General features: G+C 68.8%; 52 protein-coding genes and 1 pseudogene (1 of these 53 running past the window's edge). 33 read left to right on the forward strand and 20 right to left on the reverse strand.

Annotated features, from left to right (window positions below; translation table 11 throughout):
• Nucleotides 1-38: 38 nt before the first annotated feature.
• Nucleotides 39-743 carry a Crp/Fnr family transcriptional regulator gene (locus C6P64_RS11335; RefSeq protein WP_105748680.1) on the reverse strand — a complete coding sequence of 235 codons (705 nt, stop codon included), beginning with the start codon at nt 741-743 and terminating at the stop codon, nt 39-41.
• Nucleotides 744-856: 113 nt separating this feature from the next.
• Between C6P64_RS11335 and C6P64_RS11340 the strand changes: the two genes are divergently transcribed.
• Nucleotides 857-1270, forward strand: a complete 414-nt coding sequence (locus tag C6P64_RS11340) for an acyl-CoA thioesterase (protein WP_105748681.1) — start codon at nt 857-859, stop codon at nt 1268-1270.
• 55 nt (nt 1271-1325) lie between these two features.
• On the forward strand, nt 1326-2099 hold the full coding sequence (locus tag C6P64_RS11345; RefSeq protein WP_105748682.1) for an SDR family oxidoreductase: 774 nt from the start codon (nt 1326-1328) through the stop codon (nt 2097-2099).
• A gap of 15 nt (nt 2100-2114) precedes the next feature.
• Here the strand turns inward: C6P64_RS11345 and C6P64_RS11350 are convergent, their stop codons facing one another.
• The 11 genes from C6P64_RS11350 to C6P64_RS11400 all read right to left on the reverse strand — a co-directional run bounded on the left by C6P64_RS11350 (nt 2115) and on the right by C6P64_RS11400 (nt 13237).
• Entirely contained in the window at nt 2115-2699 is a 585-nt protein-coding gene (locus C6P64_RS11350) for a chromate transporter (RefSeq protein WP_105748683.1), read from the reverse strand.
• Entirely contained in the window at nt 2696-3274 is a 579-nt protein-coding gene (locus tag C6P64_RS11355; protein ID WP_105748735.1) for a chromate transporter, read from the reverse strand. Before C6P64_RS11355 ends, C6P64_RS11350 begins: the two co-directional genes overlap by 4 nt.
• Nucleotides 3274-4077, reverse strand: coding sequence for a substrate-binding domain-containing protein (locus C6P64_RS11360; protein WP_105748684.1), 804 nt, complete (start codon nt 4075-4077; stop codon nt 3274-3276). The genes C6P64_RS11355 and C6P64_RS11360 overlap by 1 nt, the downstream gene beginning before the upstream one ends.
• 36 nt (nt 4078-4113) lie before the next feature.
• Complete coding sequence (locus tag C6P64_RS11365; RefSeq protein WP_105748685.1) at nt 4114-5097, reverse strand: Bug family tripartite tricarboxylate transporter substrate binding protein; 984 nt, start codon at nt 5095-5097, stop codon at nt 4114-4116.
• A 32-nt stretch (nt 5098-5129) separates the two neighbouring features.
• On the reverse strand, nt 5130-6311 hold the full coding sequence (tcuB, locus tag C6P64_RS11370) for a tricarballylate utilization 4Fe-4S protein TcuB (RefSeq protein WP_105748686.1): 1182 nt from the start codon (nt 6309-6311) through the stop codon (nt 5130-5132).
• Nucleotides 6312-6314: 3 nt separating this feature from the next.
• A complete protein-coding gene (tcuA, locus tag C6P64_RS11375) occupies nt 6315-7739 on the reverse strand; it encodes an FAD-dependent tricarballylate dehydrogenase TcuA (RefSeq protein WP_105748687.1) in 1425 nt (474 codons plus the stop codon).
• Between the two features lie 92 nt (nt 7740-7831).
• A complete protein-coding gene (locus C6P64_RS11380; protein ID WP_105748688.1) occupies nt 7832-8731 on the reverse strand; it encodes a LysR family transcriptional regulator in 900 nt (299 codons plus the stop codon).
• 173 nt (nt 8732-8904) lie between these two features.
• Nucleotides 8905-9858, reverse strand: coding sequence for an N-carbamoyl-D-amino-acid hydrolase (locus tag C6P64_RS11385; protein WP_105748689.1), 954 nt, complete (start codon nt 9856-9858; stop codon nt 8905-8907).
• Nucleotides 9859-9888: 30 nt separating this feature from the next.
• Nucleotides 9889-11127: a Zn-dependent hydrolase gene (locus C6P64_RS11390; protein WP_105748690.1), complete on the reverse strand. Its 1239-nt coding sequence runs from the start codon at nt 11125-11127 to the stop codon at nt 9889-9891.
• Entirely contained in the window at nt 11124-12350 is a 1227-nt protein-coding gene (locus C6P64_RS11395) for a diaminopropionate ammonia-lyase (RefSeq protein ID WP_105748736.1), read from the reverse strand. The genes C6P64_RS11390 and C6P64_RS11395 overlap by 4 nt, the downstream gene beginning before the upstream one ends.
• 20 nt (nt 12351-12370) lie before the next feature.
• On the reverse strand, nt 12371-13237 hold the full coding sequence (locus tag C6P64_RS11400; protein WP_105748691.1) for a MurR/RpiR family transcriptional regulator: 867 nt from the start codon (nt 13235-13237) through the stop codon (nt 12371-12373).
• Between the two features lie 280 nt (nt 13238-13517).
• On the opposite strand from C6P64_RS11400, the gene C6P64_RS11405 reads away from it, so the two are divergent.
• The 4 genes from C6P64_RS11405 to C6P64_RS11420 all read left to right on the forward strand — a co-directional run bounded on the left by C6P64_RS11405 (nt 13518) and on the right by C6P64_RS11420 (nt 16484).
• Nucleotides 13518-14312, forward strand: coding sequence for a transporter substrate-binding domain-containing protein (locus tag C6P64_RS11405; protein WP_105748692.1), 795 nt, complete (start codon nt 13518-13520; stop codon nt 14310-14312).
• A gap of 71 nt (nt 14313-14383) precedes the next feature.
• Nucleotides 14384-15040 (forward strand): amino acid ABC transporter permease, encoded by a 657-nt coding sequence (locus tag C6P64_RS11410; RefSeq protein ID WP_105748737.1) that lies wholly within the window; start codon nt 14384-14386, stop codon nt 15038-15040.
• 15 nt (nt 15041-15055) lie between these two features.
• Nucleotides 15056-15709 carry an amino acid ABC transporter permease gene (locus C6P64_RS11415; RefSeq protein WP_105748693.1) on the forward strand — a complete coding sequence of 218 codons (654 nt, stop codon included), beginning with the start codon at nt 15056-15058 and terminating at the stop codon, nt 15707-15709.
• Between the two features lie 13 nt (nt 15710-15722).
• Complete coding sequence (locus C6P64_RS11420) at nt 15723-16484, forward strand: amino acid ABC transporter ATP-binding protein (protein WP_105748694.1); 762 nt, start codon at nt 15723-15725, stop codon at nt 16482-16484.
• Nucleotides 16485-16578: 94 nt separating this feature from the next.
• On the opposite strand, the gene C6P64_RS18550 is transcribed toward C6P64_RS11420, so the two are convergent.
• Nucleotides 16579-17190, reverse strand: coding sequence for an AAA family ATPase (locus C6P64_RS18550; protein ID WP_245911707.1), 612 nt, complete (start codon nt 17188-17190; stop codon nt 16579-16581).
• A gap of 460 nt (nt 17191-17650) precedes the next feature.
• A pseudogene (locus C6P64_RS18765) lies at nt 17651-19159 on the reverse strand (AAA family ATPase); the annotation flags it as partial.
• A gap of 203 nt (nt 19160-19362) precedes the next feature.
• On the opposite strand from C6P64_RS18765, the gene C6P64_RS11430 reads away from it, so the two are divergent.
• The 5 genes from C6P64_RS11430 to C6P64_RS11450 all read left to right on the forward strand — a co-directional run bounded on the left by C6P64_RS11430 (nt 19363) and on the right by C6P64_RS11450 (nt 26804).
• Entirely contained in the window at nt 19363-21231 is a 1869-nt protein-coding gene (locus C6P64_RS11430) for a phosphoenolpyruvate carboxykinase (GTP) (RefSeq protein WP_105748695.1), read from the forward strand.
• 155 nt (nt 21232-21386) lie between these two features.
• Nucleotides 21387-21686 (forward strand): hypothetical protein, encoded by a 300-nt coding sequence (locus tag C6P64_RS11435; protein ID WP_105748696.1) that lies wholly within the window; start codon nt 21387-21389, stop codon nt 21684-21686.
• A 77-nt stretch (nt 21687-21763) separates the two neighbouring features.
• Nucleotides 21764-22834, forward strand: a complete 1071-nt coding sequence (locus C6P64_RS11440) for an HlyD family secretion protein (RefSeq protein ID WP_105748697.1) — start codon at nt 21764-21766, stop codon at nt 22832-22834.
• Nucleotides 22834-25677 carry a ribosome-associated ATPase/putative transporter RbbA gene (rbbA, locus tag C6P64_RS11445; protein WP_105748698.1) on the forward strand — a complete coding sequence of 948 codons (2844 nt, stop codon included), beginning with the start codon at nt 22834-22836 and terminating at the stop codon, nt 25675-25677. The genes C6P64_RS11440 and rbbA overlap by 1 nt, the downstream gene beginning before the upstream one ends.
• Complete coding sequence (locus C6P64_RS11450; protein ID WP_105748699.1) at nt 25674-26804, forward strand: ABC transporter permease; 1131 nt, start codon at nt 25674-25676, stop codon at nt 26802-26804. Before rbbA ends, C6P64_RS11450 begins: the two co-directional genes overlap by 4 nt.
• Nucleotides 26805-26859: 55 nt before the next feature.
• On the opposite strand, the gene C6P64_RS11455 is transcribed toward C6P64_RS11450, so the two are convergent.
• The gene (locus C6P64_RS11455) at nt 26860-27735 is read right to left on the reverse strand and encodes an AEC family transporter (protein WP_105748738.1); all 876 of its coding nucleotides are present in this window, start codon (nt 27733-27735) and stop codon (nt 26860-26862) included.
• A gap of 75 nt (nt 27736-27810) precedes the next feature.
• Here C6P64_RS11455 and C6P64_RS11460 point away from each other — a divergent pair, with 75 nt between their 5' ends.
• From C6P64_RS11460 to urtE, 6 genes are all read left to right on the forward strand, one after another.
• Nucleotides 27811-28647, forward strand: a complete 837-nt coding sequence (locus C6P64_RS11460; RefSeq protein WP_105748700.1) for an urease accessory protein UreD — start codon at nt 27811-27813, stop codon at nt 28645-28647.
• Between the two features lie 184 nt (nt 28648-28831).
• The gene (gene urtA, locus C6P64_RS11465; protein WP_105748701.1) at nt 28832-30115 is read left to right on the forward strand and encodes an urea ABC transporter substrate-binding protein; all 1284 of its coding nucleotides are present in this window, start codon (nt 28832-28834) and stop codon (nt 30113-30115) included.
• A 102-nt stretch (nt 30116-30217) separates the two neighbouring features.
• Nucleotides 30218-31849: an urea ABC transporter permease subunit UrtB gene (gene urtB / locus C6P64_RS11470; protein WP_425436750.1), complete on the forward strand. Its 1632-nt coding sequence runs from the start codon at nt 30218-30220 to the stop codon at nt 31847-31849.
• Between the two features lie 15 nt (nt 31850-31864).
• On the forward strand, nt 31865-32995 hold the full coding sequence (gene urtC, locus C6P64_RS11475; RefSeq protein WP_105748702.1) for an urea ABC transporter permease subunit UrtC: 1131 nt from the start codon (nt 31865-31867) through the stop codon (nt 32993-32995).
• A complete protein-coding gene (gene urtD / locus C6P64_RS11480; protein ID WP_105748703.1) occupies nt 32992-33867 on the forward strand; it encodes an urea ABC transporter ATP-binding protein UrtD in 876 nt (291 codons plus the stop codon). Before urtC ends, urtD begins: the two co-directional genes overlap by 4 nt.
• Before the next feature lie 11 nt (nt 33868-33878).
• On the forward strand, nt 33879-34583 hold the full coding sequence (urtE, locus tag C6P64_RS11485) for an urea ABC transporter ATP-binding subunit UrtE (protein WP_105748704.1): 705 nt from the start codon (nt 33879-33881) through the stop codon (nt 34581-34583).
• A 131-nt stretch (nt 34584-34714) separates the two neighbouring features.
• Here urtE and C6P64_RS11490 read toward each other — a convergent pair whose 3' ends face one another.
• The 3 genes from C6P64_RS11490 to C6P64_RS11500 form a co-directional block, all read right to left on the reverse strand.
• Nucleotides 34715-35131: a PaaI family thioesterase gene (locus C6P64_RS11490; protein ID WP_105748705.1), complete on the reverse strand. Its 417-nt coding sequence runs from the start codon at nt 35129-35131 to the stop codon at nt 34715-34717.
• A 101-nt stretch (nt 35132-35232) separates the two neighbouring features.
• A complete protein-coding gene (locus tag C6P64_RS11495; protein ID WP_105748706.1) occupies nt 35233-36420 on the reverse strand; it encodes a hypothetical protein in 1188 nt (395 codons plus the stop codon).
• 51 nt (nt 36421-36471) lie between these two features.
• Nucleotides 36472-37017, reverse strand: a complete 546-nt coding sequence (locus C6P64_RS11500; protein WP_105748707.1) for an anti-sigma factor — start codon at nt 37015-37017, stop codon at nt 36472-36474.
• A 247-nt stretch (nt 37018-37264) separates the two neighbouring features.
• On the opposite strand from C6P64_RS11500, the gene ahpC reads away from it, so the two are divergent.
• From ahpC to C6P64_RS11545, 9 genes are all read left to right on the forward strand, one after another.
• Nucleotides 37265-37828, forward strand: a complete 564-nt coding sequence (gene ahpC, locus C6P64_RS11505) for an alkyl hydroperoxide reductase subunit C (RefSeq protein ID WP_105748708.1) — start codon at nt 37265-37267, stop codon at nt 37826-37828.
• An 81-nt stretch (nt 37829-37909) separates the two neighbouring features.
• Complete coding sequence (gene ahpF / locus C6P64_RS11510; RefSeq protein ID WP_105748709.1) at nt 37910-39529, forward strand: alkyl hydroperoxide reductase subunit F; 1620 nt, start codon at nt 37910-37912, stop codon at nt 39527-39529.
• Between the two features lie 287 nt (nt 39530-39816).
• Nucleotides 39817-40503, forward strand: coding sequence for a GntR family transcriptional regulator (locus C6P64_RS11515; RefSeq protein ID WP_211296836.1), 687 nt, complete (start codon nt 39817-39819; stop codon nt 40501-40503).
• Nucleotides 40504-40527: 24 nt separating this feature from the next.
• Complete coding sequence (locus C6P64_RS11520; RefSeq protein ID WP_105748711.1) at nt 40528-41616, forward strand: branched-chain amino acid ABC transporter substrate-binding protein; 1089 nt, start codon at nt 40528-40530, stop codon at nt 41614-41616.
• A 142-nt stretch (nt 41617-41758) separates the two neighbouring features.
• Nucleotides 41759-42676, forward strand: coding sequence for an ABC transporter permease subunit (locus C6P64_RS11525; RefSeq protein WP_105748712.1), 918 nt, complete (start codon nt 41759-41761; stop codon nt 42674-42676).
• Nucleotides 42676-43998, forward strand: coding sequence for a high-affinity branched-chain amino acid ABC transporter permease LivM (gene livM / locus C6P64_RS11530; protein WP_105748713.1), 1323 nt, complete (start codon nt 42676-42678; stop codon nt 43996-43998). Before C6P64_RS11525 ends, livM begins: the two co-directional genes overlap by 1 nt.
• On the forward strand, nt 43995-44807 hold the full coding sequence (locus C6P64_RS11535) for an ABC transporter ATP-binding protein (RefSeq protein WP_105748714.1): 813 nt from the start codon (nt 43995-43997) through the stop codon (nt 44805-44807). Before livM ends, C6P64_RS11535 begins: the two co-directional genes overlap by 4 nt.
• A 2-nt stretch (nt 44808-44809) precedes the next feature.
• Complete coding sequence (locus tag C6P64_RS11540; RefSeq protein ID WP_105748715.1) at nt 44810-45520, forward strand: ABC transporter ATP-binding protein; 711 nt, start codon at nt 44810-44812, stop codon at nt 45518-45520.
• Nucleotides 45517-46446, forward strand: a complete 930-nt coding sequence (locus tag C6P64_RS11545) for a DMT family transporter (RefSeq protein WP_105748716.1) — start codon at nt 45517-45519, stop codon at nt 46444-46446. Before C6P64_RS11540 ends, C6P64_RS11545 begins: the two co-directional genes overlap by 4 nt.
• Nucleotides 46447-46473: 27 nt before the next feature.
• On the opposite strand, the gene C6P64_RS11550 is transcribed toward C6P64_RS11545, so the two are convergent.
• Nucleotides 46474-47469 (reverse strand): response regulator transcription factor, encoded by a 996-nt coding sequence (locus C6P64_RS11550; protein ID WP_105748717.1) that lies wholly within the window; start codon nt 47467-47469, stop codon nt 46474-46476.
• Nucleotides 47451-51173: a hybrid sensor histidine kinase/response regulator gene (locus C6P64_RS11555; RefSeq protein WP_105748718.1), complete on the reverse strand. Its 3723-nt coding sequence runs from the start codon at nt 51171-51173 to the stop codon at nt 47451-47453. Before C6P64_RS11555 ends, C6P64_RS11550 begins: the two co-directional genes overlap by 19 nt.
• On the opposite strand from C6P64_RS11555, the gene C6P64_RS11560 reads away from it, so the two are divergent.
• The 7 genes in view from C6P64_RS11560 to ureG are tightly spaced (at most 55 nt apart) and all read left to right on the forward strand, a layout consistent with a single transcriptional unit that may run on beyond the window.
• Complete coding sequence (locus C6P64_RS11560) at nt 51172-51474, forward strand: urease subunit gamma (RefSeq protein ID WP_105748719.1); 303 nt, start codon at nt 51172-51174, stop codon at nt 51472-51474. The genes C6P64_RS11555 and C6P64_RS11560 overlap by 2 nt on opposite strands.
• A 29-nt stretch (nt 51475-51503) precedes the next feature.
• Entirely contained in the window at nt 51504-51680 is a 177-nt protein-coding gene (locus C6P64_RS18200; RefSeq protein ID WP_170073089.1) for a hypothetical protein, read from the forward strand.
• Nucleotides 51681-51688: 8 nt separating this feature from the next.
• Nucleotides 51689-52003: an urease subunit beta gene (locus C6P64_RS11565; RefSeq protein WP_105748720.1), complete on the forward strand. Its 315-nt coding sequence runs from the start codon at nt 51689-51691 to the stop codon at nt 52001-52003.
• Between the two features lie 55 nt (nt 52004-52058).
• Nucleotides 52059-53837 (forward strand): urease subunit alpha, encoded by a 1779-nt coding sequence (gene ureC / locus C6P64_RS11570; protein ID WP_105748721.1) that lies wholly within the window; start codon nt 52059-52061, stop codon nt 53835-53837.
• A gap of 2 nt (nt 53838-53839) precedes the next feature.
• Complete coding sequence (ureE, locus tag C6P64_RS11575) at nt 53840-54364, forward strand: urease accessory protein UreE (protein ID WP_105748722.1); 525 nt, start codon at nt 53840-53842, stop codon at nt 54362-54364.
• Between the two features lies 1 nt (nt 54365).
• A complete protein-coding gene (locus C6P64_RS11580) occupies nt 54366-55115 on the forward strand; it encodes an urease accessory protein UreF (protein WP_105748723.1) in 750 nt (249 codons plus the stop codon).
• A protein-coding gene (ureG, locus tag C6P64_RS11585) for an urease accessory protein UreG (protein WP_105748724.1) crosses the window boundary here: on the forward strand, nt 55112-55391 show its 5' portion. 383 nt of this gene lie beyond the right edge of the window; 280 of the gene's 663 nt are visible here — the first part of the coding sequence; it begins with the start codon at nt 55112-55114; the stop codon falls past the right edge of the window. The genes C6P64_RS11580 and ureG overlap by 4 nt, the downstream gene beginning before the upstream one ends.

Genomic DNA, 55391 nt, shown 5'->3' on the forward strand with positions numbered 1-55391 from the left:
TGCGTTAACAGGCCCTAGGGCAGGGCCCGCGCTGGCCGCTACTGCGCCAGCTGCTGCAGGCCAGGCAGGTCGAGCACGAAGATGCCGCCGTACTCGATGCGCACCAGCCCGGCTTCCTTCAGGCGCATCAGGGCGGCATTGCAGCTCTGGCGCGAGACGGCGACCAGGTTGGCCAGCTCTTCCTGCGACAGCTGCAGATGACGTTCGCCGCGCGGATTGATCAGCGGATGGACCATGCCGACCAGTGCCCGCGCCACCTGGCTGTCCGTGTCCAGCAGGCCGCGCGCGACCAGATTGCCCATGAACCAGTGCAGGCGCTCGTTCACCTGGCGCAGCAGGTAGTCAGTGAACGAGGGCTGCTGCTGGCGCAGCCAGTCGAAGGTGTGCCGTGGCAGTTGCACCACCCGGCTGTGGCGCAAGGCGATCAGGTCGGACTGGCGCGGTGCATCGCGCAGCAGCGTGCCTTCGCCGAACCAGCTGCCGACCGACTGGCCGCCGAGCGTGAGGGTGCGGCCATCGGCGGCCGTGATCGACCACTTGATCAGGCCTTCCAGCACGCCGAACCAGGCATGCTGGCGCTCGCCATGATGGCCGAGCGACTGGCCCAGGGCGACCACGCGCTCCGACGCATCGGCACGCACCTGTCGCTGTGCCGCCGCATCAAGCGCGGTGAACCAGGCGGACTGGTTCAGCAGTTCATCCAGGCTGAGGGAGGTGGAGGGGGGCCGTTGCGGTCTCGACATCGGTGACTCCTGCAAGCCATCCCAGGGAAAACCCGGATCACGAGTGTCGTGACAACGACTGTGTCAACGTGACGCCTGCAGAACAATACGGATCATTTTAATTGGAGTCCGTGTTGAACAAGACCATCGTATATGGCGTCGACGTGCAGTTTGGCGACTGCGACCCGGCCGGGATCGTCTTCTTTCCCAATTACTCGCGCTGGATGAACGCCGCCACCGATCACTTCTTCCACGCCTGCGGCTTGCCGCCCTGGCGCGACATCCAGCAGCTGCCGGGTTGCGTCGGCGGTCCGCTGCTGGAAATCCACACCCGCTTCCATGCCTCGGTCACCTATGGCGAGCGCATCGAGATCCACAGCTGCGTCGAAGAGTGGCGCGGCAAGATATTCCGCATGCAGCACCGCATCATGCGTGGCCAGGACCTGATCTGCGAGGGGCGCGAGACGCGTGCCCTGTGCGTGCGCGGCGCCAGTGGCAAGCTCAAGGCGGTGCCCATACCGGACTTCATCCGCGTGGCCTGCGCCTGAAGCGCAAAACTCCTGATGCCTCAGGTAATTATATTCATCTCAGCAAGGAATCTCCATGACGACACCCCAAACGCAGCGCGTCCTGATCACGGCCGGCGCCGGCGGCATCGGTCGCGCCATTGCCACGGCCTTCATTGAGGCCGGCGCCCAGGTTCATGTCTGCGACATCGACGAGTCGGCACTGGCGGCGCTGCGCGCGCAACTGCCCGCTGTCAGCACCAGCCTCTGCAACATCGCCGACCGTGACAGCGTGCAGGCCATGGTCAAGCAGGCCGTGACCACCCTGGGCGGGCTGGACGTGCTGGTCAACAATGCGGGCATTGCCGGGCCGACCGCCAGCGTCGAGACCATGGACCCGGATGCCTGGGACGCTGTGCTGCGCGTCAATCTCACGGGCACTTTCTCGGTCACGCAGGCCGCCATTCCGTACCTGAAGCAGTCGCCAGCGGGGTCGATTCTCGTGATGTCCTCGCTTGCCGGTCGCTGCGGCTATCCCAATCGCAGTGTCTACTCGACCACCAAGTGGGGCCTGATCGGCTTCACCAAGACCCTGTCGCGCGAGCTGGGCGAGTTCAGCATCAGGGTCAACGCCATCCTGCCAGGCGCTGTGGAGGGACCGCGCATCCAGCAGGTGCTGGAAGGCCGAGCAGCGGTCAGCGGACGCAGCGTCGCACAGGAAGCCGCCGCCGCGCTGGCCAACCAGTCGATCAAGCACTTTGTCGACCCGGCCGACATTGCCGCGATGGCGGTCTTTCTGGCGTCCAAGGCCGGACGCTCGATTTCGGGGCAGATGCTGCCGATCGACGGCGACTCCCAGAGCGCCTCCTGAGGCAGCCTGGCCGACTCAAACCCAGCCCATGATCCCGAGCAGCGCGCCAGCGGCCAGCAGCCACAGCATGTGCAGCCGGGTGCGCCAGACCAGCAGCGTGCAGGCCAGGGTCAGCAGCCAGAGCCGGCCATCCTGCGCCACTTGACCACCGGAGCGGCCGAGCAGCCAGCTGGTCGCCAGCAGCAGGCCGACCACGATCGGGGCCAGTCCCTGGCGAAACGCCTGTACCCCCAGCCGTTCGCGGTGCTTCTGGCACCAGCGGGTCGCGATCAAGGTCAGGATCGAGCTCGGCGTCATGATTCCCAGCAGGCAGACCAGGGCGCCGGCCGCCCCCAGCAAGGTCGCCAGCCAGGGCGCGGCAGCGGGAGCGGCAGCCTGAAAGCCGACATTCCAGCCCATCAGCGCCACGAACAGCACGTTCGGCCCTGGAGCGGCCTGCGCCAGCGCCATCGACTGGGTAAACTGCGCCTCGTTCAGCCAGCCCTGCTCGCTGACCAGCCAGCGGTGCAGGTCGGGCGCCAGGGTGATCGCGCCTCCCACCGCCAGCAGCGACAGCGACAAATGAAACAGCAGCAGCTGCAGCCAGTCCGCCAGGCTCATGACCGGGTTCTCCGCTGCAAGCACCACCAGGTCAGGCCGCAGGCCAGCCCGCCCAGGCCGAGCACGATCAGGTGCAGCGCCAGATGCAGCCACACCACGCCCGCGAAGGAGGCGCCCGCCAGCAGCAGCACCAGCGGAAAGCCCAGCGCATGGCGCCGCAGGCCGAGCAGCAGCTTCATCGCCGAGCCGGCAATCAGTCCGGCAGCGACGCCACCCATGCCGCGCAAGCCACCCGCGACCGCGGCCTGGTCCGGCAGCTGCCCCACCAGGGCGCCCAGGCTCAGCAGCAGCAGCAGGGGCAGCAGCAGCAGTCCGGCCAGCGCCGTGACGGCACCGCGCCAGCCGAAATGACGGTCGCCGAACATCAGCGCCAGGTTGCACACGTTCGGGCCTGGCATCACCTGGGCCACGGCCCAGTCCTCGAGAAAGGCTTCCGCTGTCAGCCAGCCGCGCTTTTCCACCAGCTCGCGGTGCACCACCGCCAGCACCCCGCCGAAGCCCTGCAGCGACAAGGAGGAAAAGGCCCAGAACAGCTCGCCCAGGTGGGCGGGCCTTGGCGCGGCTGGCGCTTCCATCACTTGGCCGCGAGCGGGGCGCGGTGATCGACCGGGTCCAGGCCGGTGGCGCGCACGATGTCGGCCACCGCCGGCGAGGTCAGGAACTTCAGCAGCTGGCGCGCGGCCTGCGGCTCCTGGGCGCCTTCGACCATGCCGGCCGAGAAGAAGATGGTCTGCTGCACGGCATCCGGCAGGGTGCCGATGAAATCCAGCTCCTTGAAGTAGATCAGTTCGCTCACCTGCTGGAAGCCGATCTCGGCGTCGCCGCGCGCCACCACGGCGCCGACCCGCTCGCTGTAGATTTTCTTGCCGGTCTTGGCCAGTTGCTCCTGCACGCCGAGCTTGGGGAACAGCTCGCTCGACAGGTAGGTGCCGCTGGCGCTGGCCGAGTAGGCGACCGACTTGGCCGCCAGCAGGGTCTGCTTGAGCGCCTCGACCGTGCTGATGTCCGGCTTGGGCGTGCCCTTGCGCACCGCGGCCCCGATCTGCGAGCGCACGATGTCCAGGCGCGAGCCCGGCACCAGCTTGCCCGCGCTCATCAGCGCTTCCAGCCCGCCTTCGGACAGGATGACCAGGTCGAACTTCTCGCCGCGCGCGAAGCGGCTCGGGATCGAGTCCGGCGCATTGCCGATCGAAGCGCCGTAGGCGCTGATGACCTTGTGTCCCGAGGCCTCCTCGAAGATCGGCACCAGCTTCTTGTAGGCCTCGGTGAAGGCGCCCGAGGTGACGACCCGGATGTCCGCCGCCTGCGCCAGCTGTGCTGCCAGCAGCAGGACCAGTCCGCCCAGGGCGCGGCGGGTGATGGATGTGATGAAGCGCATGTCTGTCTCCTCTGTACCGAGTGATTGGTTCTTTGTTTATTGATTGATCGTGATCTTGCGGTCGCGCACCACCCGGCCCCAGGTCAGCGATTCACGCTCGATTTCCTTCGCCAGTGCCTCGCGCGTGCCCGGTTGCGGCGGCATGCCGTGCTTGTTGAGTTCGGCCACCACTTCCGGTGCCTTCAGTGCCTTGACCAGCTCGGTGTTCCAGCGCTCCAGCAGCGGTGCCGGCACCTTGGACGAGGCGACGAAGGCGTACCAGTTGGTGGCGCTGTAGCCGGGGTAGCCCGATTCGGCGATGGTCGGCACCTTGGGCAGTTGCGGCAGGCGCTGGCTGCCGGTGGATGCCAGCGGGATCAGCTTGCCGTTGTCGATATAGGCCTGGGCCGTGTTCAGGGTCGAGTAGTAGAGCGCGACCCGGCCACCGAGCAGGTCCTGCAGCGCTGGCGCACCGCCCTTGTAGGGCACGTGGACGGTGTCGATCTTGGCCATGTCGTCCATCAGCTCGCCCGCCAGGTGGGAGGCCGAGCCCGCCCCGGTGGAGGCGTAATCCAGCTTGCCCGGGTGCTTCTTGGCATAGGCGATGAAGTCGGCGAAGGTCTTGATGCCCAGGTCGGCGTTGACCACCAGCACGTTCGGGAAGTTGACCCCCATCGTGATCGGCGCCAGGTCCTTCACCGGGTCGTAGGGCAGCTTCATCAGGTGCGGGGCGATCGCCAGCGGGCCGACCGAGCCGAACAGCAGCACGCTGCCGTCGGTGGGGGCCGACTTGGCGACATACTGGTGCGCGATGTTGCCGCCGGCGCCCGGCTTGTTCTCGATGATCACCGGCACGCCGATCTGGTCACCGAGCTTCTTGCCGATCAGGCGGGCGGCAGAGTCGGCCGCGCCGCCGGCGGCAAAGCCGACCACGATGGTGACGGGCTTCTTGGGCGGAAATTCCTGGGCCTGGGCCCAGGAGGTGGCCAGCAGCGCGAGGCCGGTGCAGGCGGCTGTGCGCAGCAGATGGCGCTTGTTCATGGTTGTCTCCTTGGTTGACGTGAAAAATCGGCTCAGTCGGCGCCGAGGCCGATCGGGTTGGGTTGGCGTTTCTCCACCGCGTGGCGCAGCAGCGAGGCAGTGCGGAACACGCCATGGGCGAACTTGCCGTAGGGCAGGGTGGCGAACAGCGCCATCACGGCGCCCAGGTGCAGGCACAGCAGCAAGGCCAGCGCCGGGGTGCTGCGCGCCAGCCACAGCGCCAGGCCGCTGGCCGCGACCAGGAACAGCAGCGCGATGAAGCCCAGGTCCATCGGCTTTTGCTTGGCATCGCCATGCATCGGGTGCCGGGACCGGTTCAGGCGCCAGAGTCCGGCCGTGCCCAGCATCAGGCTCACGCCGCCCGCAGCACCGAGCAGCTTGGGCAGCGACGGCAGGTCGTAGGGCGCTTCCCAGCCGAACAGGTAGTGGTACAGCGTGGCGACGCTGGTGGCGGCAAAGCACAGCGCGAAGCCGTAGAAGGTCAGGTGGTGGAAGCGGCGCCGCTTGAGGGTGTAGGCGTCGTCCTCGTTGTGGCAGCCCTCGCCGTGGCCGCCGTCCAGGTATTTCAGCTTGAGCACATCGTGCGTGGCTTCGGCGGCAGCCGGGGCGCTGACGTCCACGCCACTCGTGACCGGCTTGATGTCGCCCCAGAAGCGGCGCACGCCCATGGAGAGCGCGAACACCACGAACAGGAACACCGGCGCGAACAGGCCGACCAGCAGGTTGTGCGGGAACAGCTGGTAGAAGCTGCCCTGCAGCTGCTCGCCCCACAGCGCGCCCAGGCCGCCGCCTTGCAGCAGCACGGCCAGCATCAGGAATATCGACAGCGCCGCCACCAGGGCCAGCGACAGGGTCAGGCCGTTGCGCTGGTAGAGTTGGCCCAGCGCCGGCGGCCAGGCGTACTCGGCATAGGTCTGGCCGCGCACCTCGGCCATTGCCTTCGGGATGTTGATGGCGAACTCGTGCGGCGGCGCGTACTGGCAGGCGTGCAGGCAGGCGCCGCAGTTGTGGCACAGGTTGGCCAGGAAATGCACGTCGGCCTGGCCGAACTCGAGCCGGCGCGTCATGGCCGGGAACACGGCGCAGAAGCCCTCGCAGTAGCGGCAGGCGTTGCAGATCTGCAGTGCGCGCGCCACTTCGGTTTCGGCGGCGCTGCGCACGGGCACGATCGGGATCACGCGGCCCTTGGGGGTGGAAGATGTCAGGTGTTGCATGGTTCAGACCTCGTCTTTCACGGCGCCCGCCAGCGCGGGCTTGCCTGCTGCTGCCAGCGCGGCGTTGCGCCCCGCGATGCGGCCGAAGGCGGTGCCGATCGACATGCCCACCCCGGCGGTGTAGCCCTTGCCGAGCACGTTGCCGGCCATCATTTCGCCGGCCACGAACAGGTTGCGGCTGGGGCGGCCGGCAAAGCGCACGGCGGCGGTGTCGTCCACCTTCAGTCCCAGGTAGGTGAAGGTCACGCCGGGGCGCAGCGCGTAGCCGTAGAACGGCGCCGTGTCGATCGGGCGCGCCCAGTGGGTCTTGGCCGGGCTCACGCCCTCGGTGTGGCAGTCGTCGAGCGCGGTGTGGTCGAACTGGCCGACGCGGCAGCCGGCGTTGTAGCTGTCGAGCGTCTGCATGAAGGTGGCCCGGTCGAGCCCCAGCTTGTCGGCCAGCTCGGGCAGGCTGTTGGCCGTGACGCCCGGGAACACCGGCGGCATGAAGCGTCCGATCGCCTTGGCGTCGATGATGGAATAGGCGACCTGGCCCGGTTGCTGGGCCACCAGCCGGCCCCAGATCGCGTAGCGCTTGGGCCAGAAGTCCTCGCCCTCGTCATAGAAGCGCCTGGCGTCCCGGTTCACCACCACGCCCAGCGACACGCAGTCGATCCGGGTGCAGATGCCGCCGTCGTACAGCGGCGCCCGTGCGTCGATCGCCACCATGTGGGCCTGGGTCGGGTCGCCGATGCCGTCGGCCTGGTGCGTTTCCAGCATGTGGCGCAGCAGCACGCCCTGGTTGTAGGCGGTGCCGCGGATCAGGAAGTTGTCGGCCGGCCATTCGCCGCGCTCGTTCTGGCCCCAGGCCTCGCGCAGCCAGTCGCGGTTGGACTCGAAGCCGCCGGCAGCCAGCACGCAGGCCTTGGCCTCGATGCGCTCGCCCTTGCACCAGGCGGCGCGGAACTGGCCGTCCTCGATCTCCAGCCGGTCGACCGGCGACTCGTAGCGGATCTTGACGCCGAGCTTTTCCGCGCTGCGGTAGTAGGCGTTGACCAGCGCCTTGCCGCCGCCCATGAAGAAGGCGTTGGTGCGCGCCACATGCAGCGCGCCGGAGAGCGGCGGCTGGAAATGCACGCCATGTTTGCGCATCCAGTTGCGGCAGGTCGACGAGGCGCGGATGGTCAGCCTGGCCATGTGCTCGTCGGTCAGTCCGCCGGTGACCTTGAGCAGGTCCTGCCAGAACTCTTCCTCGGGGTAGGCATCGACCAGCACGTCCTGCGGGGCGTCGTGCATGCAGCGCAGGTTGCGGGTATGGGCCGAGTTGCCGCCGCGCCAGTCGCGCGGTGCCGCTTCCAGCAAGGTCACGCTGGCCCCCGCTTCGGCAGCCATCAAGGCTGCGCACAAGGCGGCGTTGCCGCCACCGATCACAAGCACGTCGGTGCCCATAGAAACTGCCTCCAAAAATATGAGGCCGATTCTCTGGGGTGGGAATTATTCTGGGAAATGAATAATGAGTCTTGATTCTTGCGAAAAACGCATCAGAAAACGAGCTTGGCGGACAGCTCGCGCAGCACGGCCTCGAAGGCCTGTGCCGCCGGCGACAGGCCGCCGCGGCGCAGCTTGAGCAGCACCACCTTGCGCTTGACCGTCGGCTGGGTCAGCGGGATCTTGCGCATGTCCGGCCGGTCGCCTTCCTGGAAATAGGAGGCAGGCAGGATGGCGCTGCCGACCCCGGCGGCCACCAGGTTCATCGCGGTGGCATGGTGCTGGACCTCGTAGTTGCCATGCAGGCGGATGCCGCGCTTGGCCAGCTGGTAGTCCATGAAGATCCGGGTCGCCATGAAGCTGCTGATGCCGATCAGGTCGGCATCGCGCATGTCGTTCCAGCTCACGCTCCTGCGTCCCTGCAGCGGATGCGAGCTGCGGCAGATGAACACCAGCGGATCGGCAAACAGCACCGTCTCGCTCAGGTCGGGGTGCTTCTCACCCTGCACCCCGATGCCCAGTTCGGCCTGGCCGCCCAGCACCGCGGCATGCACCTCGTGCGAGGCCCCGTCGAGCAGCCGGATGCGGTTGTCGGGATGCTGGTCAGCATAGCTGCGGATCACCTCGGGCAGCACATGCGAGGTCATGGAGGGAATGCAGGCCAGGGTGAAGTTGCCCTTGGCGCGCTGCGACATGTCCTTCAGGCGCTCGACCGCCGTCGTCATGTCATGCACGATGTTGCGCGCCTGCGGCAGGAATTCCCGTCCGACCGCGGTCAGCTCGACCCGGCGCGTGGTGCGGTCGAGCAGCTTCAGGTCCAGATAGGCTTCCAGCTTCTGGATGCGCCGCGTCAGCGCGGTCTGCGTGATGTGGAGCTGCTGCGCGGCCTTGCTGAAGCCGCCCAGCTCGGCAATCATCACGAAGGCTTGCACGCCATCAAAATCGATTTTCATGGGGGTGGACGGATTCGGGCTCACTGCACAAGCGGCTAATGTAGCGAATGCGGGCCCGCGCCCGTCCGATCCCGCAGCCATCCCGGGCCTGGACCGCAAGAGGCTCCAGGCCTATGGGGCGAATGTCTTGCGGGCGGTCAATGCCAGTTTCGCCCGGCTGCCCGGCAGCGGGCTCAGTCGCGCCAGGGCGTGCCGTCGGCCGCCAGCGTCTCGCCCTTGCGCGCGACGATCAGGCCGTAGGCCTCGGGCCGGCGGTGCAGGTCGAAGTTGAAGGTGCTGCGCTTGTAGACCGCGCAGAAGTCGAGGTCGCAGCGCGCGATCGCCACCTCGTCGTCCTTGCTCAGGCAGCGCGTCACCACCTCGCCCGAGGGCGCGACGAGCAGGCTGCCGCCGATGCTGTCCACGCCTTCCTCCAGTCCGCCCTTGGCCACGCCCGCCACCCAGCAGCCGTTCTGGTAGGCGCCGGCCTGCAGCGAGAGCTGGTTGTGGAACAGCGAGAGGTCGTCGTGCTGCGGTGCCGGCGCGTTATGCACCGGCGTGTTGTAGCCGATCAGCACCATCTCGGCGCCCTGCAGCGCCATCACGCGGTAGGTTTCGGCCCAGCGCCGGTCGTTGCAGATCGCCATGCCGATCGTGCCGCCGAAGGCCTGGGTGACGCCGAAGCGCTGCCCCGGCGTGAAGTAGCGCTTCTCCAGGTGCTGGAAGCGGCGCCAGGGCTCGTGCTCGGCGTGGCCCGGCAGGTGCACCTTGCGGTACTTGCCGACGATGCGGCCGCCGCGGTCCACGAGGATGGAGCTGTTGTAGCGCACGCGCGTCCCGCCTTCCTCGGCCAATTCGGCATAGCCGAGGTAGAAGCCGACCCCGAGCTGGCGCGAGAGCTCGAACAGTGGCTGTGTCGCCGCGTTCGGCATCTCGCGCTCGAAGAAGCTGTCGATCTCGGCCTCGTCCTCGAGGTACCAGCGCGGGAAGAAGGTGGTCAGCGCCAGCTCCGGATAGACGATGAGGTGGGCACCCAGCGCGTGCGCTTCGCGCATCATCTCGCAGAGCCTGGCGACGACGCGCTCGCGCGTGTCGCTGCGCTGCACCGGGCCCAGCTGGCCCAGGGCCACGTTCACGATTCGGGACATGCAATCTCTCCTGTCGGTTCGGGTAGGGGTTCAGCCGGCCCGGTTGGCCAGCCGCGTGAGGACCTGCAGCAGCACCTGGGCGCCCTGCACGAGGTGATGGGCTTCGGTGTGTTCGCCTGGGTTGTGGCTCAAGCCGTCCACGCTGGGCACGAAGATCATCGCGCTGGGGCAGACCCGGGCCAGCATCTGCGCGTCATGTCCGGCCCCGCTGGGCAGGCGCAGCGTGCCCAGGCCCAGCGCCTGTGCCTCCTGCGCGACCAGCTCCACCAGTGTCGGATCGAAGGCCACCGGATCGAAGCGCGCCAGGCGCCGCTGACCCAGCACCACGCCTTGCTCGGCCGCACAGCGCGTCGCGAAGCCCAGCAGCTCGGCCTCGGCGCGGGCCAGCGCCGCGCCGTCGGTGTTGCGCAGGTCCACCGTCATCACGGCGCGCTGCGCGATCACGTTGACGAGGTTGGGCCGCAGTTCGACCGCGCCCACGGTGGCGAGCTGGCGGCCGCCGTAGCGCAGCGCCAGCTCGTGGGCGAAGGCGGTGATTCGCGCGGCCACCAGGCCGGCGTCGCGGCGCAGCGCCATCGGCGTGGTGCCCGCGTGGTTGGAGCAGCCCTCGAGCGTGAACTCCAGCCAGCAGATGCCTTGCACGCCTTCGACCACGCCGATGTCCAGGCCCTGCTGGTGCAGCACCGGGCCCTGCTCTATGTGCAGCTCGACGAAGCTGTCGACCTGCGGTGCACCCACCGGCGCCTGGCCCGCGTAGCCGATGCGCTGCAGCTCCTCGCCCACCGTCGCGCCATCGATGCCGCGCGTCGCCAGTGCCTCGGCCAGTGGCAGGCCGCCGACCGCCACCAGGCTGCCCAGCATGTCGGGCTGGAAGCGCGCCCCCTCCTCGTTGGTGAAGAAGGCCACTTCGATCGGGCGGCGCGTGCGCAAGCCGGCCTCGCGCAGCGTGGCCACGACCTCCAGCCCTGCCAGCACGCCGTAGTTGCCGTCGTACAGGCCGCCGGTGCGCACGGTGTCGATGTGCGAGCCGGTCAGCACCGGCGCGCGCTGCTCCGTACCCGCGTAGCGGGCGAATACGTTGCCAATCGCATCCACGCGTACCGCCATGCCGAGCGCGTGCATGCGGTCCACCGTCCAGTCGCGCGCGGCCCGGTCCGCGTCGCTCAGTGCCAGCCGGTTGGTACCGCCGCCGGGCAGGGCGCCAAAGCGGCCCAGCGCCTCCAGGCTTGCCAGCAGGCGCCCGGCATCGATGCGGGGAGCGCCGTTCATGCCGCGCTCCGCTCGGCCACGGCCTGCGCGGTTTCGCCGACCAGCTCGGCATAGAGCGCCGGATCGGTCGCTGCCTCGCTGCCGAAGAAGAGCAGGCTGCTGTCCGCATCGAGCCCGAGCGCGCGACTGGCCTGCTCGTCCTGGCGCGCGGCGATCGCTGCGGCCAGCCCGGCCACTGCCGATTCGCCGGCCACGATGGCCGGGTCGTCACCGAGCGGGTGGGCCAGCAGGCGCATGCCGGCGACGGCCGCCGCGTCGTCCACGGTGCAGAAGGCGTTGGCGCCCCTTTCGAGGATCTGCCAGGCCAGCAGCGAGACCTCACCGCAGGCCAGGCCCGCCATCAGCGTATCGAGCTCGCCCGTCACGGCCGTGAGCCGGCCCTGGCGCGCGCTGCGCAGCAGGCAGTCGGCCCGGTCCGGCTCGACCACCACGAACACCGGGCGCCGCGCGGGATCGCGCTCCCAGAAGTAGGCGCAGACGGCGGCCGCGAGGCCGCCCACGCCGGCCTGCACGAACACATGGGTGGGCCAGCGGTCGAGCTGCTGCACCGCCTCGTGCACCATGAGCTGATAGCCCTGCATCACGTCGCGCGGCACGTCCATGTAGCCGGGATAGGAGGTGTCCGAGATCACGAAGCGGCCGTGCGTGCGTGCGTCGGCATCGGCCTGGCGCACGGCGTCGTCGTAGTTGCCCGCCGTCCGCACCACGGTGGCGCCGTACTGCTCGATCGCGCGCTGGCGTCCTTCGCTCACGGTGGCATGGATGTAGATCACGCAGGCGCAGCCGAACATCCTGGCGCCCCAGGCGACCGAGCGGCCATGGTTGCCGTCGGTGGCGCAGCTCACGGTGAGCGCCGCGCATTCGGCGCGCAGCGCGTCGCCCAGCAGGTCGGTGGGGCGCAGCGTCCGGCCGAGCTTGCGGCCGATCTCGCGGCACAACAGGCGCGCGACGGCGTAGGCGCCGCCCAGCGCCTTGAAGCTGCCGAGGCCGAAGCGCGAGCCCTCGTCCTTGTAGTGCACCGAGGCCACGCCGATCGCGCCAGCCAGCGCGGGCAGGCTGCGCAGCGGGGTGCGCTGGTAGCCAGGCCAGGCCGTGAGTTCCGCCTCGGCCTGGGCCAGGGCCGGGGCGCCGAGCACGGCGCTGCGGGCGGCGCCATAGGACTCGCTGCGTTCGAAGGCGGGGTTGGGAAACAGGTCCAGGGTCAGGGAGGGCAATAGGGGCATGGGAAAGGTCCGGAAATGGTTCATGCGAGGGATTCGAGATCGCCGAGCGCCGCATGCAGCTGCTCGATGCGGGCCAGCCGGGCTTGCGCCCGGCTGTGGCTCTGGGTCGCCACGGCGGTGGCCAGGTAGTTCACCAGGCTGATCGCGCAGACATAGGAGTCGAACAGGCCTTCTTCGGCGGCGGCGGCGCAGCGCAGCACCACATCGGCCTGGCCGGCCAGGGCCGACACCGGGGCGTCGCTGAGCAGCAGCACGCGCAGGCCCGCGGCACGAGCGGCCTCCAGCATGACCGGCAAGCGGGTGCTGCGGCGGCGCAGGTCCACGGCCAGCAGCAGGTCCTTCTCGCCCAGGCTCGCCAGCTGCTCGGCCTCGTGGCCCGCGGCCTCGTTGAGCAGCTGCACCTCGGGGCGCACCTGGGACAGCAGTGCCTGCGCGTAGAACGCGGTCACGTGGCTGTGCCGGTAGCCCAGCACGCCCACCCGGCGCGCCCGCACCAGCAGCGGCAGGGCCGCCTCGAGCGCCTGCTGGCTCATGTCGCTGGCCCAGGCCTCCAGGCGCCGGGCATCGTTGCGCGCGTGGGCCTGCAGCTGTGCCAGCGCCGTGTCGCTGCGCTGCACCTGGGCCATGCGTGCCAGCGGCGAGCTCTGCGCCTGCTGCTCCCGCACCTGCTGGCGGAATTCGTCGAAGCCGGCATAGCCCAGGCGGCGGAAGAAGCGCGCTGCGCTGGACTTGGAGGTGCCGGCCATGGCAGCGAGCTCGGTCGCCGAATAGCCCAGCAGCGCCTGCTGGTGTGTCAGCAGCACGTCGGCGAGCCGGCGCTCGGCGGCCGAGAGCTGCTCATGGACCTGCCGGATGCGTTGTTCCAGCGTAAGCGGTGGGGATCTCATGCCTGTGCTCCTTCCTTGTGCAAGCTCCCCACTTTGGGGCGAGCCTGCACGATATTGAAACCAGTGTTCCATTCCAATGAAGCTGCGAAACCAGAATTTCATGTGGAACAAGCCTTCCAAGCAAGACGGATGCCTGGCACCTCCGTGCCATGGCGCCACAGAGGAGAAAGCGGCGGCCTCCCGCTCGCGGCGCGGGCCTCCTGCCCGCACGGCGCACAGGCTGGCACGCATCGTGCTGAACCATGGCACCCCAACCCTGTTTCAACGAAGGTCCAACGCCATGAAATTCAAGCTCTCTGCCCTGGTCTACGGCGTGCTCGCCGGTCTCTCGCTGGTCACGTCGGCTGCGGTGCACGCGGACGATTCGCTCAGCAACGTGCTGGCCAAGAAGTCGATCGCACTGGGCATTCCCACCGATTACCCGCCCTATGGCTTCATGGGACCGGACTTCAAGCCGCAGGGCGTGGACGTGGCGACGGCGCAGCTGATTGCCGACAAGCTCGGCGTCAAGGCCGAGCTGGTGCCGGTCAGTACGCCCAACCGCATTCCCTACCTGCAGTCGAGGAAGATCGACCTCATCGTCTCGGCCCTGGGCAAGAACGAGGAGCGCCAGAAGGTGATCGACTTCACCGTGGCCTATGCGCCGTTCTACCAGGCGGTGTTCGGCCCCAAGTCGATCAGCGTGAAGAACTTCGATGACCTGGGTGGCAAGACCCTGGCCGTGACGCGCGGCACCATCCAGGACGACGAGCTGCAGAAGGTGGCACCCGCCACGCTGAAGATCCAGCGCTTCGAGGACGACAACGCCACCATTGCGGCCTTCGTCTCGCAGCAGACCCAGTTCGTGGCCGTGGGCGCGGCGGTGGCCGCCGTCGCGGTGCAGAAGAACCCCAGGCTGCAGGCCGAGTACAAGCTGCTGATCAAGGATTCGCCCAACTTCATCGGCGTGCGCAAGGGCGAGACCGCCTTGCTGAACAAGGTCAACGAGATCCTGCGCCAGGCCAAGGCCGACGGCACGCTCGAGGGCTACGCCCAGCGCTGGCTGGGCCGCGGCCTGGGCAAGCTGCCTGACTGAAGCGCGCAACGGGGCGGCGGCTGCGCCGCCCATTGCGTCAATCGACCTTCACATTCGACGGGCTTTGCATGATGGATCTGGATTTCGCCGCGGTGCTCGGGCTCTGGCCCATGCTCCTCAAGGGTCTGCTGTTGACGGTGGCGCTGAGTGCCGTGGCATTGCCGCTCGGCCTGGTGGCGGGGATCGCCGCCGCCTGGGTCCGGCTGCATGGCCATCCGGCCCTGCGCGCCCTTGTCGCGGCCTATGTCGAGCTGTTCCGGAACACGCCCTTCATCATCCAGCTGTTCTTCCTGTTCTTTGGCCTGCCTTCGCTGGGCGTGCGGCTGTCACCGGCCCTGGCCAGCGTGATCGCGATGGTGCTGAACCTGGGCGCCTACGCCGGCGAGATGGTGCGCGCCGGGGTCGACGCCACGCCGCGCGGCCAGATCGAGGCCGCGCAAAGCCTGGCGCTGAATCGCTGGCAGATCTTCACCCGTGTCGTGCTGCCGCCGGCGCTGCGCCGCGTCTGGCCGGCGCTCGTGGGGCAGATGATCCTGGTCATGCTGGGCTCGGCCGTCTGCGGCCAGATCTCGACCGAGGAGGTCTCCTACGCGGCCAACCTGATCTCGAGCCGCACCTTCCGCAGTTTCGAGTCCTACATCGTCGTCACGCTGATCTACCTGGGCCTGGCGGTGCTGATGCGCCAGTTGCTGAACTGGATCGGCCCGCGCCTGATCTTCGGTCGCTGAACCGGGAGCTTCGCCATGGTTGAATTCACCTTCTGGGACATCGCCCGTCAACTGCTGATCGCCCTGCGCTGGACCGTGGGACTGTCGCTGATCGCCTTCGCCGGCGGCAGCCTGCTCGGACTGCTGCTGCTCGTGCTGCGCACGGCCCGGCTACCGGGCGCGGTGCGCGGCGTGTCGCTCTATGTCCAGCTGTTCCAGGGCACGCCGCTGCTGATGCAGATCTTCATGGTCTACTTCGGTCTGGCACTGGCCGGCATCAACGCCTCGCCGCTGTTGGCGGCCTCGGCCTGCCTGATCCTCTATGCCAGCGCCTACCTCTGCGAGATCTGGCGCGGCTGTGTCGAGGCCGTGCCGCGTGGCCAGTGGGAAGCCTCGGCCAGCCTGGCCATGGGCTTTGGCCAGCAGCTGCGCCACGTGGTGCTGCCCCAAGCGGCGCGCCTGGCCATCCCGCCCACGGCGGGCTTCCTGGTGCAGATCGTCAAGGGCACGGCGCTGACCTCGGTGATCGGCTTCGTCGAGGTCACCAAGGCCGGCCAGCTGATCGCCAACGTCACCTACGAACCCTTCCTCGTCTACGGCTGCGTCGCCGCGCTTTATTTTGTGCTGTGCTTCCCGCTGTCGCTCTGGAGCCAGCACCTCGAGCGCCGCTTGCGTCCTGCTTCCCGCTGAACCGGATCTGCCCATGTCTTCCACTCCCTTCTCTCCCGCCACCGTGCCGCTGGTCGACATCCGCGGCCTGCGCAAGCGCTACGGCAGCCACGAGGTGCTCAAGGGCATCGACCTGCAGATCCACCGCCAGGAGGTGGTCTGCATCATCGGCAAGAGCGGCTCGGGCAAGAGCACGCTGCTGCGCTGCATCAACGGCCTCGAGCGCTTCCAGCAAGGGGTGCTCACGGTCCATGGCCAGCCGCTGCAGCCCGACCGGGCCGACGCCCTGCGCGAGCTGCGCCAGAACGTCGGCATGATCTTCCAGAACTTCAACCTGTTCCCGCACCTGAACGCCGGCCGCAACGTCATGCTGGCGCCCACGCTGGTCAAGGGCCTGCCCAGGGCCGAGGCGCGCCGGCGCGCCGAGCAGCTGCTGGCACGCGTGGGCCTGGCCGACAAGTTCGAGCATCTGCCCGAGCAGCTCTCGGGTGGCCAGCAGCAGCGCGTGGCGATCGCCCGCGCGCTGGCCATGGACCCCGAGGTGCTGCTCTGCGACGAGGTGACCTCGGCGCTGGACCCAGAACTCGTGGGCGAGGTGCTGCAGGTGGTGGAGGATCTCGCGGCGCAGGGAATGACCCTGGTCATGGTCACGCACGAGATGAACTTTGCGCGCAAGGTGAGCAACCGCGTCGTCTTCATGCACCAGGGCAAGGTGCACGAGGTCGGGCCGCCCGAGGCATTGTTCGGTGCGCCGCGCACGCCGGAGTTGCGCCAGTTCCTGGCCGCCTTGCCCTGAGATCAGCAGAGCCTGGCACCTGCCGAGACACCATCCATGCGATGCCTGGGCTCGGAGCCGTTCATCGGACCGGGGTCGACGAGATGGGCCGGCTTCAGTCCGTGAACCCGATGCTGCGCCGTTCCCTGACCTCGGGCTTGAGCCGGTGCTCGGCCTCGAGCTGTTCCAGCCAGCCCTCGGGGTCCAGCGCTTCCTGCAGGATCTCGAGCTGGCGCCTGACTGCCGCGTAGTCGCCCAGGCAGAGCAGCTCCAGCCGCAGCAGCCGTGCGCGCCAGGCCGGCTCCAGCGGCGCCTCTGCCGCGCCGAGCGCCTCGCGCGCGAACAGCGCCAGCCGCTGCTCGGGACGCAGCGGCTTGAACAGGATCTTGAAGCTGAAGCGGCGCAGCGCAGCGGCGTCGATGCGTTCCAGCAGGTTGGTGGTGCAGACGAAGATGCCCCGGAAGCGCTCCATGCCCTGCAGCATCTCGTTGACCTCGCTGAGCTCGTGGTGGCGCTGGGCGCCGCGCCGGTCGAGCAGGAAGCTGTCGGCCTCGTCGAGCAGCAGCAGCGCCTGTTCGGCCTCGGCCTCGGCGAACATCGCGGCCATCGCCTGTTCGGTCTCGCCGACGAACTTGCCGAGCAGGTCGCTGGCCTGGCGTCGCAGCAGCGGCCGGCCCAGCGCCTGCGCCAGCTGCTCGGCCAGCGCGGTCTTGCCGCTGCCCGGCACGCCGTGCAGGCAGAGCGAGCCATGGCCGCGCGCGCGCAGCGCCTCGATGATGCGCGGCAGCTCGTGGCGCGACTCGGTGTTGAGCCATTCCAGCCCGTAGCGCAGCGGGTCTTGCCGGCTGGCGGCCCCCTGGCGCCGGCCCAGCGCCAGGTCGGCCTGGCGCAGCTGGCGCTCGATCAGCTCGTCCCAGCGCCGCGCGGCGGCTTCGGCTGGCTCGGGCTGGCTCGGGCTGGCTGGCGCCGTCGCCGGCCACCAGGCGCGCGAAGCGCACCGCAGTGCCGATCTGCGCCGGCGTCAGCCCGCTGCGCCCGGCCAGGCGCGCGACCAGCTCGGGCGAGCTCGGCACCCCCTCGAGCGCCTTGCGCACCAGCTGCTCGCGCGCGCCCGGCGGCGGGCTGCCGAGCTCGAGGTGGTAGGCAAAGCGGCGCCGCACCGCCGGGTCGATCTGCTCGATCCGGTTCGTCACCCACAGCGTGGGCACCGGATTGTGCTCGAGCAGCTGGTTCAGCCAGCCCTTGCCGCCCGCGCCCGGCGCCGTCGCGCGGCCTTCGCCGGCCCGGCCGGCTGCACCATCGAGCGCCGGGAACACGTCCTCGACCTCGTCGAACAGCAGCGCCGAGCGGGCCGAGCCCTGCAGGAACACCTGGGCGATCTGCAGCGAGCGGTAGCGGTCGCGCCCGCTCAGCGCATGGCCCTCGCGGTCGGCGCATTCCACCTCGAACAGCTCGAGCCCGGCTGCCTGTGCCAGCACGCGCGCCAGCTCGGTCTTGCCGGTGCCGGGCGGGCCGTAGAGCAGCAGGTTGACGCCAATCTCCTGGCGCGCCACCGCCGAGCGCAGCAGCGCGCAGAGCAGGGCGGCGTCCTCGCGCACGAAGTCGAAATCGGCCAGCCCCAGTTCCGAGCGCGGTGCCGGCCGGGTGAACACCGCCATCAGCTCCTGGCGGTCGCGGTATTCGCGCAGCAGCACCGGCGGCAGCCGCTCGCTGACCTTCATCAGGTCGGCCAGGTCGGTGATGTGGTGCTCGGGTAGCAGGTTCTCGAGCAGGCCGAGGCGCTCGAGCCGGCTGCCGGCGCGCAGCGCCTCGGCCAGCTGGGCCGGCGCGGCGCCCGCGACCTCGGCGATCGCCGCGTAGGCCTCGTGCGCATTGCCGACCTTGAACTCGAGCAGCAACGCACGCAGCTCGCGCTGGTAGCGCGCCAGCGTGCCGTAGCGCAGCAGCGCCTGTTCGGCCGGGTTGAGCTGCAGCAGTTCGCCGAGCACCGCGATATTGCGCTCGAGCAGGCAATCCTGTCCGCCCAGGTGCCGGCCCAGCCAGCCGGCTGCGCTCGCCAGCAGTACCCGCAGGTCCTTGGGCACCTCGCGCGCATAGTCGTCGAGGTGGAAGAACAGGCTGCCTTCCTCGTAGGGGCCGAGCCAGAGCCCGAAGCGGTCGAGCCAGGCCCGGTCGTCCAGCCGGGACTGGCCTTGCCAGGGGCCTTCGTCGCCGCAGCGCCGCTGCAGGAAGGCGCGCAGGCGCTGCAGCAGGCCGAGCGGCCAGACCCAGTGGCGGCCGCTCAGTCCGATCAGCGGCACCAGTTCGCTGCGCAGGTCGAAGCGCGGACCGAGCCGGGCCGCCAGCGCGAGCACTAGCTGCGAGCACATCAGGTCCAGCGTCGGCGCCTGCTCGATGCCGACCGGCAGCAGCAGCTGGCCCGGGTCGGCCGGCCGGGTGCCGGCCTTCGGAACCTGCGGCAGCGGCTCGGGCAAGGCCGGCTCGGGCGGGCAGTCCGGGGCCGCCATCCATGTCTGCGCAGGCGATGTCGAGCGCTTGGCCATGCTGCTCCTCTCCAGGCGATCTCGGGGTCGCCGCTGCGCGAACCATAGCGCAGCGCGGCCCGGGCGCCAATAGGGTAAGCCTGGCGATTCGGCCCACGTTGACCGGCATGGATCCATGCATTTTTTGCATGTCATGGTGCTAGCCAGTTTCATGGCGGTTTCGTAAAATAGCCCACCTTGGCCGATACCGGGGCAGTTTGCGGGTCAAATCCGCGCCTGACAGCCCTTCGCTAGCCTGTGCGCGAGCGGAACCGGGCGCCGACCGAGAAGAGGTTTTTTGCCGGAAAAGGGATATGGAAAAGCGTCAGGGCCGACGATTTTCCATATCGCTTTTTTTATTCTCTGGAGCCTTTCCCATGAACGCACCCGTGCTGCAGGGCATCAATGCCCCCGCCTACGTCAAACATGCCAAGCTGATCGCCTGGGTTGCCGAGATGGCCGCCCTGTGCAAGCCTGCCAGCATCTACTGGTGCGACGGCTCGCAGGAAGAATACGACCGCCTGTGCCAGCAGCTGGTCGACGCCGGCACCTTCAAGAAGCTGAACCCGGCCAAGCGCCCGGGCAGCTTCCTGGCCTGCTCCGACCCGTCCGACGTGGCCCGCGTCGAGGACCGCACCTACATCTGCTCCGAGAAGAAGGAAGACGCCGGCCCGACCAACAACTGGATGGCCCCGGCCGAGATGCGCGCCACCCTGAACCCGCTGTTCGACGGCTGCATGGCCGGCCGCACCATGTACGTGGTGCCGTTCTCGATGGGTCCGCTCGGCTCGCACATCGCCCACATCGGCGTCGAGCTGACCGACAGCGCCTATGTCGCCGTCAACCAGAAGCTGATGACCCGCATGGGCAAGGCCGTCTATGACGTGCTCGGCACCGACGGCGACTTCGTTCCCTGCATGCACACCGTCGGCGCCCCGCTGGCCGCCGGCGAGAAGGACAGCACCAGCTGGCCCTGCAACCCGACCGTCAAGTACATCGTCCACTACCCCGAGACGCGCGAGATCTGGTCCTACGGCTCCGGCTACGGCGGCAACGCCCTGCTGGGCAAGAAGTGCCTGGCGCTGCGCATCGCCTCGACCATGGGCCGCGACCAGGGCTGGCTGGCCGAGCACATGCTGATCCTCGGCGTGACCAACCCCGAAGGCAAGAAGTACCACATCGCTGCCGCCTTCCCGAGCGCCTGCGGCAAGACCAACTTCTCGATGCTGGTGCCGCCGGAAGCCGGCTTCAAGGGCTGGAAGGTCACCACCATCGGCGACGACATCGCCTGGATCAAGCCCCATGCCGACGGCAAGATGTACGCGATCAACCCGGAAGCCGGCTACTTCGGCGTCGCTCCGGGCACCAATATGCAGACCAACCCGAACTGCATGCGCTCGCTGGACAAGAACGTGATCTTCACCAACGTCGCGCTGACCGATGACGGCGATGTCTGGTGGGAAGGCATGGAGAAGGACACCGGCGTCGTGCCCTCGCACCTGATCGACTGGCAGGGCAAGGACTGGACGCCCGAGATCGCCAAGCAGACCGGCGCCAAGGCCGCGCACCCGAACTCGCGCTTCACCGTCGCCGCGACCAACAACCCGGCGCTCGACGCGCAGTGGGACGACGCCAACGGCGTGGCGATCGACGCCTTCATCTTCGGCGGCCGTCGCTCCAATACCGTGCCGCTGGCCACCGAAGCCCGCACCTGGATCGAAGGCGTCTACATGGCCGCGACCATGGGCTCCGAGACCACCGCAGCCGCCTTCGGCGCCCAGGGCGTGGTGCGCCGCGACCCGTTCGCGATGCTGCCCTTCTGCGGCTACAACATGAGCGACTACTTCCAGCACTGGCTGGACATGGAGAAGAAGCTCGAAGCGACCGGCCACACCCTGCCCAAGATCTTCTGCGTCAACTGGTTCCGCAAGGGCGCTGATGGCAAGTTCGTCTGGCCGGGCTACGGCGAGAACATGCGCGTCATGAAGTGGATGATCGACCGCATCGAAGGCCAGGTGGAAGGCGAAGACCATGCCTTCGGTATCAGCCCGACCTACGAGGAAATCAACTGGGAAGGCCTGGACTTCAGCCGCGAGCAGTTCGCGTCGGTCACCGACATGAACCCCGAGCACTGGAAGGCCGAGCTGGCGCTGCACGACGAGCATTTCGAGAAGCTGGCCTACCACCTGCCGCAGGAGCTGGTCGCGACCAAGGCCCAGATGGAAGCCCGCATCCTGGGTCAGTGATGAGCCCAGGCGGGACCTGAGTCCCGCCCGGCCCCGCAAGGGACCCCGCCCAAGCCCGCCCGAGCCCCGGCTCGCCGCGGGCTTTGTCTTGTCCGGGGCTGGGCCGCCCTTTCAGTACAATCGCCGGCCCGACGACCGGCTCTCTAGGAAATTCCATGCATTATTCAGTCTCCCACCACAAGCTCAAGCTGGTCCTGGCGGCCCATGGCCTGTCCTCCGGCGATGCCGGCGGCATCGACCAGCTGTTCGGTGGCGCCGATGGCTATTACTGGTTCGGCACCCTGCGCGATCTCTGTCCGCCCGGCGCGACCATCAGCTGGGAAAACCAGTACGAGATGGTCAAGGCGATCCAGGCGCACGAGAACGCCACCGCCGAGGAAGACGAGATGAAGCCGCAGGTTCCGAGCGCGGCCAATATCGCGGCCCTGTCCAAGCTGCTCTGCGATCCGATCTGAGCTGAACCGGCCCCGACGCCGGCCGTCATGGCCCTGGGCCCCGTCGCATAATGGGGAAAAAGCTCAGGGATATCAACATGACAAGTCGGTGGAAGTCGGCCCTCTGGCCGCTGGTCCTGCTGGCAGCGCTGGCTGTCGGGTTGTTCTGGTGGGCACCCTGGCACGCCTCGGGCCTGCCCGCGGGCCTGGTCAAGGGCAATGGCCGCATCGAGGCGACCGAGATCGCGGTCGCCAGCAAGCTCGCCGGCCGGGTGATGGCGGTCGAGGTCGGCGAGGGCGAGTTCGTCAAGGCCGGCCAGGTGCTGGCCCGGATGCAGGTCGACAGCCTGCAGGCCCAGCGCGACGAGGCGCTGGCCCGCCTGCAGCAGGCCCAGCAGGCGGTCGGCACCGCCGAGGTCCAGGTGGCCCAGGCCGAGAGCAACCACCAGGCCGCGCTGGCGCTGGTGGTGCAGCGCGAGAGCGAGCTCGACATGGCGCAGCGCAAGCTGCTGCGCTCGGAGCAGTTGGCGCGCGAAGGTTTCTTTTCCGATCAGTTGCTCGAGGATGACCGCGCCAAGCGGCGCAACCAGCAGGCCATCCTGAGCGCGGCCCAGGCCCAGGCGCGTGCTGCCGAGGCCGCCATGCGGGCCGCCAGCACCCAGGTCCCCGCCGCCCAGGCCCAGGTTCGGGCCCTCGAGGCCACGCTGGCCCGCATCGATGTCGAGCTGGCCGACAGCGTGCTCAAGGCGCCGCGCGACGGCCGGGTCCAGTTCCTGGTCGCGCAGCCGGGCGAGATCGTCGCCGCGGGCGGCCGGGTGCTCGAGCTGGTCGACCTGACCGATGTCTACCTGACCTTCTTCCTGCCCGAGACCGTCGCCGGCCGGGTCGCGCTCGGCAGCGAGGTGCGGCTGCTGCTCGACGCCGCGCCGCAGTTCGCGATCCCGGCCAAGGTCTCTTTCGTCGCCAGCCAGGCCCAGTTCACGCCCAAAACGATCGAGACCGCCAGCGAGCGCCAGAAGCTGATGTTCCGCGTCCGGGCCCAGGTCGAGCGCGAGCTGCTGCTGCGCCACCTCGAGCAGGTCAAGACCGGCCTGCCCGGCGTGGCCTGGCTCAAGCTCGATCCCCAGGCCGCCTGGCCGGCCGAGCTGGCGCTCAAGGGGCAGCCGTGATGCGGCCGGCCCCCCTGGATGGCGCGCTGGCTCCGGTCGCGCGGCTCGAGGGGGTGGAGCAGCGTTACGGCCAGGTGGTCGCGCTCGCGGGCCTGACGCTGCAGATTCCGGCCGCCTGCCGGGTCGGGCTGATCGGCCCGGATGGGGTCGGCAAGTCCAGCCTGCTGTCGCTGCTGGCCGGCGCGCGCGCGTTGCAGGCCGGCCGGATCGAGGTGCTGGGCGGCGACATGGCGCGCCAGCAGCACCGGCGCGAAGTCTGTCCCCGCATCGCCTACATGCCGCAGGGCCTGGGCAAGAACCTCTATCCGACCCTGTCGGTCGAGGAGAACCTGCAGTTCTTCGCCCGCCTGTTCGGCCACGAGGCGGCCGAGCGGCGCCAGCGCATCGACCAGCTGACCCAGGCCACTGGCCTGCAGCCCTTCCTGGCGCGTCCGGTCGGCCAGCTGTCGGGCGGCATGAAGCAGAAGCTCGGCCTGTGCTGCGCGCTGATCCACGACCCGGACCTGCTGATCCTCGACGAGCCGACCACCGGGGTCGATCCGCTGGCCCGGGCCCAGTTCTGGCAGCTGATCGACGGCATCCGGGCCCAGCGCCCGGACATGAGCGTGCTGGTGGCGACCGCCTACATGGACGAGGCGCAGCGCTTCGACTGGCTGATCGCGCTGGACGCCGGCCAGGTGCTGGCCGAGGGCCGGCCGGCCGAGCTGCTGCAGCGCACCGGGGCCGCGACCCTGGAGGCGGCCTTCATTGCCTTGCTGCCCGAGGCCAGGCGGCAGGGCTACCGGGCGATCGAGATCCCGCCGCTCGAGCCGGACCAGGAGCTGGCGATCGAGGCCGACGGGCTGACGATGCGCTTTGGCGACTTCGTCGCGGTGGACCAGGTCAGCCTGCGCATCCGGCGCGGCGAGATCTTCGGCTTCCTGGGCTCGAACGGCTGCGGCAAGTCGACCACGATGAAGATGCTGACCGGCCTGCTGCCGGCCAGCTCGGGCCAGGCCAGGCTGTTCGGCCATCCGGTCGACCCGAAGGACATGGCGACGCGGCGCCGGGTCGGCTACATGTCGCAGTCCTTTTCGCTCTACGGCGAGCTGACGGTGGCGCAGAACCTGGCGCTGCACGCGCGCCTGTTCCATGTGCCCGAGGCCGAGGTCGCGCAGCGGGTGGCCGAGATGGTCGGGCGCTTCGGCCTGGCCGAGGTGCTGGCCGAGCTGCCCGAAAAATTGCCGCTCGGCATGCGCCAGCGCCTGTCGCTGGCGGTGGCCATGGTGCACCGACCTGAGCTGCTGATCCTCGACGAGCCGACCTCGGGCGTGGACCCGATCGCGCGCGACAACTTTTGGCGCCTGATGATCGAGCTGGCGCGGCGCGACAGGGTCACGATCTTCATCTCGACCCATTTCATGAACGAGGCCGAGCGCTGCGACCGGATCTCGCTGATGCATGCCGGCCGGCTGCTGGCCAGCGCGGCGCCGGCGGCCATCGTCGCCGAGCGCGGCGCGGCGACGCTCGAAGAAGCCTTCATCGCCCACCTGCTGGCGGCGGGTGGCGGCGCTGGGCCCGGCAGCGAGCTTACGCGACCGGGGCTGCCCGCCAGTCCGGCTCCTACGGCTGCCCTGGCCTTGCCGGCGGCAGCTGCGGCTGCAGCGCCGGGCCAGTCCCCGGCCGCTGACGCGCAAGGCGCGCACGCCGCGATCCGCCCGCAGGCCGCAGGCCGGTGGCGGCGCAGCCTGCGCCGGGTCTACAGCTACAGCTGGCGCGAGGCGCTCGAGCTGCAGCGCGACCCGGTCAGAGGCGCGCTGGCGCTGCTGGGCTCGCTGCTGCTGATGTTCGTGATGGGCTATGGCATCAGCATGGATGTCGAGCACCTGCGCTATGCCATGCTCGACCGCGACCAGACCCCCTTGAGCCGCGACTATGCGCTGAACCTGTCGGGCTCGAACTACTTCGTCGAACGGCCGCCGCTGCAGGACTATGCCGAGCTCGACCAGCGCCTGCGCAGCGGCGAGCTGTCGTTGGCGCTCGAGATCCCGCCCGGCTTCGCGCGCCGGGTCGCGCGCGGCGACGCGGTGCAGGTCGCGGCCTGGATCGACGGCGCGATGCCGCAGCGCGCCGAGACGGTGAGCGGCTTCGTCCAGGGCATGCACCAGCATTGGCTGGCGCAGCAGCAGCGCCAGCGCACCGGGGTGGCGCCGGCCGTGCCGGTCAGCGTCGAGACGCGCTTTCGCTACAACCCCGACATCAAGAGCCTGCCCGCGATGGTGCCGGCGGTGGTCCCGCTGCTGCTGCTGATGTTGCCGGCCATGCTGACGGCGCTGGCCGTGGTGCGCGAGAAGGAGCTGGGCTCGATCATCAACCTCTATGTCACGCCGACCAGCCGCACCGAGTTCCTGCTCGGCAAGCAGCTGCCCTATGTCGTGCTGGCGATGGTCAACTTCGGCCTGATGAGCCTGGCCGCCGTCACGCTGTTCGGCGTGCCGATGACGGGCAGCTTCGCCACGCTGGCGCTGGCCGCGCTGCTCTACAGCCTGAGCTCGACCGGCATGGGCCTGCTGGCCTCGACCCTGGTGCGCAGCCAGATCGCCGCCATCTTCTTCGCCATGGTCGGCACGCTGATCCCGGCGGTGCAGTTCGCCGGCCTGATCCACCCGGTCTCCTCGCTCGAGGGCATGGGGCGCTGGATCGGCGAGATCTACCCGGCCAGCCACATGTTCGTGATCAGCCGCGGCGTGTTCAGCAAGGCGCTCGGCTTTGACGATCTGGCGGCCAGCTTCTGGCCGCTGCTGCTGGCCGCGCCGCTGATCCTGGGGCTGGCGGTGCTCTTGCTCAGGAAGCAGGAGAAATGATGCTGCGCCACCTCGCCAACATCTACCGCCTCGGCGTCAAGGAGCTCTGGAGCCTGTGGCGCGACCCGATGATGCTGTTCCTGATCGGCTACACCTTCACGGTCGCGGTCTATACCGCCGGCACCGCGATGCCCGAGACCTTGCACCGCACGCCGATCGCGATCGTCGACGAGGACGACTCGGCGCTGTCGCAGCGCCTCATCGGCGCCTTCTACCCGCCCTCGTTCACGCCGCCGGTGCGCATCAGCCAGGCCGAGGTCGATCCCGGCCTCGATGCCGGCCGCTACACCCTGGTGCTGGCGATTCCGCCCGACTTCCAGCGCGACCTGCTGGCCGGCCGCTCGCCGGCGCTGCAGCTCAACCTCGACGCGACCCGCATGAGCCAGGCCTTCGCCGGCAGCGGCTTCGCGCAGCAGATCGTGCTGGGCGAGGTGGCCGAGTTCCTGCAGCGCCAGCGCGTCGTGACGCCGAGCCCGGTCGAGCTGGCGACCCGGGTCCGCTTCAACCCGACCCTGTCCAACACCTGGTTCGGTTCGCCGATGGAGCTGGTCAACCTGATCACGATGCTGTCGATCATCCTGACCGGCGCGGCGCTGATCCGCGAGCGCGAGCATGGCACGGTCGAGCATCTGCTGGTGATGCCGGTCACCCCGACCGAGATCATGCTGGCCAAGATCTGGGCCATGGCGCTGGTGGTGCTGCTGGCGTCGGCGCTGTCGCTCAACGGCGTGATCCGCGGCCTGCTGCAGGTGCCGATCGAGGGCTCGCTCGGGCTGTTCTTCTGCGGCGTGACGTTGCACCTGTTCGCGACCACCTCGATGGGCATCTTCATGGCGACGCTGGCGCGCAGCATGCCGCAGTTCGGCCTGCTGATGGTGCTGGTGATGATGCCGCTGCAGATGCTGTCGGGCGGCGTGACCCCGCGCGAGAGCATGCCGGCCTGGGTGCAGTGGGCGATGTCGCTGGCGCCGACCACCCATTTCACCGAGCTGAGCCAGGCCATCCTCTACCGGGGCGCCGGCATCGACGTGGTCTGGAGCTCCTTCGTCGCGCTGGCGCTGATCGGCTCGGTGCTGTTCGCGCTGTCGCTGCGGCGCTTTCGCGCCACCATCGCCCAGCTGGCCTGAGCTGGGCTGGGGTGAGGCAAGGCCCAGCCCGCCTGCCGTCCCCCGCCTGCCGCCCTTATCCCAGCGTCAGCGCCAGCGCCACCGGCAGGAAGACCGCCGCGGCGAGGTTGCCGATCAGCACCATCGATGCGACCTTGTCCGGCTCCTGGCCGTAGCGCTCGGCGAACATGTAGTTGAGCACCGCGGGCGGCAGCGCGCCGAACACCAGCAGCAAGGCCTGCTCGCGCTCGGGCAGGCCGACCAGGCGCAGCATGGCCCAGGCCGCCGCCATGCCGGCGAGCGGGCGCAGCACCGCGCCGAACAGGCCGAAGCCGACCGCCTCGATGCGCGAGTCGGCCAGCCGCGCGCCGAGCGCGAACAGCATCAGCGGGATCGAGATGTCGCCGACCATCCGGATCGCCGTCAGCAGCGGCGGCCAGAGTTCGATGCCGCTCAGGCCGACCGCCAGTCCGGCGCCGGTCGCCAGTACCGGCGGCGACTGCCAGGCCTTCAGCCAGCTGCTGCGCGGGTCGAGCAGCCAGGCGCCAAACGAGAAATGCAGCAGGTTGGACAGCACGAACAGCACCACCGCGGGCGCCAGCGCCGCGTCGCCGAAGGCCAGCACGGCCAGCGGCAGCCCGAGGTTGCCGCAGTTGTTGAACATCATCGGCGGCACCAGCGTGCGCGGCGCCATTCCGAGCGCGCGCGCCGCCAGCCAGCCGACCAGACCCGTGCCGGCGATGACGCCCAGGCCGGCCAGCAGCAGCGGCAGGTAGTCGGTGAGGCGGAACTCCTTGCTGGCCATGGCGCCGAACACCAGCGCCGGCACGAAGACCGCCAGGTTGAGCTGGTTCGCGTGCGACAGGTCGGGCTTCATGCGCCGTGCCACCAGGAAGCCGAGCGCGGTGATCGCGAACAGCGGAAACAGGATCGATAGGATGCGGATCAGCATGGGCTCCATTCTGCCGCCTGGCCCCGGGCATCGATCTTGCATGATGGAGGGGTTTGTCCGTCTAGCTTCCGATCCATGCCCTGGCACGCCCATCTCGACCTCCAGTATCGCCGCGACCCGAGCGGCCAGACCCTGCTGCGCCACCGCCACGGCGGTCCGCTGCGCGTCTTCAAGAGCCTCTATCCCGAGGGACCGGCGGTCTGCCACAACGTGATCGTCCATCCGCCCGGTGGACTGGTGCAGGGCGACCGGCTCGAGATCGATGTCACGGTCGCGGCCGGCGCCCATGCGCTGGTCTCGACCCCGGGCGCGACCCGCTTCTACCGCAACGCCAGCGGCGAGCCGGCCGAGCAGCGGGTGCGGCTGGCGCTGGAGCAGGGCGCGCGGCTGGAATGGCTGCCGCTCGAGACCCTGGCCTATGATGGCTGCCGCGCGCTGAACCGGGTCGAGCTCGCGATCGCGCCGGGCGCCGAGCTGCTGGCCTGGGATGTCGTGAGCCTGGGCCTGCCGGCCGCCGGGCTGCCGTTCGCCAGCGGCTGCCTCGAGCAGCACTGGGACTGGCCCGGGGTCTGGCTCGAGCGCGCGCGGCTCGATGCGCTCGACGAGCGCCTGCTGCGCAGCCCGGTCGGCCTCGACGGCCAGAGCGCGCTCGCCACGCTGGTGTTGGCCTGCGGTACCCCGCTGACGCGGACCCGGCGCGAGGCGCTGCTCGAGGCCTGCCGCGAGCTGATCGAGGCCCATGAGCTGGCGCCGCGCTGTGGCGCGACCTGCCCGAACGACCAGATGCTGGTGGTGCGCGCGCTGGCTGGCCAGGTCGAGCCGCTGATGCAGCTCTGGCAGGCGCTGTGGGCGCTGCTGCGGCGCGAGGCCTGGGGCATGGCCGACCAGCCGCCACGCATTTGGAGCGTCTGAGCGGCGCTGCTGGCCGGGGTGGGCGGCATGGGACGAGGCGCGCGCTGGCACCGCTTGTACGCCATCTGGCGTACAGACGATTCGGGGGGCTGTCCCTAGCATGGAGTCATCTGCTGCAAAAAGGACCGAACAGTCCGGAAGGCAGCGAAAACTTCCATCAACTGCCAGAGAAACGGAAACCGCCATGTCCAGCCATTCCTCGCGTCGCCTGACCCTCAAGACCCTGTCGGCCGCTGCCGCCGTCGCTTCCATGGGCCTGTTCGGCCTGCCGGCCCATGCCGCCGACACCATCAAGGTCGGCGTGCTGCACAGCCTGTCGGGCACGATGGCGATCTCCGAGACCGTGCTCAAGGACACGGTGCTGATGGCCATCGACGAGATCAATGCCAAGGGCGGCGTGCTGGGCAAGAAGCTCGAACCCGTCGTCGTCGATCCGGCCTCCAACTGGCCGCTGTTCGCCGAGAAGGCCAAGCAGCTGATCGACCAGGACAAGGTCGCGGTGGTGTTCGGCTGCTGGACCTCGGTGTCGCGCAAGTCGGTGCTGCCGGTGTTCGAGGAAAAGAACAGCCTGCTGTTCTACCCGGTGCAGTACGAGGGCGAGGAACTGTCCAAGAACGTGTTCTACACCGGCGCGGCGCCGAACCAGCAGGCCATCCCCGCGGTCGAGTACCTGATGAGCAAGGACGGCGGCGAGGCCAAGCGCTTCGTGCTGCTCGGCACCGACTATGTCTACCCGCGCACCACCAACAAGATCCTGCGCGCCTTCCTGAAGTCCAAGGGCATTGCTGACTCCGACATCATGGAGGAGTACACCCCGTTCGGCCACAGCGACTACCAGACCATCATCGCCAAGATCAAGAAGTTCTCCTCCGAGGGCAAGAAGACGGCGGTGGTCTCGACCATCAACGGCGACTCCAACGTGCCGTTCTACAAGGAACTCGGCAACGCCGGCCTGAAGGCCAAGGACGTGCCGGTGGTGGCCTTCTCGGTCGGCGAGGAAGAGCTGCGCGGCGTCGACACCAAGCCGCTGGTCGGCCACCTGGCGGCCTGGAACTACTTCATGAGCATCAAGAACCCGGCCAACACCGAGTTCGTCAAGAAGTGGAGCGACTATGCCAAGGCCAAGAACATCCCGGGCCACAAGGACAAGCCGCTGACCAACGATCCGATGGAGGCGACCTATATCGGCGTCAACATGTGGGCGCAGGCGGTGGCCAAGGCCAAGTCGACCGACACCGACAAGGTGATCGCGGCCATGGCCGGCCAGACCTTCAAGGCGCCGGGCGGCTTCGTCAGCACCATGGACAAGGAAAACCATCACCTGCACAAGCCGGTCTTCATCGGCGAGGTCAAGGCTGACGGCCAGTTCAAGGTGGTCTGGAAGACCAAGGGCCCGGTGGTCGCCGATCCGTGGAGCGACTACATCCCCGAGAACGCCGGCAAGGCCAACGTGCCGGCCAAGAAGTAAGGCGATCGGACCAGGCATCGGGGTCGGGCTGCGGCCTGCCCCCTGTGCCTGGAGGCTTGAACGGGCCGCCCTGTTGCGGCCCGCTGTTTTTCCGGGAAGTCGATGATGCGACACAAGATGATGGACATGCTGCGGCATGGCGTGCTGCGACTGGGCCTGAGCCTGGCTTGTGCCGGCGGCCTGCCGCTGGCCGCCCATGCCCTGACGGCGCCGCAGGCCCTCGAGCTGGCCGCGGGCGATGCCGACGAACGGGTGGCGCAGTTGCTGCAGCTCGCTGCCAGCGACGACGCGCGCGCCCAGGCGCTGATTCGCGCCCTGTCGGACGAGCGCGTGCAGGTGCAGCACGGCCAGGTGCTGATCGTGCAGGGCACCGAGGCCGTCGATGCCGTCAGCGGCGCGGTGGTCGCGCTCGGTGACGAGGCCGAGGAGGCCGTGGTCAACAACCGCCTGCGCGGCGCGCTCGACAGCGCGCTGGCCGGCATGGATCTGCTGCAGGGCGATGCCGCGCGCCAGCGCGAGGCGGCCGCCATCCTGCAGCGTGGCGCCTTCGACGACCCGACCCCGGCCCAGCTGCCGCTGGTCGAGCGCGCGCTGTCGCCCGAGTTTTCCGGCCGGCTCGACCCGGCCGCGCGCGAGTCGCTTTTGCTGGCGCAGGCTGCCTTGCACCTGGCCAGCGATGATCCGGCGCAACGCAGCGCCGCCGCCGCCAAGCTGGCCGCGGTCGGCCAGCCCATCGTCAAGGCGCTGCTGAGCCAGCGCCTCGGCGCCGAGACCGATCCGGTCGTCCAGGCCGCGCTGCGCCAGGCGCTGAGCTCGGTCGAGCGCGCGCTGGGCACGGCCTCGGTGCTGGGCCAGGTGTTCACCGGCTTCAGCCTGGGCTCGATCCTGCTGCTGGCCGCGCTCGGGCTGGCGATCACCTACGGCCTGATGGGCGTGATCAACATGGCGCATGGCGAGCTGATCATGATCGGCGCCTACGCGACCTACCTGGTGCAGCTGGCCTTCCGCCAGTACCTGCCGGGCGCCTTCGACTGGTACCTGCTGGCGGCGCTGCCGCTGTCCTTCCTGGCCTCGGCGCTGGTCGGCGCGGCGATGGAGCGCAGCGTGATCCGCTTCCTCTACGGCCGTCCGCTCGAGACCCTGCTCGCGACCTGGGGCATCAGCCTGGTGCTGATGCAGGGCGTGCGCAGCCTGTTCGGCGCGCAGAACGTCGGCGTCGAGAACCCGTCCTGGATGAGCGGCGGCATCACGCTGCTGGGCAGCCTGACCCTGCCCTGGAACCGGATCATCATCATCGGCTTCGCCTTCGCGGTGCTGCTGGCGGTCGCGCTGCTGATCGGCAAGACCCGGCTCGGCCTGTTCGTGCGCGGCGTGACGCAGAACCGCCCGATCGCCTCCTGCATGGGCGTCAACACGGCGCGCATCGACACCTATGCCTTCGCGCTGGGTTCGGGCATCGCCGGGCTGGCCGGCTGCGCCTTGAGCCAGGTCGGCAACGTCGGCCCGGACCTGGGCCAGAACTACATCGTCGACAGCTTCATGGTGGTGGTGCTGGGCGGGGTCGGCCAGCTGGCCGGCACGGTCTACGCCGCGCTGGGCCTGGGGCTGCTGAACAAGCTGCTCGAGGGCTGGGCCGGCGCGGTGCTGGCCAAGATCGCGGTGCTGGTCTTCATCATCGTCTTCATCCAGAAGCGTCCGCAGGGCATCTTCGCCCTCAAGGGTCGCCAGGCCTGATCAGGGAGCCATACCATGACAACCCAAGTTCTGACTTCCGCCGCCGGCCTGCCGGCCAAGGGCCCCCTGCTTGCGCGCAGCGGCTGGGGCACGATCCTGGTCGCGCTGCTGGTGGTCTGCGCGGTCGCGCCGGCGCTCAACCTGCTGGTGCCCGAGAGCAGCCTCTTCCACCTGAGCGACTACCTGGTCGGCCTGCTCGGCAAGATCATGTGCTACGCGATCTGCGCGCTGGCGATGGACCTGATCTGGGGCTATACCGGCATCCTGAGCCTGGGCCACGGCCTGTTCTTCGCGCTCGGCGGCTACGTGATGGGCATGTACCTGATGCGCCAGATCGGCCGCGAGGGCAGCTACCAGAGCGACCTGCCCGACTTCATGGTGTTCCTGGACTGGAAGGAGCTGCCCTGGACCTGGGCGCTGTCCGACAGCTTTGCCGCCACCTTGCTGCTGGTCGTGCTGGTGCCGGGTCTGGTCGCCTTCGTGTTCGGCTACTTCGCGTTCCGCTCGCGCATCAAGGGGGTGTATTTCTCGATCATCACCCAGGCGCTGACCTTCGCGGCCATGCTGCTGTTCTTCCGCAACGAGACCGGCTTCGGCGGCAACAACGGCTTCACCGACTTCAAGCGCCTGCTCGGCCTGCCGATCGCGACGCAGGAGATGCGCATGACCCTGTTCGTGCTGACCGGGCTGACCCTGCTGGGCTGCTATCTGTTCGCACGCTGGCTGGTCAGCAGCAAGTTCGGCCGCGTGCTGCAGGCGATCCGCGACGCCGAGAGCCGCGTGATGTTCTGCGGCTACGACCCGCTGCCGTACAAGCTGACGATCTGGGTCATCTCGGCCGTGATGTGTGGTGTGGCTGGTGCGCTCTACGTGCCGCAGGTCGGCATCATCAACCCGGGCGAGATGAGCGCGGCCAACAGCATCGAGATCGCGGTCTGGGCCGCGGTCGGTGGCCGGGCCTCGCTGATCGGCCCGATCGTCGGTGCCTTCATCGTCAACGGCGCCAAGAGCTGGCTGACCGTGACCTTCCCCGAGTTCTGGCTCTACTGCCTGGGCGCGCTGTTCATCGTCGTGACGCTGTACCTGCCGCAGGGCGTGGTCGGTCTGGTGCAGAAACTGCGGATCAAGAAAGGAGGCCAGGCATGACGCCCGAGCTGATGGAGCAAGGCGCGCAGCGCTACGAGCGCGCGCAGGAGGCCCTGGTGCAGGGCAAGACCGCCTCTGGGGGCCGCACCGCCGCCTTCTCGCGCCCGCTGGTGCGCGGCGAGGTCGACACCAGCCATGGCCGCATCCTGTACCTGGAGGACGTGCGGGTCAGCTTCGACGGCTTCAAGGCCATCAACGGCCTGAACCTCGACATCGCGCCCGGCGAGCTGCGCTGCATCATCGGCCCCAACGGCGCCGGCAAGACCACGATGATGGACATCATCACCGGCAAGACCCGGCCCGATTCGGGCACGGTCTTCTTCGGCTCGACCATCGACCTGCTGCGCTACAAGGAGCCCGAGATCGCAGCGCTCGGCATAGGCCGCAAGTTCCAGAAGCCGACCGTGTTCGAAGAACTGACCGTGTTCGAGAACCTCGAGCTGGCGCTGGCCACGCACAAGGGGGTCTGGCCGAGCATGACCTTCGGGCTGAACGGCGAGCAGAAGGACCGGCTGGCCGAGGTGCTGCAGACCATCCACCTGAAGGATTCGGTGCGGCGCCGCTCCGGCGACCTGAGCCATGGCCAGAAGCAGTGGCTCGAGATCGGCATGCTCTTGATGCAGGAGCCGAAGCTGTTGCTGCTCGACGAGCCGGTCGCCGGCATGACCGACGAGGAGACCGCGCGCACCGCCGAGCTGTTCCTGAGCCTGAAGGGCAAGCACAGCCTGATGGTGGTCGAGCACGACATGAGCTTCATCCGCGCCATCAGCGAGAAGGTGACCGTGCTGTGCGACGGCGCGGTGCTGGCCGAGGGCACGCTGGACCAGGTGCAGGCCGACGAGCGCGTGATCGAGGTCTACCTGGGCCGCTGAAGGACATATCCATGTTGCAGATCGAACAAATCCACCAGTACTACGGCGGCTCGCATATCCTGCGCGGCGTCGACCTCCAGGCCAAGGCGGGCGAGATCACGGTCGTGCTGGGCCGCAACGGCGTCGGCAAGACCACGCTGCTCAAGTCGCTGATGGGCCTGGTGCCGATTCGCGCCGGCCAGATCGTGCTCGACGGCCAGGCTATCGAGAAGACCACGCCCTACGAGCGCGCGCGCGCCGGCATCGGCTTCGTGCCGCAGGGACGCGAGATCTTCGGTCGCCTGACCGTGCACGAGAACCTGCTGATGGGGCTGGCGACCAAGAAGGCCGGCACGCCGATCCCGCCCCAGCTGTTCGAGCTGTTCCCGGTCCTCAAGCAGATGCTGGGCCGCCGCGGCGGCGACCTGTCGGGCGGCCAGCAGCAGCAGCTCGCGATCGCGCGCGCGCTGGCGGCTTGCCCGAAGCTGCTGGTGCTCGACGAGCCGACCGAGGGCATCCAGCCTAACATCATCAAGGACATCGGCAAGGTGCTCAGACAATTGGCCAAGGAGGGCCTGGATGGCAAGCCGATGGCGATCGTGCTGGTCGAGCAGTACTACGACTTCGCCGAGGAGCTGGCCGACCGCTATGCGGTCATGGAGCGCGGCGAGGTGATCGCCAGCGGTCCCGGCGCCGAGATGCCCGAGAAGGGAATCCGGCAGCTGGTGGCGATCTGAGCTAGGCGAGTTCCCAGTCAAGCGACAAGGTCCGGGCCGGCTGGCACTGTCAGCCTTATCCGTCCGCTGCGCGTCCGGCAAATCGGCCGCCAGCGCCAGCCGGCTCGGATCTCGTGGCGGGTTGCTGTCTGTCAGGCTGGCGGCTGCTGCGGGATCGCGTAGCTGCCGACCACATGGGCCACCGGCTCCTCGAGGCCCTCGGAGTAGAGCAGGACCTCGCCGGTCGCGAGCAGGCGGCCGACCTTGATCAGCTTGCAGACCCCGATGATGCGCCGCTCGGCCGAGGGCTTGCGCAGGAAATGGATGCTCAGGTCGGTCGTGACGGCCAGCGGCACGATGCCGATCTCGCCGAGCAGCGCGACATAGAGCGCGACATCGGCCACGCCCATCAGGACCGGACCCGAGACCGTGCCGCCCGGGCGCAGTTCGGCCGGGCCGACCCGGTGCGAGACGGTGGCGCCACGCGCACCGACCGATTCGACGACGCACAGGCTTTGGGGAAACTCGGCGGCCAGGAAGGCCGCGACTTCATCTTTGCTGGCAGGCAAGGCTTGCTCCTTTGTGGCTGGTCCGTCATGTTGACCTGACAGTCTGTCGCGATGCTTGCGCTGCCGGATTCAGAGCGCCTTGTCGACCAGAGGGCCGCGCGTCAGATCCATCCTGCCTTCTCAAGCCGCTTCATCCAGGCGGGTCGGTGACCGTGTCGTGCCAGCAGGTGACTCAGGCCCTGGCGGAAACCGGCCTCTTGACCAGCCTGTTTCAGGGCTTCTGCCAGGGTGGCCAGCAGCTTGAACGCCTGTTCGTAGGCTGCACCTGAGCCACGCTGTACCGTGGCGTCGATTTCCAGCCAGACCTGAGGCGCTTCCTGTACCAGCCGATTCAGTATCGCTGCGTATTCGGCCCGCTCTCGTGCCACTTTCGCTTCGCGTGCCAGTCGTTCGTCTTCCAGCCGCTGTGCGCGCGCGCTGGCGACCCCAGTTCTGATTTGCGCGATGCTGCGGCGCTCGGGCTGTGATGGGGCAACGAGCCGGGGTCGTCGCCAGGCGAGGTAGGCGCCGCGCACGCTTCTTTCGGCTTCCAGGCTGCGCCCTGCGAGCAGCAGGCGCAAGGTGGCCCGCATGTCCGTTTCGGTCTGTTCCAGCAACCAGGGCTCGAGGTTGGCATCCTCCTGTACTGCTTCCTGTGCCGGCAGCGCCGGGCTGCCATTTGACGCCGAGCCGAGCCAGTCCGGATCGATCAGCAGGAATTCAGCCAGTGCCTGCTGTGCCGGGCTCAGGGTCGAGAGTCCGGCGGGCAGCGGTGGTTCGAGTTCGTGGTCATCGAATTCGCCCGTGCTCACGCGCGCCAGCCAGCCCAGATACAGCGGTCTCGTATCGCCGCGCAGCAGTTCATCGCGCAAGGGCAGCAGCCTGCTCATCCAGCCAGGACCATCTTCCTCGGTCCAGAAGCGCTCGCAGTCGCCGGAGTCGTCGTTGAAGTCCCAGTCGAGAATCCAGTGTTCGGCGCTTTCCAGAGCTGAAAAGATCTGACCGAAACCCGTGCGCGTTCCCGACGCCGAAGGCGTAATGAATGGAGCCAGCAAACCGGCTTCCACTGTGTCCCTTGGCAGCCGCAACATCAGCCTGCAGCTGCCCCAGTTGGCCGAATAGACATGCGCGTCGAAATAGCGCTGCATCCAGTCCAGCGGGTCTCCCTTGAGGTTACCCCAGTGGTATTCGTTGATGAAGCTGCCAGAGCTGATCGTGGCCCGGCTGGATTTGCTGCGCAGTTCCACCTGCTGCTGTGGGGTCAGCGGGCGGTCGACCACGACAAACTCGTAGTATTGGTATTCGCTCATGGCAATCTTCTGAGTGCTTTTAGTCCATTGGCCGCATCCGTGACCCCGTACTCAAAGCGCCTTGTCGACCAGGTGGCCGCGGAACAGCCAGGGCAGGCTAGGGCCCTGGCCTTCGGGCACGCCGTCCTTGCCCTCGACGCTGATCGCGAGTTCGGTCGCGCTGCCCAGTGCCGCCAGCGCGGCGGCGTCGAGCGGCAGCTGCGGCGTCTGCAGGCGACGGCCCACCAGGCCGAGCGAGAGCGGGGCCTGGTCGCCGTTCAGCGCCCAGAGCTGCAGGGCTTCCTCCCGGCCTTCGCTGACCTGGTTCAGGCGCTGCAGCTGGATCAGCCGGGACACCGGGTCTATCGTCACCAGCATCGCCGGCTGCTGCCCGGTGTCGAGCAGCACCGCGAGCTGGCGGATCTGCGATTGCCCGGCCAGCTGGCCCTGCAGATGCCGGATCTGGGTCTTGAACTGCTCGAACAGGCTCACGCCGGTCGCGCTGCCGACGAACAGCAGCAGCGCCAGCAGGATGGCGAGCGCGCGCCACCAGGAACTGACGCGACGGTCGCGGACGGTCGATGCGGGGTCGTTGGGCGGGGACAGGTGGTCGGTCATGGGGTGACTGTAGCGCCAAACCTTGTCGGATCCGGTGCCTGCCCGGCACAGGACCCAGGGACATTCCTGAGATAGCCCAAGGATGACCCAGGCATTGCCCAGGGACGACGCAGCCCAGCAGGCAAGGTTTTGCCTATCGCTTAGATAGTGACTATCGAATTTATTTTTCGATAGTCATTGGCTAATATTGAGCCTGTTCGAACGACAACCAGCGTTCTCCATTCCCCCGACTCATACAGGAAACCCCATGTCCCGCATCAACAGCGCCGTCCAGCCCTTCAAGACCGAAGCCTTCCACAACGGCCAGTTCATCGAGATCACCGAGCAGGCCTTCCAGGGCCGCTGGTCGGTCGTCATCTTCATGCCGGCGGCCTTCACCTTCAACTGCCCGACCGAGATCGAGGACGCGGCCGACCACTACGCCGAATTCCAGCAACTGGGCGCCGAGGTCTACATCGTCACCACCGACACCCATTTCGCGCACAAGGTCTGGCACGAGACCTCGCCCGCCGTCGGCAAGGCCCGCTTCCCGCTGGTCGGCGACCCGACCCACACCCTGACCCACATGTTCGGCGTCCATATTCCGGAGCAGGGTCTGGCGCTGCGCGGCACCTTCGTGATCAACCCGCAAGGCGTGATCAAGACCATGGAAGTGCACGACAACGCCGTGGCCCGCGATGTCCAGGAGACGCTGCGCAAGCTCAAGGCGGCCCAGTTCGTCGCCGCCAACCCGGGCCAGGTCTGCCCGGCCAAGTGGCAGCAGGGTGCCGCGACCATCGCCCCCTCGCTCGACCTGGTCGGCAAGATCTGACCGTCGCCAGCAATTGCTGAACCGGCCGGGATGTCCCGGCCGAACCGAAAACCCTCCCGATTTCAAGAACGGAACCCCATCATGTTGTACGACAGCCTCAAGACCCAATTGCAAGCCTATCTGCAGCGCGTGAACCGCCCCTTCGAGCTGGTGGCCTCGCTCGACGACTCGGCCAGCTCGCGCGAGCTCGAGCAGCTGCTGCTCACGATCGGCGGCCTGTCCGACCGGATCAGCGTGCGCCTGGACGGCAACGACGCGCGCAAGCCCTCGTTCAGCCTGCGCCGCACTGGCGCCGGCGATCAGCCGCAGAGCCTGAGTTTTGCCGCGATCCCGCTCGGCCACGAGTTCAGCTCGCTGGTGCTGGCGCTGCTGTGGACCGGTGGCCACCCGCCCAAGGTCGAACCCGGGCTGGTCGAGCAGATCCAGGCCCTGGACGGCGACTACCGCTTCGAGGTCTACATGTCGCTGAGCTGCCACAACTGTCCCGACGTGGTGCAGGCGCTGAGCCTGCTGTCCGTGCTCAACCCGCGCGTGCAGACCGTGGTGATCGACGGCGGACTGTTCCAGCACGAGGTCAAGGCGCGCGACATCATGGCCGTGCCCAGCATCTACCTGAACGGCGAGCTGTTTGGTGCCGGCCGCATGAGCCTGGAGCAGATCGTCGCCAAGCTCGACAGCGGTGCGGCGGCGCGCGACGCGGCCAAGCTCGACGCCAGGGAAGCCTTCGACGTGCTGCTGGTCGGCGGTGGCCCGGCCGGTGCGGCGGCGGCGGTCTATGCGGCGCGCAAGGGCATACGCACCGGCATGGCGGTCGAGCGCCTGGGCGGCCAGACCAATGACACGCTGGCGATCGAGAACTACATCTCGGTGCTCGAGACCGACGGCCCGAAGTTCGCCGCCGCCCTCGAGGCCCAGGTGCGCCACTACGGCGTCGACGTGATGAGCCAGCAGCGCGCGGTCGAGCTGATCCCGGCCACCGAGCCGGGCGGCCTGATCGGGGTCAGGCTGGAAAACGGCGCCACGCTCAAGTCGCGCAGCGTCATCCTCTCGACCGGCGCGCGCTGGAGGAATGTCAACGTGCCCGGCGAGCAGGAATACAAGAACAAGGGGGTGGCCTACTGCCCGCATTGCGACGGCCCGCTGTTCAAGGGCAAGCGGGTGGCGGTGATCGGCGGCGGCAACTCAGGGGTGGAAGCCGCGATCGACCTGGCCGGCATCGTCCAGCATGTGAGCCTGGTCGAATACAACGAGCAGCTCAAGGCCGACGCCGTGCTGGTCGCCAAGCTCAAAAGCCTGCCCAACGTCACCATCCACACCAATGCCCAGACCACCGAGATCACCGGCGCCGACGGCAAGGTCAACGGCATCAAGTTCAAGGATCGCGTCTCGGGCGACGAGCACCTGCTGCCGCTGGAAGGCGTGTTCGTGCAGATCGGCCTGGTGCCGAATACCGAATGGCTCAAGGGTACGGTCGAGCTGTCGCGCTGCGGCGAGATCGTGGTCGACGCCAAGGGCCAGACCAATGTGCCGGGCGTGTTCGCGGCCGGCGACTGCACCACCGTGCCGTACAAGCAGATCGTGATCGCGGCGGGCGAGGGCGCCAAGGCGGCCCTGAGCGCCTTCGACCACCTGATCCGCACCCCGGCTCCGGTGGCCGATGCCGCCGTCGCGGCCCAGGTCCGGCAGCCGGCGCTGGCCTGAGCCGAGCCACGCAACGCCACCTGGCAGCGGCGGCTGCCGGGTGGCCGGGTCGCAGAGCGGATTTCATCGGATGGCCTGCGGGGTACTGGCACCTGGCAGGCGCAGCCGCTCGACTGGCTTGTCACAAGAAAGTCGGAATCTTCTGCTAGCTAGGGTAAACCCTCTGAAGGTATATCGTATACGTTAAGAAAATATACAAAACAGTCCTTCCGCATCTTCCCATTCAGCAACAAGGCCGCCCAGTGGATCTCGACCGCTCCTCCGCCCTTTCCAGCGAGGCCTCACCCTTGCTGCGGCTCAGCTTGCCCAAGGCGGCGCGTCTGTCGACCTCGGACTTCGTGGCCGGCACGCTGCGCGAGGCGATCGTCTCGGGCCAGCTCGGCAGTGGCACCCTGCTCAAGCAGGACGAGCTGGCCGAGCGCTTCCATGTCAGCAAGATCCCGGTGCGCGAGGCCTTGAAGCGGCTCGAGGCCGAGGGGCTGGTCAGCTTCATCCGCAACAAGGGCGCGCTGGTGGCCTCGATGTCGCCCGACGAGATCTGGGAATATGTCGAGATCCGCGCCATGCTCGAGGCGCGTGCCGCCGAGCTGTCGGCGCCGCGCATCAGCGACGCCAACCTGGAACGGGCCCGCGCCGCGCTCGAGGCCTTCGGTTCCGAGCGCAATCCGGCCCGCTGGGGCGATCTCAACTGGCAGCTGCATTCCGCCCTCTATGGCGATGCCCAGCGCCCGGTGCTGCTGGCCGAAATCCGTTCCCTGTACGACAAGGTGGAACGCTTCGTGCGTGCCCTCCTGGCCGTGACCCCCGAATTGCCGAAAACCCAGCGCGAGCACCACGCCATCATCGATGCGTTTGCCGCCCGGGATGCGGAGAGGGCGGCAACTCTGACCCGGGCCCATGTGCTCGATGGCGGAGCCTCCCTGGTGAAGTACCTCTCCGAGCACCGCGCCGAACCGCGCACGAGTCCCGTCTGATCCCTACATTCCAAGGAAATAGCCATGAAGAAAGCGTTGATTGCTAGCGCGGTGTTTGCCGCCCTGTCGGGTGCTGCCGTCGCCGATACGGTGGTCGCCATTGCCGGGCCGATGTCGGGCCAGTACGCCTCGGCCGGTGACCAGATCAGGAAGGGCGCCGAGATGGCGATCGCCGACATCAACGCGCGCGGCGGCGTGCTGGGCCAGAAGCTGGTGCTCGAGGTCGGCGACGACGCCTGTGACCCCAAGCAGGCGGTGGCGGTCGCCAACCAGATGGTGAACAAGAAGATCGCCTTCATGCACGGCCACTGGTGCTCGTCGTCCACCATCCCGGCCTCCGAGGTCTATCTCGAGTCCAACATCCCGATGGCCACGGTCTCGACCAACCCCAAGGTCACCGACCGCGGCCTGAAGAACGTGTTCGCGATCGCCGGCCGTGACGACCAGCAGGGTCAGGTCGCTGGTGCCTACCTGGCCGAGCATTTCAAGGGCAAGAAGATCGCCGTCGTCGACGACAAGAGCGCCTACGGCAAGGGCCTGGCCGACGAGATCGCCAAGGCGATGGAAGGCAAGGGCGCCAAGCCCGCGCTGCGCGAGTCGATCACCGCCGGCGAGAAGGACTATTCGGGCCTGGTCGCCAAGCTCAAGCAGGCGGGCGTCGAGGTGCTGGCCTTCGGTGGCTACCACACCGAAGTCGCGCTGATCCTGCGCCAGGCCGAGCAGGCCAAGCTCAAGCTGACCGTGCTGGGGGGCGACACCATGTCCAACACCGAGCTGGTGACCGCCGCCGGCAAGGCCGCCAACAACGTGCTGTTCACCTTCGGCCCGGATGCGCGCAAGAACCCGGCCGCCGCTCCGATCGTCAAGAAGTTCCGCGACGCCAAGGTCGAGCCCGAAGGCTATGTGCTGTACGCCTACGCCGCCTTCCAGCTGTTCGAGCAGGCCGCCAAGAATGCCAACAGCGTCAAGTACAACGAGCTCGAGAAGAGCCTGCGCAACGGCAGCTTCGACACCGTGCTGGGCAAGATGTCCTTCGATGCCAAGGGCAACAGCAAGGCGCCCGCCTTCGTCGTCTACCAGTGGAAAGACGGCAAGTACGACTACGTCAAATGATCCCGGCTCCGTGCCGCCGGCACCGGATCTGACCGTTTTTCTCTCACTGGCTCCCCGCGCATCGACTTGATGCCGGAGGGGCTGCCGGGCCCGGAACTTTCCGGGCCCGGGTTCATCGCCTCACTGCAGGAGGAGCCGGAACATGCTTGCCCATGCCTTCCAACAACTCATCAACGGACTGGCCCTGGGCTCGGTCTACGGCCTGATCGCCATCGGCTACACCATGGTGTACGGCATCATCGGCATGATCAACTTCGCCCATGGCGACATCTACATGGTGTCGGCCTTCATCGCGGTGACCAGCTTCACCCTGCTGGCCGCGCTGGGCATCACGTCGGTGCCGCTGGCGCTGCTGATCGTGCTGGTGGTCGCGATCGTGCTGACCTCGGCCTATGGCTGGAGCGTCGAGCGCATCGCCTACCGCCCGCTGCGCGGCGCGCCCCGGCTGGCGCCGCTGATCTCGGCCATCGGCATGTCGATCTTCCTGCAGAACCTGGTGCAGGTCACCCAGGGCGCGCGCGTCAAGCCGATCCCGCCGCTGCTGACCGGCGGCATCGACCTGTTCACCCATGACGGCGTCACGGTGTCGTTCTCGTACAGCCAGATGCTGATCATCGTCGTGACGCTGGCGCTGATGCTGGGCTTCACCTACCTGATCACGCGCACCTCGTTCGGCCGCCAGCAACGCGCCTGCGAGCAGGACCGCACCATGACGGCGCTGCTCGGCATCAACGTCGACCGCACGATCTCGCTGACCTTCATGATCGGCGCCGCGCTGGCGGCCGTCGCCGGCGTGCTGGTCACGGTCTATTACGGCGTGGTCGATTTCTACATCGGCTTCGTCGCCGGCATCAAGGCCTTCACCGCCGCGGTGCTCGGCGGGGTCGGTTCGCTGCCGGGCGCGATGCTGGGCGGCCTGATCATCGGCCTGCTGGAAGCCTTCTGGGCCGCCTACCTGTCGCCCGAATACAAGGATGTTGCGACCTTCGCGATCCTGATCCTGGTCTTGATGTTCCGTCCCAGCGGCCTGCTGGGTCGGCCTGAAGTGGAGAAAGTCTAATGACTGCCGTGATCCAGACTGCTCATGCGCCGACCTGGTCCGAGCGCCTGAAAGATGCCGGTGGCGTGGCCTTCGTGGCCCTGGTGCTCGGCATACCGATGATCGGACTGACCACGGTCGATGCCGGCGGCATGCTCGAGGTCAGGACGCGCTGGGCCGCACTGGGCCTGTTCATCCTGCTGTCCTTCCTGGGCCGGCTGCTGTTCGCCGCGCTCGGTGACCGCTTGCGGGCACGCCAGCGCGCCAGGGCCAGGCTTGGCACCGGCAAGCCGGCTGCCGGCGGCCAGCCGGTGCTGCTCAAGGCGCTGGGCTGGGGCCTGCTCGGCCTGTCGCTGGCGCTGCCGCTGTTCTGGGGCGACAACCGCTATGTGATCGACACCGCCACCACGGTGCTGATCTACATCATGCTGGGCTGGGGCCTGAACGTGGTGGTTGGCCTGGCCGGTCTGCTCGACCTGGGCTATGTCGCCTTCTACGCGGTCGGTGCCTACAGCTATGCGCTGCTGTCGACCCAGTTCGGCTGGGGCTTCTGGGAGGCGCTGCCGGTCGCCGGTGGCGCGGCCGCCGCCTTCGGTCTGCTGCTGGGCTGGCCGACGCTGCGCCTGCGCGGCGACTACCTGGCGATCGTGACCCTGGGCTTCGGCGAGATCATCCGCATCATCCTGGTCAACTGGACCGAGCTGTCGGGCGGCCCGAACGGCATCTCGTCGATCCCGCGCCCGACCTTCTTCGGCCTGCCGTTCAAGGCGCCCAGCGATGACGGGCCGGCCACCTTCGCGGGCTTCTTCGGGCTGGACTATGTCCCCGAGCACCGCGTGATCTTCCTCTATTGCCTGATCCTGGCGCTGGCGCTGCTGACCAACCTGTTCGTCAGCCGGATGCGCAAGTTGCCGATCGGCCGTGCCTGGGAAGCCATGCGCGAGGACGAGATCGCCTGCAAGGCGCTCGGCATGAACGTGACCAACGTCAAGCTGTCGGCCTTCGCGCTCGGCGCCATGCTGGGCGGCTTCGCCGGCGTGTTCTTCGCCGCGCGCCAGGGCTTCATCTCGCCCGAGTCCTTCGTGTTCTCGGAGTCGGCGATCATCCTGGCCATCGTGGTGCTGGGCGGCATGGGCAGCCAGCTCGGCGTCGTGCTGGCCTCGCTGGTGCTGGTGCTGATTCCCGAGATCGGCCGCGATTTCGCCGAATACCGCATGCTGATCTTCGGTGCCGCGATGATCCTGATCATGGTCTGGAAGCCAGGCGGCCTGCTGTCGCACCGCGAGCCGACGCTCAAGGCACCTTCGTCCTTCATCCGCCAGTCGAAACGGGAGGCCGCATGAGCCCGATCCTGCAAGTCGATCACCTGACCATGCGCTTTGGTGGCCTGACCGCCATCGGCGACCTGTCCTTTGCCGCGCCGGCGCGCCAGGTGACCTCGATCATCGGCCCCAACGGCGCCGGCAAGACCACGCTGTTCAATTGCATCACCGGCTTCTACAAGCCGACCGAAGGCAGCGTGCGGCTGCAGCATCCGGTCGCGGGCGAGATCCGGCTCGAGTCGCTGGCCAGCCACCGCGTCGCGCGCGATGCCCAGGTGGTGCGGACCTTCCAGAACATCCGCCTGTTCCCGAAGATGACGGTGCTGGAGAACCTGATCGTGGCCCAGCACAACATGCTGCAGGGGGCGTCGGTGTTCTCGCTCGCCGGCCTGCTGGGCCTGCCAGCCTACCGCCGCGCCGAGACCGCCGCGCTGGAAAAAGCCATGAACTGGCTCGAGCGCCTCGGCCTGCTGGCGCTGGCCGATACCCCGGCGGGTGACCTGCCCTACGGCACCCAGCGTCGCATCGAGATCGCGCGCGCGCTGTGCGTCAACCCGGTGCTGCTGTGCCTCGACGAACCCGCCGCCGGCCTGAACCCGCGCGAATCGGCCGAGCTCAACCAGCTGCTGCTGCAGCTCTCGCGCGAGGAGGGCGTGTCGGTGCTGCTGATCGAGCACGACATGAGCGTGGTGATGAAGGTGTCGGACCATATCGTGGTGCTCAACTACGGTTGCAAGATCGCCGAGGGCCAGCCGCTCGAGATCCAGAACAACCCGCAGGTGATCAAGGCCTATCTGGGCGAAGACGACTCCGAGGAGGTCGCGGCATGAGCTTGTTGAAACTGTCGGGGGTGCATACCCATTACGGCCATATCCATGCCTTGAAGGGCCTGGACCTCGAGGTGGCGACCGGCGAGGTCGTGACCCTGATCGGGGCCAACGGCGCCGGCAAGTCGACGCTGATGATGACGCTGTTCGGTGCGCCGCGTGCCAGCGCCGGCCGGATCGTGTTCGAGGGCGAGGACATCACGCGGCTGAGTCCGCACGAGGTCAGCCGGCGTGGCATCGCGCTGGTGCCCGAGGGGCGCCGGATCTTCCCGCGCATGACGGTGCTCGAGAACATCCAGATCGGCGCCACCTTCGCCGATCCGGCCAACTTCGAGGCCGACATCCAGCGCATGTTCGCGATGTTCCCGATCCTGCAGCAGCGCCTGCAGCAGCGTGCCGGTACCCTGTCGGGCGGCGAGCAGCAGATGCTGGCGATCGCGCGCGCGCTGATGGGCCGGCCCAAGCTGCTGATGCTCGACGAGCCCTCGCTCGGCCTGGCACCGATCTACATCCGGCGCGTGTTCGAGATCATCCGCGAGCTCAACCGCGATTACGGCATGACCATCCTGCTGGTCGAGCAGAACGCGCACCATGCGCTGCGCGTGGCCCATCGCGGCTATGTGCTGCAGCACGGCGAGGTGGTGCTGTCGGGCAGCGGCGCCGAGCTGCTGGCCAGCTCCGAGGTGCGCGCCGCCTATCTGGAGGCCGGGCATTGAGTTCGGCCGACCGTCCGGTGCCGCGCGGTCTGCCCTTCGTCGTGCTGGGCGTCGGGCTGCTGGCGATTTCCTTCGGCGCCATCCTGGCCCGCTACGCCCAGGCGGCGCAGATCCCGTCGCTGGCCGTGGCCGCCTGGCGGCTCGGACTGGCCGCGCTGCTGGTCACGCCGCTGGTGCTGCTGCCCTGGCTCGGCCGCGCCGGCGCCTTGCGGCGCCAGGGCGCGGGCCCGCTGCTCACCAGGCGCCAGCTCGGGCTGGCGCTGGCGGCCGGCCTGTGCCTGGCCGCGCATTTCGGCACCTGGATCAGCTCGCTCGAATACACCTCGGTGGCCTCGTCGGCCTCGCTGGTGACGACCAATCCGCTCTGGATCGGCATTGCCTCGTTCCTGCTGTTCCGCGAGGTGCCGAACCGCTTCCTGCTGGCCGGCATTGCCTTGTCGCTGCTGGGCTCGCTGCTGATTTTCGTCTCGGACAGCCAGCAGGCGGGCAGCGGCGCCAATCCGATGCTCGGCAACGGCCTGGCCATCGTCGGCTCCTGGTGCTTCTCGGCCTACCTGATGATCGGCCGCCGCCTGCGCGCCAGCCTGAGCTTGACGCTCTACATCTGGCTGGCCTACGGCATTGCCGCGCTGTTCCTGTTCGGCGCCACGGCCGCGCTGGACCAGCCGGTACTGGATTTCAGCTCGCTGGGCTGGCTGGCGCTGATCGGCATGGCGCTCGGGCCGCAACTGGTCGGCCATACCAGCTACAACTGGGCGCTCAAGCATGTCTCGCCGGCCTTCGTCGCCGTGGTGACGCTGGGCGAGCCGGTCGGCTGCGCACTGATGGCCTACCTGTTCTTCGGCGAAACCCTGGCGCCGCTGCAGGCGGTCGGCTTCGGGCTGCTGCTGGTGGGCATCTACCTCGCGGCACGCAGCGAGCGCTGAGCCGGGCGGCCTGAGTCCGGTTGGCGTTCAGCCTGGCCGCTGCAGCGCCCGCACCCGGTTCACCGCCATCGCGGCGGCGGCGGTCCGGGTCTCGACCCCGAGCTTGGCATGGATGCGCTCGAGGTGCTTCTTGACCGTCGCCGGGCTGGCGCCCAGGATGTCGGCGATGTCGCGGTTGATCTTGCCCTGCGCGACCCAGTACAGCACCTCGGCCTCGCGCGCGGTCAGTCCGAAGGCGCTGGCCAGTGCCTCGACCGCCTGGCCGTCCGAGCTTTCCTCCATCACGATCAGCCATTCGCCATCCGGGCTGTCGTCCGAGCATTCTTCCTCGTCGAGGCGGCGGTGCAGCCGGAAGGTCAGCCGGCTGCCGTCCTGGTCCAGGTGCAGGCGCGGCGGTTCGATCTGCTTCCTGGCCTCGGGCAGGTGGCGGCGCAGCCATTGCAGCACCGGCTCGGGCGTGACCGGCGACTCGGTGCCGCAATGGCGCCGCAGCAACTCGCGCGCCAGCGGGGTCTGCCACATCAGCCGGCCGTCGCGCGCGCGCACCGTGAGGGTCGCGTAGCCGAAGGCGTCGAGCGCGTTGCGCGCCTGCTGGCGTTCCAGCGCGCCCTGCCGGGCCTGGCGCGCCGCGCGCAGATGCACCCCCATGCGCGCCATGACTTCCAGCGGCTTGACCGGCTTGGTCACGTAGTCGACCCCGCCAGCGGCCAATGCCTTGACCAGGTGCTCGGTCTCGGTCAGTCCGGTCATGAACAGGATCGGGATATGGGCCAGCTCCGGGTCGGCCTTGAGCCGCTGCGCGACCTCGAAGCCGTCGAGTCCGGGCATCAGCGCATCGAGCAGGATCACGTCGGGCCGGGCCTGGGCAGCGCGCGCGAGCGCGGACTGGCCGTCGAGCGCGACCAGCACCGTGTAGCCGGCGGCATCGAGCGCGTCGTGCAGTGGCGCGATGTTGTCTGGCATGTCGTCGACCAGCAGTACGACGGCGTCGTCCGGCTCGGGGTTCAGGGCGTTGGGGTGCATGGCGGTTCTCCGGCCGGCTGCGCTTGCAGCGCGGCGATCAGGGTCTCGAAGCGGAATTCGCGCGCCAGTACCTGCAGCTGCGCCAGCCAGTCCGCGCAGTCGGGATGGCTGGCCTGCAGCGCGCTGGCGCGCTGGACGAAGCCGCGGTAGTAGCCCAGCCGCGCCAGCTCGAGCAGGCTGTCGGTGGCCTCGGCGGGCAGGCCGGCGCCGGCCGGGGTTGCCAGCAGGGCCGGACTGGCGGCAGCCGGCCCCGGGGGCGCGGCCGGATCGGCGTCCTTGCCTGCCTCGGCCTTGCGCTGCCATTGCAGGGCCAGCCGGCGCTGCAGCCAGTCGAGCAGGTCCAGTCGCCGCACCGGCTTGACCAGGAAATCCTCCGGCGGCAGGCCGATGTCGTTGTCCAGCCCGCGGTCGAAGGCATTGGCCGAGACGATCGCCAGTGCCGGCGCCGGCTGCAGGTCGAGCGCGCGGATGCGGCGCAGCGCCTCCCAGCCGTCCATGCCCGGCATCGCCAGGTCCATGAAGATGGCATCCGGCCGCAGGCCCGCCTGCAGCTGGGCCAGCGCGTCCTCGCCCTGGGTCGCCAGGCTGACCGCGAAGCCCAGCGGCTCGAGCCAGCGCGCCAGCAGCTGGCGGTCGGCCTCCTCGTTGTCGACCACCAGCAGCTGCCGGCGCGCTCCGGCGTAGCCGGTGGCGTCGGCGGCCAGCGTCCGCGCCGGGCCGCTGACCCGCAGGGCGCCGGCCGGCCGGGCGTGTAGCTCGGGCAGGAACAGGCGCAGCCTGAAGGTGGTGCCGCGGCCGACCTCGCTCTGCGCGCTGAGCTCGCCGCCCATCAGCTCGGCCAGCATGCGGGCAATGGTCAGGCCCAGGCCCGAGCCGGGCGCGCTGGCGCCCGCTGCGCTGGCCGCGCGCGCGAAGGGCTCGAACACCCGCGCCAGCTCGTCCGGCGCGATGCCGGGGCCGGTATCGACGATCTCGAAGGTCGCCATCTGGCGCGCGTAGCGCAGCGTCAGCCGGACCTCGCCCCGGCTCGTGAACTTGACCGCGTTGCCCAGCAGGTTGATCAGGATCTGGCGCAGCCGCTGCTCGTCGCTGCGCACCGCGGCCGGCCAGTGCTCGGGGCCGTCGAAGCCGAAGCGCAGGCCCTTGGCCGCGGCCTGCAGCTCGAACATCTGCGCCACCTCCTGCAGCAGCGCGCGCAGGTCGACCGGGCCCTGCTGCAGCGCGAGCTTGCCGGATTCGATGCGCGCGATGTCTAGCGTGCCCTCGATCAGCGACAGCAGGTGCTCGCCGCCGCGCAGGATGACGCGGATCGCGTGCGCGCGCTGCTGGCCCAGTTCGCCGTCCTGCTGCAGCAGCTGCGCATAGCCCAGGATGCTGTTGAGCGGCGTGCGCAACTCGTGGCTGATGTTGCTGATGTAGCGCGTCTTGGCCTGGTTGGCCTGGTCGGCCTGGGCCCGCGCCGCCTCGGCGACCTGGCGCGCCTGCTGCAGCTGCAAGTCGGTGTGGTGGTGCAACTCGATCTCGCGCAGCAGCAGGCTGGTCTGGCGGTTCGACTCTTCCTGGGCGACGGCGCGGCTCCTGTGCGTCAGCACCAGCCACCAGGCCACGATCGCGAACGCCAGCAGCAGCGCGGCGTAGACCTTGCCATAGCTGGCGCGCAGCGACTGCTGCAGCGCGTCGAGCGAATCGGGCGTCGCCGGCAGCTCGGCCAGGCCGCTCCATTCCTGCCGGTAGAGCAGGCCCAGCAGGCCGGCCAGCAGCAGCGCGATCACCAGCATCAGCAGCAGGTAATGCGCCAGTCCGCCATCCAGGTGCGGCCAGCAGCGGCGCGGCGTCAGCCAGCGCAGCGCCCCGGTCCATTGCACGGCCAGGCTGGCGTGCGGCTTGCAGCGGTCGCCGCAGCGCGCGTCCAGCGTGCAGCACAGCGAGCAGATCCGGCCCTGGTAGGCCGGGCAGTAGGCACTGTCGGGTGCCTCGTACTCGCGCTCGCAGACCACGCAGTGCACCAGCCTGGGCACCGCCTGACCCGCTGGCCCGCTACCAGCCCCAGCCCCGCCGCAGCCCGATCCGGTACAGCCGCTGCCGCAGCCCGTCGCGTCCGCACCTGCCTCTGGCTGGCCGGCGTCGGTCTCGGGTGCGCGCGCCAGGTAGTAGCGGCCCCGCGTGGCCCAGGCGATCAGCGGCGAGGCGATCAGCGCGGTCGCCATGGCGACCAGGGCCGAGAAGGCCTGGGCGGTCGGGCCGAACAGGCCCAGGTGGGCGCTGATCGACAGGACGGAGGCCAGCAGCATCGCGCCGACCCCGACCGGGTTGATGTCGTACAGGTAGGCGCGCCGGAACTCGATGCCGGGTGGCGACCAGCCCAGCGGCTTGTTGATCACGAGGTCGGCCACCACCGTCATGATCCAGGCGATGGCCAGGTTGGCATACAGTCCGAGCACGTCGCCCAGCGCCTGGAACAGGTCCATCTCCATCAGCATCAGCGCGATCGCGGCATTGAACAGCACCCAGACCACCCGGCCCGGATGGCTGTGCGTCAGGCGCGAGAAGAAGTTGCTCCAGGCCAGCGAGCCGGCATAGGCGTTGGTGAGGTTGATCTTGAGCTGCGACAGCACGACGAACAGCGCGGTGGCCCAGACCGCCCAGCGATAGGGCAGCAGCGTCTCCCAGGCCGTCAGGTACATCTGGTTCGGATCGACCGCGCGCTCGGCCGACACCATGTTCGACAGTGCCAGCCAGGCCAGCACCGCCCCGCCCAGCATCTTGAGCACGCCCGGCAGCACCCAGCCCGGTCCGCCGGTCAGCACCGCCAGCCACCAGCGCAGGCGATGGCCCGGTTGCGGTTCCGGCATGAAGCGCAGGTAGTCGGCCTGCTCGCCCATCTGCGTGATCAGCGCCACGCCCACGGTCAGTCCGGCACCAAACAGGTGCCAGTCGAAGCTGCGTCCCTGGCCTGATTCCCCGGCATAGTGCGCCAGGCCCTCCCATGCACCAGGTTCGAGCATCCAGACCGCGCCATAGGGCAGCAGCATCAGCAGCAGCCAGAGCGCCTGGGTCCAGACCTGGAAGCGGCTGATCGCGGCAATGCCATGCAGCACGAAGGGGATCACCGCCAGCGCGCAGACCAGATAGCCCCAGGCCGGCGGGATGCCGAACGCGAGCTCGAGCGCGTAGGCCATCACGGCCGCCTCGAGCGCGAAGAAGATGAAGGTGAACGACGCGTAGAGCAGCGAGGTCAGCGTCGAGCCGATGTAGCCGAAGCCGGCGCCGCGTGTCAGCAGGTCCATGTCGACGCCGTGGCGCGCCGCGTAGACGCTGATCGGCAGTCCGGCCAGGAAGATCAGCAACCCGGCGCTCAGGATGGCCCAGAGCGCGTTGACGAAGCCGTACTGGATCAGCAGCGTGGCGCCGACCGCCTCCAGCACCAGGAAGGAGGCGACGCTGAAGGCGGTGTTGGCGACCCGCCATTCCGAGCCGATGCGCGAGCGCTGTGGCGTGTAGCGCAGCGCGTAGTCCTCCAGTGTCTCGCTGGCGACCCAGCGGTTGTAGTCGCGCCTGAGCTTGACGATGCGTTGCGGGGCGGTGGCCTGGCTCGGCGCAGGCGTGGTCGGGGGGCGGTTCACCCCGGCCGTCGTGCAGCTTTCGTGCCACCGCGCGGCCAGCAGGCGGCGCGGCGGGCACGGCTCTTGCAGATGGGTAGCCATGGACCTGACCCCGCGCGAAAAAGACAAGCTGCTGATCTTCACCGCTGCCCTGCTGGCCGAGCGCCGGCGCGCGCGCGGCCTGAAGCTGAACTACCCCGAGGCGGTCGCGCTGATCAGCGCCGCCGTGATGGAGGGCGCCCGCGACGGCAGGAGCGTGGCCGAACTCATGAGCGCCGGCCGCGAGATCCTGACCCGTGCCGACGTGATGGACGGCATCCCCGAGCTGATCCCCGACATCCAGATCGAAGCCACGTTTCCCGACGGCACCAAGCTGGTGACCGTGCATCAACCCATCGCCTGATTCAACTCATTCACCGCGAGCCAGTCACCATGACCTCACTGCTGACCCCCCTGATGGCCGCCGTCGCCATCGCCGCTCCGACCGCCGTGCTGGCCCATGACGGCCATGGCCTGTTCGGCGCGCACTGGCATGCGACCGACGCGCTCGGCTTCGTCGCCTTGCTCGTGGTCGCGCTGGCTGCCTCGCTCTGGTCGCGGCGCAAGTGAGTCGCGCCATGATCCCGGGCGAATACCTGCTCGAAGACGGCGAGCTGCTGCTCAATCCCGGCCGCCGCACGCTGACGCTGGTGGTCCGCAATACCGCCGACCGCCCGATCCAGGTCGGCTCGCACTACCACTTCGCCGAGACCAACGGCGCGCTCGACTTCGACCGCGCGGCCGCGCACGGCATGCGGCTCAACATCGCGTCAGGCACCGCGGTGCGCTTCGAGCCCGGCCAGCAGCGCACGGTCGAGCTGGTCGACTATGCGGGTGATCGCCTCGCGACCGGCTTCCGCGGCCTGGTCAACGGCGCACTCGATCCCGCCTGATCACGCCGCAGCGCCCACCGGTACCCGCCTGCACCCAGAGAGAACAAGGACATCCATGGCAAGCATTTCCCGCCGCGCCTACGCCGACATGTTCGGCCCCACCGTGGGCGACCGCGTGCGCCTGGCCGACACCGACCTGCTGATCGAGGTCGAGCGCGACTACACTCTGGCCGCTGGCGGCGGCCTGCGTGACGCCCAGGGCCGTCCGCTCGGCTATGGCGAGGAAGTCAAGTTCGGCGGCGGCAAGACGATACGCGACGGCATGGGCCAGGGCCAGCGCAGCCGGGCCCAGGGCGCGGTCGACCTGGTCATCACCAATGCGCTGATCGTCGACCACTGGGGCATAGTCAAGGCCGACATCGGCGTGCTCGACGGCCGCATCTGCGCCATCGGCAAGGCCGGCAACCCCGACATCCAGCCTGGCGTCGACATCATCATCGGCCCCGGCACCGAGGTGCTGGCCGGCGAGGGCCTGATCGTCACCGCCGGCGGCCACGACAGCCATATCCACTTCATCTGCCCGCAGCAGATCGAGGAAGCGCTCCATTCCGGCATCACCACCATGACCGGCGGCGGCACCGGCCCGGCGACCGGCACCAACGCCACCACCTGCACCAGCGGGCCCTGGTACATGGAGCGCATGCTGCAGGCGGCCGAAGCCTTCCCGATGAACATCGGCTTCCTCGGCAAGGGCAACGCCAGCCAGCCGCAGGGCCTGCTCGAGCAGATCGAGGCCGGCGCGATCGGCCTGAAACTGCACGAGGACTGGGGCACGACGCCGGCGGCGATCGACAACTGCCTCAACGTGGCGGAAGAAACCGACACCCAGGTCGCGATCCACACCGACACGCTCAACGAGTCCGGCTTCGTCGAGGACACGCTGGCCGCCTTCAAGGGCCGCACCATCCACACCTTCCACTGCGAGGGCGCCGGCGGCGGTCATGCGCCCGACATCCTGAAGGTGGTGGGCGAGGCCAATGTGCTGCCGTCATCGACCAACCCGACCCGGCCCTACACCGTCAACACGCTCGACGAGCATGTCGACATGCTGATGGTCTGCCACCACCTCGACCCGGCCATCCCCGAGGACCTGGCTTTCGCCGAGAGCCGGATCCGGCGCGAGACCATCGCGGCCGAGGACATCCTGCACGACCTCGGCGCGATCAGCATCATGAGCAGCGACAGCCAGGCCATGGGCCGGGTCGGCGAGGTCATCACCCGCACCTGGCAGACCGCGCACAAGATGAAGCAGCAGCGCGGCTGGCTGTCGCCGTCAGAGGGCCGCGGCGAGCCGGTCGAGCGCGACAGCCGCAACGACAACTTCCGCGTCAAGCGCTACATCGCCAAGTACACCATCAACCCGGCGCTCGCGCATGGCATTGCGCACGAGATCGGCTCGGTCGAGGTCGGCAAATGGGCCGACCTGGTGCTGTGGAAGCCGGCCTTCTTCGGCGTCAAGCCGGCACTGATATTGAAGGGCGGCATGATCGCCGCCGCGCAGATGGGCGACCCGAACGCGTCGATCCCGACGCCGCAGCCGGTGCATTACCGGCCGATGTTCGGCGCCTATGGCGGCGCGCTGACGCGCAGCTCGCTGACCTTCGTCTCCCAGGCCGGGCTCGATGCCGGCATCGGCGCGCGCTTCGGGCTGCAGAAACGCCTGGTCGCGGTGCGCGGCTGCCGCAGCGCCAACAAGGCCGCGATGAAGCTCAACGACTACGCGCCGCGCATGGAAATCGACGCCCAGACCTATGCCGTGCGCGCCGACGGCCAGCTGCTGACCTGCGAGCCGGCCCACAGCCTGCCGATGGCACAACGCTACTTCCTGTTCTGATCATGCTGCACGCCTCCAGACGCATTCCCCAGGGCGCCGGCCTGGCACCCGTGCTGCTCAAGCGCGCCCCGACGCTGACGCTGGACTGGGACCTGCGCCAGAAAAGCCGCTTCGACTGCGAGGACAGCGAGGGCCGGCGCGTCGGCGTCTTCCTGCCGCGCGGCACGCTGCTGCGCGGCGGCGACATGCTGGTCACGCTCGACGGCAGCTTGCTGCGCGTGCTCGCCGCGCCCCAGCCGCTGCTGCGCATCACCCATTGCCCCGAGCATGGCAGCCCGTTCGACCTGCTGCGCGCCGCCTACCACCTGGGCAACCGCCATGTGCCGATCGAGCTCCAGCCCGACCACCTCAAGATCGAACCCGACCATGTGCTGGCCGACATGCTGCGCCAGATGCACCTGATCGTGACCGAGGCCTGCGAGGCTTTCGAGCCCGAGGCCGGCGCCTACGGCGAGCACGCCACCATGGGGCATTCGCATGAGCATCACGGGGCGCATGGCCATTCCCATGACAGCCATGGGCACTGAAATGAAACTACCGCTGGACAGACCCGCAGTGCCCCTGGCCGGTGAGGAGGCTGCCGCTCCCGCCCTGGCCGATGCCCTGCTGCCGCTGATGTGGCTGGCCTCGCCGGCGCTGCCGGTCGGCGGCTTTTCCTATTCCGAAGGCCTGGAGGCCGCGGTCGAGACTGGCCGGGTGCGCGACGAGGCCAGCGCCGCCGACTGGCTGGCCGACCAGCTCCAGCTCGGCCTGGCGCGCGCCGAACTCGGCCTGGTCGCGCAGGCGGTCGAGGCCTGGCGCCAGCAGGACTGGCCGACGCTGCTGCGGCTCGACCAATGGGTGCGCAGCACGCGCGAGACTGCCGAGCTGCGCCTGCAAAGCGAGCAGATGGGGCGCTCGCTGCTCGAATGGCTCAAGTCGCTGCAACGGCCCGACTTCTCGCTCGAGCCGCTGCCGCCGGCGCTGCAGGCCCCGACCTACCCGCTGGCCTACGCGCTGGCGCTGGCGGTCCAGTTGCCGGCCAGCCAGCCGCCCGCCCATGGCCTCTATGCCTACGCCTTCGGCTGGGCCGAGAACATGGTGCAGGCCGCGATCAAGGCCGTGCCGCTCGGCCAGGGCGCCGGCCAGCGCATCCTGCAGCGGCTCTGCGCCGAAATCCCCGCCGCCATCAGCCGCGCGCTGCGCCAGCGCGAGGACGAGCGCCAGGCCTTCAGCCCCATGCTCGCCATCCTGTCGGCGCGCCACGAAACCCAGTATTCCCGCCTGTTCCGCTCATGAACGCTCCCCAACTGCACCAGATTCCCGGCCGTACCAAGATCCTGCCCCCGCTGCGCGTCGGCATCGGCGGCCCGGTCGGCTCCGGCAAGACCACCCTGCTCGAGATGCTCTGCAAGGCGATGCGCGCGCGCTACGACCTGATCGCCATCACCAACGACATCTACACCAAGGAAGACCAGCGCCTGCTCACGCTCAGCGGCGCGCTGCCGGCCGAGCGCATCATGGGCGTCGAGACCGGCGGCTGCCCGCACACCGCGATCCGCGAGGACGCCTCGA

The organism is Malikia granosa, assembly GCF_002980595.1.
Lineage (GTDB): Bacteria > Pseudomonadota > Gammaproteobacteria > Burkholderiales > Burkholderiaceae_C > Malikia > Malikia granosa.

What these genes read in the sequence shown, in the direction of transcription:
- C6P64_RS11415 (WP_105748693.1), top strand. Translation starts at nt 15,056, where the DNA reads ATGGTTGAATTCACCTTCTGGGACATCGCCCGTCAACTGCTGATCGCC.
- tcuA (WP_105748687.1), bottom strand. Translation starts at nt 7,739, where the DNA reads ATGGGCACCGACGTGCTTGTGATCGGTGGCGGCAACGCCGCCTTGTGC.
- ureE (WP_105748722.1), top strand. Translation starts at nt 53,840, where the DNA reads ATGCTGCACGCCTCCAGACGCATTCCCCAGGGCGCCGGCCTGGCACCC.
- C6P64_RS11555 (WP_105748718.1), bottom strand. Translation starts at nt 51,173, where the DNA reads ATGGCTACCCATCTGCAAGAGCCGTGCCCGCCGCGCCGCCTGCTGGCC.
- C6P64_RS11350 (WP_105748683.1), bottom strand. Translation starts at nt 2,699, where the DNA reads ATGAGCCTGGCGGACTGGCTGCAGCTGCTGCTGTTTCATTTGTCGCTG.
- C6P64_RS11550 (WP_105748717.1), bottom strand. Translation starts at nt 47,469, where the DNA reads ATGCACCCCAACGCCCTGAACCCCGAGCCGGACGACGCCGTCGTACTG.
- C6P64_RS11525 (WP_105748712.1), top strand. Translation starts at nt 41,759, where the DNA reads ATGCTTGCCCATGCCTTCCAACAACTCATCAACGGACTGGCCCTGGGC.
- C6P64_RS11365 (WP_105748685.1), bottom strand. Translation starts at nt 5,097, where the DNA reads ATGAACAAGCGCCATCTGCTGCGCACAGCCGCCTGCACCGGCCTCGCG.
- C6P64_RS11440 (WP_105748697.1), top strand. Translation starts at nt 21,764, where the DNA reads ATGACAAGTCGGTGGAAGTCGGCCCTCTGGCCGCTGGTCCTGCTGGCA.
- urtD (WP_105748703.1), top strand. Translation starts at nt 32,992, where the DNA reads ATGACGCCCGAGCTGATGGAGCAAGGCGCGCAGCGCTACGAGCGCGCG.
- C6P64_RS11360 (WP_105748684.1), bottom strand. Translation starts at nt 4,077, where the DNA reads ATGCGCTTCATCACATCCATCACCCGCCGCGCCCTGGGCGGACTGGTC.
- rbbA (WP_105748698.1), top strand. Translation starts at nt 22,834, where the DNA reads ATGCGGCCGGCCCCCCTGGATGGCGCGCTGGCTCCGGTCGCGCGGCTC.
- C6P64_RS11390 (WP_105748690.1), bottom strand. Translation starts at nt 11,127, where the DNA reads ATGAACGGCGCTCCCCGCATCGATGCCGGGCGCCTGCTGGCAAGCCTG.
- urtB (WP_425436750.1), top strand. Translation starts at nt 30,218, where the DNA reads ATGATGCGACACAAGATGATGGACATGCTGCGGCATGGCGTGCTGCGA.
- C6P64_RS11380 (WP_105748688.1), bottom strand. Translation starts at nt 8,731, where the DNA reads ATGAAAATCGATTTTGATGGCGTGCAAGCCTTCGTGATGATTGCCGAG.
- C6P64_RS11450 (WP_105748699.1), top strand. Translation starts at nt 25,674, where the DNA reads ATGATGCTGCGCCACCTCGCCAACATCTACCGCCTCGGCGTCAAGGAG.
- ahpC (WP_105748708.1), top strand. Translation starts at nt 37,265, where the DNA reads ATGTCCCGCATCAACAGCGCCGTCCAGCCCTTCAAGACCGAAGCCTTC.
- urtE (WP_105748704.1), top strand. Translation starts at nt 33,879, where the DNA reads ATGTTGCAGATCGAACAAATCCACCAGTACTACGGCGGCTCGCATATC.
- C6P64_RS11560 (WP_105748719.1), top strand. Translation starts at nt 51,172, where the DNA reads ATGGACCTGACCCCGCGCGAAAAAGACAAGCTGCTGATCTTCACCGCT.
- C6P64_RS11420 (WP_105748694.1), top strand. Translation starts at nt 15,723, where the DNA reads ATGTCTTCCACTCCCTTCTCTCCCGCCACCGTGCCGCTGGTCGACATC.
- C6P64_RS11580 (WP_105748723.1), top strand. Translation starts at nt 54,366, where the DNA reads ATGAAACTACCGCTGGACAGACCCGCAGTGCCCCTGGCCGGTGAGGAG.
- C6P64_RS11535 (WP_105748714.1), top strand. Translation starts at nt 43,995, where the DNA reads ATGAGCCCGATCCTGCAAGTCGATCACCTGACCATGCGCTTTGGTGGC.
- ahpF (WP_105748709.1), top strand. Translation starts at nt 37,910, where the DNA reads ATGTTGTACGACAGCCTCAAGACCCAATTGCAAGCCTATCTGCAGCGC.
- C6P64_RS11400 (WP_105748691.1), bottom strand. Translation starts at nt 13,237, where the DNA reads ATGAGATCCCCACCGCTTACGCTGGAACAACGCATCCGGCAGGTCCAT.
- tcuB (WP_105748686.1), bottom strand. Translation starts at nt 6,311, where the DNA reads ATGCAACACCTGACATCTTCCACCCCCAAGGGCCGCGTGATCCCGATC.
- C6P64_RS11410 (WP_105748737.1), top strand. Translation starts at nt 14,384, where the DNA reads ATGGATCTGGATTTCGCCGCGGTGCTCGGGCTCTGGCCCATGCTCCTC.
- C6P64_RS11460 (WP_105748700.1), top strand. Translation starts at nt 27,811, where the DNA reads ATGCCCTGGCACGCCCATCTCGACCTCCAGTATCGCCGCGACCCGAGC.
- urtC (WP_105748702.1), top strand. Translation starts at nt 31,865, where the DNA reads ATGACAACCCAAGTTCTGACTTCCGCCGCCGGCCTGCCGGCCAAGGGC.
- C6P64_RS11395 (WP_105748736.1), bottom strand. Translation starts at nt 12,350, where the DNA reads ATGCCCCTATTGCCCTCCCTGACCCTGGACCTGTTTCCCAACCCCGCC.
- C6P64_RS11520 (WP_105748711.1), top strand. Translation starts at nt 40,528, where the DNA reads ATGAAGAAAGCGTTGATTGCTAGCGCGGTGTTTGCCGCCCTGTCGGGT.
- C6P64_RS11500 (WP_105748707.1), bottom strand. Translation starts at nt 37,017, where the DNA reads ATGACCGACCACCTGTCCCCGCCCAACGACCCCGCATCGACCGTCCGC.
- C6P64_RS11495 (WP_105748706.1), bottom strand. Translation starts at nt 36,420, where the DNA reads ATGAGCGAATACCAATACTACGAGTTTGTCGTGGTCGACCGCCCGCTG.
- C6P64_RS11385 (WP_105748689.1), bottom strand. Translation starts at nt 9,858, where the DNA reads ATGTCCCGAATCGTGAACGTGGCCCTGGGCCAGCTGGGCCCGGTGCAG.
- C6P64_RS11335 (WP_105748680.1), bottom strand. Translation starts at nt 743, where the DNA reads ATGTCGAGACCGCAACGGCCCCCCTCCACCTCCCTCAGCCTGGATGAA.
- livM (WP_105748713.1), top strand. Translation starts at nt 42,676, where the DNA reads ATGACTGCCGTGATCCAGACTGCTCATGCGCCGACCTGGTCCGAGCGC.
- urtA (WP_105748701.1), top strand. Translation starts at nt 28,832, where the DNA reads ATGTCCAGCCATTCCTCGCGTCGCCTGACCCTCAAGACCCTGTCGGCC.
- C6P64_RS11430 (WP_105748695.1), top strand. Translation starts at nt 19,363, where the DNA reads ATGAACGCACCCGTGCTGCAGGGCATCAATGCCCCCGCCTACGTCAAA.
- C6P64_RS11355 (WP_105748735.1), bottom strand. Translation starts at nt 3,274, where the DNA reads ATGGAAGCGCCAGCCGCGCCAAGGCCCGCCCACCTGGGCGAGCTGTTC.
- C6P64_RS11565 (WP_105748720.1), top strand. Translation starts at nt 51,689, where the DNA reads ATGATCCCGGGCGAATACCTGCTCGAAGACGGCGAGCTGCTGCTCAAT.
- C6P64_RS11435 (WP_105748696.1), top strand. Translation starts at nt 21,387, where the DNA reads ATGCATTATTCAGTCTCCCACCACAAGCTCAAGCTGGTCCTGGCGGCC.
- C6P64_RS11405 (WP_105748692.1), top strand. Translation starts at nt 13,518, where the DNA reads ATGAAATTCAAGCTCTCTGCCCTGGTCTACGGCGTGCTCGCCGGTCTC.
- C6P64_RS11345 (WP_105748682.1), top strand. Translation starts at nt 1,326, where the DNA reads ATGACGACACCCCAAACGCAGCGCGTCCTGATCACGGCCGGCGCCGGC.
- ureC (WP_105748721.1), top strand. Translation starts at nt 52,059, where the DNA reads ATGGCAAGCATTTCCCGCCGCGCCTACGCCGACATGTTCGGCCCCACC.
- C6P64_RS18200 (WP_170073089.1), top strand. Translation starts at nt 51,504, where the DNA reads ATGACCTCACTGCTGACCCCCCTGATGGCCGCCGTCGCCATCGCCGCT.
- C6P64_RS11455 (WP_105748738.1), bottom strand. Translation starts at nt 27,735, where the DNA reads ATGCTGATCCGCATCCTATCGATCCTGTTTCCGCTGTTCGCGATCACC.